Raw genomic sequence first — 52,716 nt, 5'->3', positions numbered from 1 at the left:
GTTTGAGCTAATACGTATAAAGTTCTATTCTTCTTTTCCAACTCTAGTTAGTTATAAATAATATTAAGCGTAATTTTGAATCATCAACACGGTATAAAATATTGCACTGCAATCAATTGATTATTCTTAAAATAAAATAGATAAGCATCATCCATATCTTTAGTATTTATACTTAGCATTACATCATATTTCAATTTAGCAGCATCCTCACTTGCAGCACCTATCGTATCAGTTGAGTTCTTACTTTCATCAAGGCTATAACCTGTTTTAAAAAGTTGCTTTACTTGGCTCAAAGTCGTCGCTGATGTGACTGTTTTCCCCATCACTTGTACTTGATCTTTTGCTGTTAAACCAAATACCCCCATCACCACCATTTGATCGTTTGCAATGCGTAAATCATAATGGTCTATCGTCGTACTTTTCTCAGCTTGATCATCAGGAAAAAAGCCACCGCATTCAACCTCTTCAGGCAGATAGCTCATTCGATCTAATGCACCAGCAACAGGACTATCATTTCCATTAACAGCTTTTCCAAGTTGTATCAATATTTTTGCGTTAGGATCTTCAATTTCATTCAATTTATCGTTTTCAAAACGATATTTAACATTTTTATCTAATTTTTCTTCCCTACCATAAATCACATTGTTTTCAATTTTTTCAAATTCAACAACATCTATATGATCAAACATCCCTGCATTGAAAACATGATTTAGTTTAAATGGCTCAGTCTTATTCGCTAAAAAAACAGCATATTCAAATGCTGGAACTTGAGAATCACAATCAAAAAACTTCATATAGCCATAAAGAAAATCATTTTTTCCATCATGATTCAGATCACCAACAATTATTCCATCACCATCACCAAGAGGTTCGATTTTGCATGCACCTTCAGTTAACTTAAGTTTATTTTTCTGAATCGCCTGCAACATTAAATCATGTTCACTCTGCTTATGTTCAACATGATTATTTTCAGATTTTTGTACATTATTATTTTCACTCGCACTCACCTTTTGATCATTTTTTTGACATGCCACAAGCAACAAACTGCCACATAACGAAAAACTCAAAAACATTTTTTTATATTTCATGATTATTCAATTTAAAAATTTTTCACAAGAATAGCCATCTCATTTTCAAAACTCAATACAGTTTGCCAATTAACCATACGCTTTTCTGTGCTATACAACTTAAACGATACAGTCACATATTAAAGATTGACTGTTTTCTAACGATCGTTTAAAAACTTAAATAACACCGAATCATTTAAACCCAAAATGAATGTGAGAACAAAAAATGTCAGATATACAAGGAAAAGTTAGTCGTGAAATTCGTGGTCATATTTTCCTCATTGGCTTAGACCGTGCGAATAAACGCAATGCTTTTGATAGTCACATGATTCACGATCTATCAATGGCATTAACAGAATACGAAAACAATCCTGAACTACGCTGCGCTGTTGTATTTGCCCATGGCGATCATTTTACCGCTGGCTTAGACTTGGTTGAGTTACAACCCAAACTGGCAGATGGCGTTTTCAATTTCTCAGATGATATTGTCAATCCTTGGGGAACGGTTGGACGCCAAAGAACCAAACCGCTTGTCACCGCAGTACAAGGTTATTGCTATACCGCAGGGATTGAGTTGATGTTGAATTCCGACATCGTGGTTGCCAATGAAAATACGCAATTCACTCAAATCGAAGTACAACGTGGCATTTTACCTTTCGGTGGTGCAACCGTTCGTTTTGTGCAAGCAGCAGGCTGGGCAAAAGCCATGAAGTATGTACTGACTGGCGACTTATTCTATGCACAAACTGCCTATGAAATGAATCTGGTAACTGAAGTTGTAGAGGGAAATAATCAGTTAATTCGTGCACTTGAATTGGCTGAACGTATCGCTCAGGCTGCACCGCTTGCTGTTCAAGCTGCGCTGAAATCTGCACATCAAGCCTTTTTACAAAGCCCTGAAGCAGCATTTGCCAATTTACAAGGTTTGCTCACGCCATTACTTGCCTCACAAGACGCACAAGAAGGTGTAATGGCAATGCTTGAACGCAGAGCACCACAGTTTAAAGGCAAATAATTGATTATTTTAAATTCATAAATAGTCAGCGATGTAGATCTATAGAGAAACGATGATGCAAAATGTAAAACACCAAACCGGAACAGACGCTTCAAGTAAAACAGACTTTGCTAATGAAAATAGCTTCAATGCACAGTCTGTTACTTTTAAGGCTTTAGATGGATATGAACTGAATGGAACACTCTATTCTCCAACACATCCAAGTACAGCTAAAATCGTCCTTGCAAGTGCAACAGGTGTGCCGCAAGCGTTTTATCGTCGTTTCTCTGAATATGCGACACAACTGGGTTATGAAGTCTTAACATTTGACTATCGTGGAATCGGAAAATCTGCTCCGCGACATTTAAAAGGCTTTCAAATGTCTTATCTGGATTGGGGAAAGCTTGATTTAGCAGGTGCGATTGATTACCTCTATGATGAATATGCACCACTATTTTTAGTTGGACATTCCTACGGTGGGCAGGCTTTGGGTTTAACCCCAAACCATCAAAAAGTCACAGCGATGTATTGTTTTGGTACTGGTGCAGGTTGGCACGGTTATATGCCTTTTAAAGAAAAAATCAAAGTCCAAGCTATTTGGAATATCGTCTTTCCGCCAATGGTTGCTGTCACAGGCTATTTACCATGGAGCAAACTCAATATGGGAGCTGATCTCCCTAAAGGGGTTTATCAGCAGTGGCGAAAATGGTGTAAAAACCCAACCTATTTCTTTGCAGATCCTGAACAACATGAATTGCATGAGCAATATGCACAAGTCAAAACACCGATTTATGCAGTTGCAGCCTTGGATGATGATTGGGCGCTACCAAGTTCTCGTTATGCATTTATGCAACATTATAAAAATGCCCCAATGCACTTTATCAACATCTCAGCAGATGAGTTTGGCTTAAAACAAATTGGTCATATGGGTTATTTCCGTAAAGATTCTGAACAAATTTGGGATAAAATGCTCAATACATTCACCACCTTAATCACTGATTAACATTTTGAATGTTTAATCCATTCGGCTTGCCATAAGGACATCTATGCGCCCACAAAAACTCTCCTCAGAACAAATGCTCAACATCTGCGCATTGCAATTTAAAGCGCACGGATATGCAGGAACGAGCATGGAGATGTTGGCAAAAGCCTGTGGGTTAAGTAAAGCATCCTTCTATTATTATGCGCCAAACAAAGAAGCCTTATTACTCAAAGTCTTAGAACATACACATCAATATTTAAATCAACAGTTATTCACACTGGATAACTTCAATGAAGTTGATCCCATCACACAATTTGAAAATATGCATCGCAAAGCAATACAATTTTTTAGCTATGAAATTAAAGGCTGTTTGGTAGGCATCATCTCACTCGAAGCCAGCTCAATTTCGGAACAGATTCTTCAAAAAATTCGAGATATTTTCCAAGATTGGCAAACCGCTTTTTATCAACTTTTTAAGCAAAAACTTAATGAAAATACGGCGCAAAATCTAGCAAAAATCAGTGTTGCGGATTATGAAGGTGCTATTTTAATGTATCGTTTAAACAATGACTTATTTTATTTAGATCAAATTAAATCTAGAATTTTACAAACTCTTGATCAATAAAAGTGCTCATCATTATAATCCACTTTGGAAATAATCAATGAAATTCAATCTTTTAATATTTAGCCTTAGCTTCATACCTACTATTAGTTTTGCCCAATGCAATCAACAAGATCAAATGTCGCTTTATAAATGCATGGAACAACAACTTAAAACTGATAAAGCTAAAATGAACAAACTTTACCAACAAGTCTATAATCAATATGATGAGAAAAATAAAGCATTATTAGAAAAATCACAAAAAGCTTGGCTCAATTATCGTATTGCCCAGTGTGATGAACTTATGAGTAGTTTGACTTATGGTACATTAGGATTAGCCTCTGGCTTTGCCCATCTAGACTGTCAAATCAATTCAACTGAGTTTCGATTAAAAGAATTGAAATCACTTATCGAAAATTAAGTCATTTAAAATCAGACCATTTCTTTTAAGTCACACCTTTTAAGCCTTATCTTTTAAATCACGTCTTTAAACTCAGCTTTATGCTCTATCCCCTCACAATCGACATGGGCATAGAAAATACCGTAACGTCCCACATAATATTCAAGTGATTGATCATGATAATGCCAAAACACTGACCATTCGCCAAAATCAAAAGCACCCACTTGGCTTTCTGTATTCATTGGCATTTTACTTAACAGCTCTTGTTGAATTTTTTCCGCTTGCAGGAAGTCTCGCACTCGTAAAGCTTGTGAAAAAAACATTTCGGCTGCCGAGTCAAATAAGCGCTGATCTTCATCGCTAACTTCAACTTCAGTAATCTGATGTTCAATCGTTGACCCTGCGGAATCCTGTGACGAATCAACGGACTCTACCACTGCTTTTTGACGTTCCTCATCAATCATCTGTTTAATGATTTTAGTTTTCTCTGGTAATTCATCATCATGTTGAACAATTTGAGATAAATCTTGTCGTTGTTGATCAAATGCTGCATTGATTTTATGTTTTGCGACCATACGCCATAGGACATACAATACGCCTATCACGAGAATAAAAATAATAATTTTCAACATAATATGATCTCAAACTTTTCAATTGCAATGCAATCTATATACAGCTTTACGGTTTTGTAATTTGAATATTTTTAATAATTTACACTCTAAATTGTATAACTATCTAAATTCGAGTATTTGGCTTAAACGTAACATTTTTTTTCATTGTCAATTTATTAACTTTACAATCGAAATATAGTTGGATGTACTATACCTTGCATATAGAACACCCATTGGATGGTGATTGAATTATTGCAAAGACTTTAACTGAGCTAATTGCTGTTGATCTTGCAACTGTTTTTCAAAGTCAGCTTTGCCTTTTTCCACATAACTTTGTAAGCCTGTAGGGTCAATAAAAGCCCGTTTATCGCCTGCTTGCAACTTTTCCAATTTCTGTTTCATATTAAAACGATCAGCCTTATTGGCAAGGAAAATATCTGCATGAATCGCTTCTAAAGTTTTAAAAGTTTGCTGCATATCTGACACAATATCTGGATAATTTTTATTATTTAACAGGTAATAGCCACCTGTAAATAAGCTATCTGCATAAATCACTTTATAATTTTTAAAATGATATTTTACATCAGTGGTCCAAGACGTCGCCCCAGGCAAATGCCCAGGTGTTGCATGCGCAGTAAAAGTTTGGCGACCAAGTTTAAGCTGTTCACCATCTTTAATAATAATGTCCGCTTTTACCACTGGAAATAATAATTGATTTCCCAAAGCAAAATCCGAAGTCGCGCCATTGGCAAGCATTTCAGCATTGGCAGCACTCGCGATTAATTTTGCCCCACTCCATTGTTTTAATTGCGCAAAACCACCCGCTTGGTCTAAACGTGCATGACTATTCAGCAAATACTTAACATCTGTAATTTTAAAACCTAACTTTTCTATATTGGCTTTAATTTGTGGTGCAGATTGAGCAATGCCACTGTCAATTAGAACCAAACCATCACCTGTGTCAAACAACACGGAAGATAAATTTTCAGTACCGACATAGTAGATATGATTGAAAATCTTGAATGGCTCAATAGGTGTATTCCACGACTCGAACAAACTCAAAGGTGGTGCTTCAGTTAATGCTTGTTGCGCATTTAATGGAGTTGCATGCGCGAGTTGAAAGCTCATCGCCATGAGTGAAAGCGCTATTGATTTGATCAGATGCATTGAAGCGGTCCATGCCAATAAAACCGCTATACTTTATCAAATTACGACACTTTTCAATTTTTTATTGCTTAAAAAACAACAAACTCAATGCAAAATTGTAAAAGTTATTTTCAAAATATGAAATTTCAAATAAAAGCTTAGTTCAACACTTTATTGGCAAGTGCATTACTGGCTTTAATTGCAAATTCATCGACATAACGGCTATAAAAATTTGCCACAATCAACGTTGCACCAATCGCACTCAACCCTGAAAAAATCGCTGAAGCAGAATAACTCCATCCCATATTAAAGAATAAATTAAATAGAGGGATACACACCAAATACAGCATTAATAAATGCAGTAAATAAATGGAGAATGATAATTTCCCGAGCCAAACCAGTATCGGATGATCTAAGCATTTGGATAATAATGGGCTCATCAGCACACTATAAACGATCAGGGTTCCTGCCAAGAAGTTGCAATAATCATAAGTGTGCTCTCCCCAAAAAGCATACAACCACTGATAAGAGGCACTAGTATTGTGTGCCCCTGCAAAATACAAACCAAGCATTAACATAGGGATAGCAACATAACTCGTTAAGGTTTTGGCATAAAGATAAATATAGATCCCGATAATAAAGCTCGAAATCCCGAAACTAAATCCCTGCCCTCTCCAATAATAAGCAAGACAAGGAATGATCATAGAGCCTAGCCAAAACGCGATTTTTTTATAGTGGAGTAGATACAATAGAAAAAATAATGCAAATGATCCCATTAACTCAATCGTCATGGTCCATAGCACCCAATTGACATCACTTTCTGAAAATAGAAAAGCGCCTATTGTTCCCTCATAGAGGACTTGCTTTAAACTAAAACCTTGCACAGTAAACGCTTGAAGCCACATTCCAACATGATGACTATTAATATGGACAAATTTAAAGACCAGCCAAATGATTAAACACGAAGTTAACGCAGGAATCATAAGACGCGGATAACGCTTCACCATCATCATTTTGATTTTTTTATGGAATTGCTCAGGCTTATTTAATGTCGCATAACTAAGTACATAACCACTCAATACAAAAAATACAAAAACGGCTGCATCACCTGAATAAATAAATGCAAATGGTGAATGATGCGTTGCATTTACCCATGCCAAATCAGTCACCTCATTTGGATCAAAATGATGTAAGTATGGAAAAAAACTCATCGCGAGATGAGAAAAAACGACAGCTAAGCAAGCCAAACCTCGAATGCTCTCTGCCGAATTTATTTTTGCGGACATGAAGGATTCCCTTTGTACATCGAAGTCCCAACAGGTGGGGCTTTGATCGACCAATACTTAGTCGATATAAGTGATACGACCATCCGCATCATGGTGGACAGTTGAAATTTTCTGCTGACGTGAATGAACTAAAGCCTCAACATTTAAGTTGAAATGGTCGGCATAATCCTGTGTAGATTTAGGTTCCATTTCCTTTTTAGTTTTCGCAGGAACAAAGTTACTCCATAACCATAAAGAAACCGCACAAGCAATTAATGCAATTAAACCATTTTCTAAAGCCTTGGCAAAAGCTTCGAAAAAATAATGGATCAACTGTGGTTTTTCCAAAGAAAGATAACCCACCAAAATCACGATTGGACGCCAAAGCAATAACCAAAATGCCCACAACATTGCTGTCATTGTCGTAGAGAAATAACGACGATGCCACGGCAACTGCTTACGCAAATCAATAATCAAAGATTCTGCTTTCATATTTTTGCCTTTGGTCTGATTTTGCTCAGACATATTCAAATCATCAGCCATCTTGGCGCATACCACGGTCAGGACTCACCCAACGCGCCCGTTTACTGCTTCCCAACTTAAGTACTTTTGGAAATGCCACAATACTTGCTGTGACGGTAATCAACCAAAATACGAAAGGATACCAAATCATCCAATAGTAGTTTTTCACTAAAGTCGATTCATAGCGACTGTCCATCCATTTACTGATTGCAAATTGCAATAGACAAGTCGTGCCCAATAATATTCCCGTTCCCATTGGTAACAACGGTGAGCTGATTGCAGGCGTTCCAAGCAAAGGTAAAACTAAATGCAAAATCCAGAAAATCACCATGATTAACATTAAATATGACCAAACCAAGGTCAGGATCAATTCAATGATAAGGGGCCAAAGAAAGTTCAGTTTTGGCTTTAGCAATACATCTATATTCTTTAATAGTACCTGTGCCCCACCCATTGCCCAACGCAAACGCTGTTTCCACAAACCATTAAAAGTTTCAGGCATTAAAATCCACACCAAGGCATTCGGCTCAAAGCGTACTTCCCACCCTGCTCGGTGTAATTTCCATGTCACATCAATGTCTTCGGTCAACATATTCGGTGACCAATAGCCCACCTCATGCACCGCACTTTTACGGAATGCAGTAATCACACCTGAAACAGTAAATAAACGCCCAAAGGTACTTTGCGCTCGTTTAATCATGCCCACAATCGAAGAAAACTCACCGACTTGAATTCGACCAAGTAGTGTTGATCGGGTACGAATACGTGGATTACCTGTCACTGCGGCAACTGTAGGGTGGTCGATAAAATGTCGAATCATCCATTGTGCTGCATGCGGATCAAGTAAAGCATCTCCATCAATCCCAATTAAATATTCAGCATCTGTCAACAAACTACCTGCTTGCAAAGCCATTGCTTTACCTTGGTTCTCCGCCAAATGAACGACACGAAGTTTGTCATATTTCAACGCCAATTCATTTAAAATTTCTTTGGTATTGTCAGAGCTGCCGTCATTAATCGCAATGACCTCAAAGTTTGGATAATCTAATTTTAATGCATGACTAATGGTTTCATGCGCATTGTCCTGTTCATTAAAACAAGGCACAAGTACCGCAACCAGCGGATATTCGTTCAAAGGCGCAGGCTGTTTATAAGGCGGATCTTTACGCTCTTTCCAATGAAAAATAACCGCACCGATCATCCACAAAAACGACATGAACAATGGATAATAAAAAATAAAATTTAATATCGACTGCCACAGATGCTGAATTGCATTCATAACAACACCCTAAGGAACCATACGTTGTGGTTTAGAATCGAATACTTTACGCATTTCAGCCGTGTTAGGATGCTCCTCGATTGGATCATCTGGATAATAGCCCACATGCATTACGCCTTGCTGATACAACGAAGCAATCGTTTGTGTCATTTCAGAAGTCGGAATTTTTTGGTTATTGCGCCAATTCACCGCTTGTAATTCAAAAATGGTCTTTTTAATCCCATTCGGCTGTTGCTTCACACGTTTAACTAAATCTTTATAAAACTTGTCTGCATCAGGCGCTTGTTCCATATATGGCATTGCCATGATTGCAGTAAAGTCATATTTTTGAATAGATTGTTCTAACGACTGTGCATACCAATTTTCAGAATACGCGGACAAGGCAACTTGAGCATATAAATTACGTGCAGTGAGTAAGAATGGTTGGTAATAACGTGCTTTTTGTGCCAAATCCATAGCAAAGTTATCAATGGTTTTGGTTTTAAAATCCGTCCATTTTTGAAGTTTCGCATCATCATTACGAATTTCCTCTAGATCAGCAGGCAAACCAATTTGTTCATAAGCTTTGATTGCATCTGGACTTGCATCTTCATAATCTGACAATGTCGCATCATCATGGAATAAGATTCCATCAAATGTTGTCGACTTTGCCAAATCTTCATATAAACCTTCAATCACTTTACGCGCTTCAGGTGAGTACGGACTTAAACGATGATAACCCATATTTAAATGGTCACTATTTTTTGCTTGTTGCGTCACTACTAAATCTTTAGATGCAGGATTTGACGCAGGTAATTCCCATGCCAATAATGGCATCCATGCATATAAACGCCCCACTTGTGTCCGAGATTGGATTTGCCATGCCACACGGTTAAACAAGTCAGCACGCATTGGCAAATAACGGTTCGGGAAATACACCATATCGGCTGAACCATTGGCATCTGGATCAGCAAAAGCTTGTAAAAATACTGTTGTGACATGCATATCACGGATACGATCTAACAAACGCCCTAAGTTTTTCTCTTGCTGTGCTTCATCAGGATCATAGATATAGTCCAAATCGACATGCATGATTTTTTGCGGACGATTATTGTCAGTAAAACCCATTTGACGGCTCTGAATTTCTTGCGCCAATGAGTCTGTCGTCATTCCACCTTCAACCAAGATACGGTTCATATGACCTAAAGATTTTTCAATATGGTCTGGACCATCATCTAGGCTAATGGTCATCGGCATGCCTGCTTTTTTCGCCAAAGCAACCGCTTCCATATTGTAGCGTCCATAAGGCCACACCATCACACGTGGCGCTTTTAGACCATGTGCAGACAAGACCTTATTGTTCTTTTTCAAATCGTTAAAAATACGATCTGCGTAATCCTTGTCATCTTCATAAGTCTTAGTTTTAGGATTATATTCACGTGTCACTGCGACAGGTTCAGAGTTCCCTTGCGGATTGCCTGTTACACCACGATGTAAGTTGTAACTATGGCTACCAATCTCAACGATGCCACTCTTCTGCATGGTTTTTAGCTCATCCCACGACAGCAGTTTTTTCCGATCCAGTTTGTCATCACCAAACTGCACCATGGCATTGGCTTTTGGTTCAAGCCACGAACCAACTACAGCGAGCACCACAGGAATTTTACGTTGTTTTAAAATTGGATAAGCGTATTTATAAAAAGACTGATAACCATCATCTACAGTCAATAAAACTGGTTTAGTCGGTAACTTAGATTTACCTTCATTGGCTTTGATAATTTGATCAACATTAACAAAGTTATAGCCATTCTTTTGCAACCAATCTAAATGCAATTCAAATTGCTTCGGTGTCACTGCATAGGCTGGCATCACTGCATCTTTCTTTTCAGTAATTTCATGATAGCCAATGATCGTCAGCGTATTTAAATCAATCTTTGGAAGTTCTTGTACTACTCTACTATCAGTAGTAACTGGATCTACTTCTGCCATCGCACTATTATAAAAAGGAGAAAATAATAGTGTTATGCACATCATCGCTGAAGGAGAAAAGTAACGGCTTAACATATATTTAAATACTCAATCATCATTGTTCTAAATCTGAATACGCCCGTAGCACCTCAATGATTGAGGTGCTAAAATCCTTTTTTGGACGAAAATAATCAGAGCTTTTACAACGATGATTTAAAAGAATAAAACTGAAACGAATCTTAAAAAACAATTCTGAGTAGAATTATTTATTTGTACTATTTAAACACTTTTAAAACAAAAATATTGTAGATGATTGTTACATGCTGATTATTTAATGGTCTTAGAATCATTACAGTGTGCTTTTTATCACATTATTATCAAAAATAGTAAAAATTAAACAGTAGTGCAATTTTACACTTATAACACTGCTTTATGAACAAACAATGGAGTCAATTCAGATCAACTTTTACGATCATGCGAGACTTAAATTTTGAATCTGCGTGAATAAAAAAGATTATAAAAATAGAGATCAAACTGACCTCTATCTTTTCGTCGCTATGTCTTACAATACACTTTGGAATAGCTATCAATCACGTGTTTTAACATCAAATAATTCAATCTCAAAAATCAGATTTGAATGCGCAGGAATAATTTTACCCATTTTACGCTCACCATAAGCAAGGTGTGATGGCACGATTAATTTACGTTTTCCACCAACTTTCATTCCCATGATGCCTTGATCCCAACCCTTAATCACACGACCAGTACCAATCACGGTTTCAAAATAGTTTCCACGGTCTATAGAAGAATCAAACTTCGTTCCATCTTCCAACCAACCTGTATAATGCGTGGTAATCAAAGCACCTTTTACCGCCTCTTTACCTTCACCTACTTTTAAATCAATAATTTCTAATTCAGCTGTCATGTCTTTGCTCCGCGTGATATGTTAGTTCAACACCTTGATATAAGACTTCTTACATAAGTCATAAAATATTCAGATTTAGACTCAAAACCTATTCAAAAATATATCGAGAGTTCCTTCTCTTGCACCATATATGGCTCAGGGATGAGGAGATAACCTCCGTAAGAGGATGAGGGGCTTCTAATATAAAACCACCTACCTCTTATGAAACGCTGTTTCTCAGCCTAAAAAGATAAGGGAACATTCAATATTAATCTGAATGATTCTGAAAATTATTTTTGCAAGATGCTTATTTGCTTAATTTTACGAAAATTACTGTAACTGCGTCCACTCAATCACGGCTTGAGCATTGGCACCAATCAATGTCCACTCACCATCCATCACATTGAGCTGTAATTGCATCGTACGTTCACACAAATCCTGAATTGCCAATGTTGTTGCTTCAGACAGTTGCCATACCTGAACGTTTTTCAATGTTTTGAGTTTAGAACTACGCTTATACCATTCTGCAACTGCTGATCCATAAGCAATCACTGCCACTTCGCTACAACGTGCTGCGGCTTTTTTCACTTTATCTTCATCAGGCAAACCGACTTCAATCCATTTCACCAATTGCCCAGTTAAGTCTTTTTCCCACAATGCAGGTTCATCAGTTTCAAACAAATCTTTGGTAAATTCCAAACGCTCATCAGCAAAACGTGCAAAAGCTAGAACACGAACCATTAAACGCTCAATGGTTTCAGATGGGTGCAATGCCATGGTCAATTGAAAATCGCCATACTGATGCACATCCATATTGGCAATATTCAAATCTGCCTTATAAATCGTTGCTTTAAGTGCCATGAAAATTCCAAAAAATAAGTTCTCAAATATGGCGCACAGTCTATAAGATTTTAAACAGGATTACTGATTTATTTCAGCTTGGTCAATCCGACAATTCAGCAAAGCAGTTTCGAAACTCTCCCAATCTCTATGATCTGAGTCCGCTGTATTTTGGATAATGATTTCAATGCGATTATCTAAACTTTCCTCACCTGACTTATAGTTCAAGTCTTCTGGATTGAAATTGAATGTCATCCAACCTTGATTGGTATTAAAAATCCCTTTTATTCGTAACCAATCTTTTTGCTCACACAACACATCGAGTAAATCGTAAAAATCAAACTGCCAACGTTTGGAAAATTTCCAACCTGCAACCGTATAACCATTTGAAGTTTCAACATAGTGATATGGCAACTGCTTAATCACTGGAAATTCTGCATCTGCAGGAAGCTGTTTTTGTACTTGAATCAAAGGTACAACTTTTCTTTGAATACCTTGATGTGGCACGTCGATTTGTGAAATTTCAATATTGCCCTGTTCTGCCAATAACCATGTTTGAATAGACGTTAGATAATCTGTTTTAAAATGATGAAGCTTCTGTTGATCTACATCATTCATTGAATCAGCATGGGAAACCACCACAATTTGCGCAGCTTTGAGTTGGTCTTGAAATAAATCTTGCTGAATAAATGCCTCATCATGTAGACGACTGCCATCCACAACTGTCACTAATGCGCGCATATCAATTTGCGACTGCCAATGCGGTTCGGTTAACTGTTCTAAAAGCTGTGCGGGATGTCCTAAACCCGTCGGTTCAATGAATAAGCGATCAGGTTGTTTCTCTTGAATTAAGCGTGATAACGCAATTTGCATTGGCAACTGCCCAGCACAACACAAACAACCGCCCAATAGCTCTTTGACTTCATAGCCCGAATCTTGCGGTAATAATTGTTGATCAACCCCAATTTGCCCAAATTCATTCATCAAAATTGCCCAAATTTCCCCTTCAGGCTTCTGTTGTAGTAAATGTTGCAATAAGGTGGTCTTTCCTGCACCTAAAAAGCCAGAAATGATATGGGTCTTTACTGTTTTTTGCGCAAGAATCTTCAAAGTATCAACTCAATGTTATGAAATATGACGGGTTATGAGAAATTAGAACACGGTCTATTATGATTCAAAATCTGTGTGAAAGTTACGATTTAAAATCTATTTTTTAGATAAAAATATCTAAAAAAATTCAAAACTCCAATAATACATTCATAAACCATTCACATTCAATGTTGAGTCTAAGTAAAAAATATGATTATCTTTTAATCAAATTTTCATATTTTCATACATTTTAAGCGCTTCATAAAAGCGATTTATTCACAAAATTATTACATAAGATACGGCTTTGTTTTAAACACGTAACTCGTACTGTTTCGCTTTGTTGTAAAGGTTGCTCAATTTTTATTCTGCACTTAGCATGGTTTTACTCCTTGTGAACTGCAACGCATTTAACACTCGACGCTCTCACAAGACTTTTACGCTTAAGACGATTAAATCGTCATTTAATGAACAAAGGATGCCACAATGAATTTAGTTAAAACACTTTTAGCAACTACCCTTGCTTTAACAGCTTTCTCAACTTTTGCTGCAAAAGAAAAAGCAGCACCGGCAGCTGAAGAACAAGTTGTTGTTTCTACTCAAGAACAACCAACTGCTTCTGAAGAAACTCAAGCTGCGGGTCAACCATCTGCTCAACCTGCAACTGAAAGTGCTGCTGAAGCACCTGCTACTTCAGCACCGCAAGCTGGTCAATAATTAATAATTATTTATTGATAAACAAATCTCTCCAGAGATCACATCAGATTATTTGAAAAGATAATCTGGATAAAAAGACTAAATCATGCTGCGATTTAGTCTTTTTATTTTGCATATACTATCTAAAATCAACTTTTCAATTTTTATCCAAGCTGTCTATCTTCCAAAGCCATTTAGATACAAAAGCAATCACAGTGAAATGTTTTAAATATAAGTATAATTTTCAATGAAGAACGATCAGATAAATTCCTTTTCATTGATAGTTTAAAAGAATCATTGAATTAAAAATGAATATGCTTAATTTTAAAATAAACCAAATAAAAACAAAACATTATTAAATACTCCATTTTTTAAGCACTCAAATTCACAACGAGTTATCCACTATGGCATAGCTAGGCTTAGACCCTCATTTGAGTCATTAATATCTACATATTGTGGTTTGAATGGAATGATCGCTGTGAGTTCAAAGATTGATTACACCACGCAAGTGGCTATTTTAGGTGCGGGTCCTGTAGGTCTGACAATTGCAAATTATTTAAGCAAACAAGGCGTACACGTGACTGTGGTCGAGCAACTGGACAGTTTAATTGATTACCCGCGTGCGATTGGGATTGATGATGAATCCCTGCGTACCATTCAATCACTCGGTCTGGTGGACAAAGTCCTGCCACATACCACGCCAAACCACGCAATGCGTTTTCTAACCCCGAAAGGTCGTTGCTTTGCGGATATTCAACCTTTAACCCGTGAATTCGGTTTTTCACGCCGTAATGCCTTTATTCAACCGCAAGTGGATAATGTGTTATTACAGGGTTTAGAGCAGTATGAAAATACACAGGTTTTATTTTCACGTCATTTAGACGAGTTTACTCAGGACGCCAATGGCGTAACACTGAACATCCAGAATAAAGATGGCAATAAAGAAGTTATCCATGCGCAGTACTTAATTGCCTGTGATGGGGGGAACTCAATCGTCCGTCGTACTTTAAATATCGGTTTCGATGGTAAAACAGCCCCGAATCAGTGGATCGTGATTGATATTGAAAATGACCCATTGGCAACACCGCATATTTATTTATGTTGTGATCCAGTGCGCCCTTATGTATCTGCTGCCCTGCCTCATGGTATCCGTCGTTTTGAATTTATGGTGATGCCTGGTGAAACACAGGAAGAACTGAGCAAACCTGAAAATATTGCCAAACTTTTATCTAAAGTTTTACCAACCACTGATGGTATCGAAGTCATCCGTCAACGTGTCTATACCCACAATGCCCGTATCGCAGATAAATTCCGTGTAGATCGTATTTTACTCGCAGGTGATGCAGCGCACATCATGCCCGTATGGCAAGGTCAGGGTTATAACAGCGGTATGCGTGATGCCTTTAACCTGGCGTGGAAAGTGGCTTTAGTCGTTCAGGGTAAAGCGACACCTGATCTGCTGGATTCTTACCAGGTTGAACGTAAAGACCATGCCAAAGCCATGATTGATCTTTCTGTGATGGCCGGTCATGTCCTTGCACCACCGAAAAAATGGCAAGGTTTTGTTCGTGATGGGATTGCTTATGCACTGAACTACATCAAACCGATCAAGCAGTATTTACTGGAAATGCGCTTTAAACCGATGCCGAAATATAACGACGGGGCTTTGGTTAAAGACAACAATAAAGAATCACCAGTCGGTAAAATGTTCATCCAACCACAGGTCCAGCTTGAAAATGGTCAAACTGTTTTACTGGATGAAGTAATTGGCAATGACTTTGCTGTGATCGCCTGGGGTGTCGATCCGAAATGGGGCATCAATGACGCCAATATGAAAGTATGGCAATCTTTGGGTGTGAAATTTATTCAGGTACTTCCTGCGGTTCAGTTAGGCAATGAAAAACGTAAAATCCATGATGGTGTAATCACGATTGGTGATACAGGTACAGAAATCCGCTCATGGTTCGGTAAAACAGATCAGGCGATGGTGATTTTACGCCCTGATCGTTTCGTAGCAGCATTGGCGATTCCACAAACCATGAATACGGTGAGTCAGCAACTTTTCAGTAAGTTACATGCGAAGTAATGGATTGATTTAAAAAATCTTAATTCATTAAATTTAAGAATCCTTAAACACTTAAGGATTCTTTTTAATTCAAAATTCAACTAATCAAGTGCCTCTTTTCTATATCAAATCGACTCAAACCACACCACATCTTTAACCGAATCACGTTGCTGAATTAGTTTTAAGAATGGTTTAAATTCGTCTAAATACGGCACAATTTTAAACGTGATCGCAAAGACCAACCAATACGCCAAAAACAAATCCGCAGCAGAAATTTTTTCACCTAACAAATAGGGATTGGCTTTACTCAGCCCTGCCTTTATAAAGTCATAGACCAACGCTTCAGTACCAAAACTTAGACTGCCCTTTTTCTCAGCAGCCAATTCAGGTGAAACATTTAAACTTTTAAAATCCATCATTTCAGTCATCGGACCATGACAGAAGAATAACCATTTCAAATATTCACCACGTTTCGGATCGTTCAATGCAGGTGCAAAACCTTTCTCGATAAATTTATCTGCTAAATAAGCAAAAATTGCAGGTGTTTCTGAAATTACTGAATCACCATCAACTAAAAAAGGGACTTTGCCCATCGGATTTAAAGCCAAATATTTAGGCTGACGCAGATCTTTATATTCCACCTGAATGATTTCAACCTGATTTTCAATGTCTAATTCTTTTAGTAAAGGTAGCAGTGTATTTCCGCGAGAGTGCGCATTGGTATAAAGTTTCATTATTCTGACCCGATTGATGCTGTTTTTATGGAATAAGAATAGCGTAAATCAGATGTTTTTATGTACAGGAATAATGAAACAAAATGATGAAAATATCATCAGCATACCATGATGTATCCTGATGATGAATCAACTAAGAAAACATAAATTTAGTGAATCGTAATCTCATAATTAAAATTTTCAGCAAAGCCCAAAGATTCACGATATTCAATCGGATGCCCTTGAATGTCTTTAGCAACACGACAGACTTGAACTAAAGCTTCTGACAATTGATTGGCTAAGTACGGATCTTGAAGATTCTTTTTAAAAGAAAGTTGTTCGACTGCAGAAGACACAAATTGCCCACATTTTTCATAGTAAAATGGATAAAGTAAATTCGCAAAATCCTTGAAAGCAATGTCTTTGAGTGCTGAAAACAGCTGTGCTGACAGCCAAATTTTCTCACTTAAAACCACCACATTTTCATTTAAACGCACACGCTCGATATAAATCAATGGATCGTTTTCACTCAGTTGCAATTTTTGATTGATTGCAGGAACTGCCTCAATAACTTCTAATTTTTTAATTTCACCGATTGGCTGTACATCTTCACCGAATTGATTACGCATACGAAAAAAACGCATCAGAGATGTCGCAAAGTTAGGCTGTCTTAAAAATGTTCCTCGCCCTTGCGATTTCACCAACAAACCATCTTCAACTAAGCCTTCAACTGCTTTACGTACTGTTCCGACAGACACGCTATACATGCTGGCTAATTCTTGTTCAGATGGAATAGGTTCATCAATCGTCCATTTAGACTGAACTAAAAGCTTTTGAATTTGCCAACGTACTTGCTCGTAGCGAGGCAATTTAAAATTTTTAAATGCATTTTCATCAAGCATTTGCATAACTATTACAAAATGAGGATTTGACAATCATAACACAACATACTTTAATACAAACATCTAAACATATATATGTCTGTATGTTTGTGAGTCATATACTGTCAAGGAGAGATGACAAATGACGATGCTTATTCTTGCTGCTTTAGCCATATCTATTGGCTTAGGTTACGTGACGAAAATCAATATCGGATTTTTTACGATCATTTTTGCCTATTTGATTGGTTGTTTTGGTATGGGACTCAAACCATCTGAAATCATCGAACTTTGGCCAGTAAAAATTTTCTTTATTATTTTTTCTGTGACCTTGTTTTATAACTTTGCTCTTGCCAATGGTGCACTCGAAAAGCTTGCCAGTCATCTCCTGTATAAATGTCGGAAATTCCCACAGTTATTGCCTTTGGCAGTGTTTTTTGCCTCAACCATCATCGCGGCTTTAGGTGCAGGTTTCTATACCGTCTTAGCCTTTATGGCACCGATCACCCTATTGTTATGCCGTAAAACCAATATGAGCATGATTATTGGCGGTATGGCGGTCAATTACGGTGCGCTTGCAGGTGCAAACTTTATGACCTCGCAAAGTGGCATTATTTTCCGTAGTTTGATGGAAAATGTCGGCATTGATAGCGCAACCAGTTTCAGCTATGCCACAGGTATTTTTGTAGTGACACTGGTTATTCCGATTGTTGTATTGGGCATCTACACTTTATGGAATCGAAATAGTAATTCGATTCACATTGAAGATACGCCACCTGAAGCATTTAATGATAAACAGAAAAAGTCTATCGCCCTAATTATTGGCATGATGGCGATTGTTTTGATCTTCCCGATTTTAAATTTATTGATGCCAGATCAACAGACCATTGCCTTCTTAAACTCAAAAATTGATATCGGTTTTATTGCCATCATCTTTGCCCTGATCAGTCTGTTCATGAAACTTGCCGATGAGAAAAAAGTCATGGCATTGGTGCCTTGGAACACTTTAATCATGATCTGTGGTGTCGGCATGCTCATTGCACTCGGTGTGAAACTCGGTGTCATTACGCAACTGTCTGACTGGCTGGCAAATAATGTTCCTGTGTGGCTCATCCCGATTCTGATTTGTTTGATCAGTGCCATCATGTCTGTTTTCTCAAGCACTTTAGGTGTGGTTACGCCGACGCTTTTCCCGATTGTACCTGCGATTGCACTTGCTTCGGGCTTAAACCCTTTGGTCCTTTTCCTTTGCATCGTTGTTGGTGCGCAAGCTTCCGCCATCTCCCCGTTTTCGTCTGGCGGAAGCCTAATTTTAGGATCAGCACCTGCGGATGTGGATAAAAACCAACTCTTTAATCAACTGTTATTTAGAGCTGTTCCTATTGGTTTAATCGCGGCTTTGATTGCAGTACTGATACTTAAATTTGTAATGTGAGATAAAAATGTTTGCTGTTGATACGCATGCCCATGTATTTTCAAAAAATGATCCTTGTATCGCCACTGCACGCTATACACCAGATTATGATGCTTCTGTAGGCGAATATATTGCGCATTTGGATCAACATCATTTAACACATGGCGTTTTAGTTCAACCCAGTTTTTTAGGTACAGATAACCGTGCAATGCTGAATGCTATTGCGCAATATCCTGAACGTCTCAAGGGCATTGCGATGGTCGAGCCAGACCTTTGCATTGATGAATTGGTCAAACTCAATCAGCAAGGCATTGTAGGGGTTCGTTTAAACCTATTTGGTAAAGAACTACCAGATTTTTCTACCTCTGCATGGCAGAGCTTGCTTAATCATTTATCTTTTATGAACTGGCAAATTGAGTTACATGCACCGCCCGCCTATTTGGTGCAAATCTTACCTGTGCTAAGTCCGTATAAACTCAATGTGGTGATTGACCATTTTGGACGTATTGACCCAATTAAAGGTATCGCAGACCCTGATTATCAAAAACTTCTAAGCATGTTAGAACCTGATCAACACTGGATTAAAGTTTCTGGGTTTTATCGTCTTGGTGATTTCTCTAAAAGTATCTCAATTGCAACCCAAGCCTTTCAATTACTCAAAGAAAAAGGCTTTATGCATAAGTTAATTTGGGGCAGTGATTGGCCACATACACAACATGAATCTAAGGTGTCTTATTCAAATGTTGAGGATGCATTTCAGCAGATTGTTCCTGATCTGAAAGAACAGCAACAGATTCTGGGTGAAAATGCACAAAAACTATTTTTATTTTAAGACCATAAAACAGTTCTTAAAATTTGAGTACGGAAATAGAGTCGGAATAATTTAAGTTATTCCGACTTTTTTATCATCTAGCATTTTGATTGACTCAAAACATTTCCATATAAAACTGTTCTTTTAAAATTTTTAAAATCAAAGCAATTGCTTCATTTTTCTGATCTTTACGATAGCTCGCATACAATCCAATCATCGGTAAAGGCTCAATGGTATTTTTCACCACAATCTTATCGCCCAGTAAAGGAATCACATAAGCGGGAACCAGACTCCAACCTACACCCATACCCACCAAATTGACATTCAAAAGAATATTGGTCGACTTCTGAACCACATTGACATTCAGCTTCGACTGCTTGAAAAAATCCTGAATAATTTTATGCAATTGGGGTGAAGCATCTTCATCACTAATCACAAAATCTTGATGATTAAATTCCTTAATACTCACTGTACGCTGATCTGCAAATGTAGAAGTCTTGGGAATAATTAAAGCCAGAGGTTCCTGAAAAATCTGCACATTTTCAAACTCACCCGACTCATCAGGATAACGAGTAAATGCAATATCAATTTCACTCTTACGCAAAGCGCTAAACTGCGCCGAATCCGTTAAACTATGAAAATCAATTTTAATCTCAGGAAAATGCGCCCGAATATTCGGCATGATATACGGAAATACTTTCATTTCTGCGACAGGAACAAAGCCAATTTTTAACTGATCTTTATTGATATTGGCAATTTGACGTGCATCATAAATGGCTTTTTCAGCGTGTTCTAAACTCAATAATGCCTCTTTTAAAAATGCTTTCCCCTCTTCGGTCAACTCAACTTTACGATTGGTACGAATCAAAAGTTGCACACCAACTTCATGTTCCAAATCTTTAATTTGCTGACTGAGCGATGGTTGTACCGTACACATTCGATGTGCCGCTTTAGTAAAATTTAACTCTTCAGCAACAGCAACAAAATATCTTAAATGACGTAATTCCATAATGCAGTCCTCACTGTACTGAAGTTAACTGTGGTGCAACTTTGGCTTTATAAATGAATAAAGTGACCACGATGATTGCAGCGCAAAATAAATAAGTAAAAGAATAGCCCAACTCAGCAATCAATAAGCCCATAAGAACAGAACCGATCGCCATACCAAAGTCGAATAATGTAAAAAAGCTTGCGATGGCATGCCCCATCCGCGCTTTAGGTACGGATTGAATCGCAACAGTTTGAAAGCATGGAAATAACGAACCATAACCAATCCCGATAAAAATCGCAGACAGCCATAGAATCCATGGGTTGGACATGAAACTCACAATCACTAAACCAATAGCAAAGCAAATAAAGGATGGATAAATCACTGAACTCGCACCCTTACGGTCAAATAACTTTCCAACCCAAGGTCTAACAATAATCATTGAAACAGCAAAAATGATGAAAAATAGACTGACGTAAGGCAAAAGATGCTTCGACTCTGCATAAGCCGTAATAAAACTCATAATGCTGGAATAGCTAAAAGCAGTGAGCAAAGCAACAAATCCAATGGGAAGCACTTTAAATTCAATGACATCATGAATTGAAAATTTGTTTTTTTGTTCATGCTCAATATTTTGAGATACATTTTTACTTTGCATTGGAATCAATAGGCAGAAGATAAATCCAATACAAATAATCGCAGTAAGAACTTGAAAAAGTATTTTAAAATCTGAATATTGTAAAACAGATAAGGCAATAAATGGACCAAATACTACCGCCAAATTGGTTGACATCACATAGTAGCCCATGCCCTCACCTTTACGCTGTTCAGGAATAAATTCATTAGCAACAGGCACGGCAACTGTGGTTAGTACACTAAACCAAATACCATGAATGAAGCGTACCAATAACAAAATCCATAAGCTGTCGGCAAATAAATAAGTAAATGCAAACAACATAAATAAAAATTCAGAACCACGAAATGAGAGCTTATGCCCTATTTTTTCAATGATTAAGCCTGAAAATGGACGAATCGCAATGGATGAAATCAAGAATAAGGTTAATGCCAAACCCGCTTCTTTAACCGAACCGCCTAAAGACTTCATGATATAAATCGGCAGAATCGTTAAAAATGCAAAATAATAGGTAAATAAAAACAAATTATTTAAAACACAAAGAATAAATGAACGATTCCATAAACGATCTGGGGTTTGATTTAAACGGGGTGCAGTTGTATTTGCCATCTATACCACCTCATCTACACAACGCGCAGGCGCTAAGATTAAGGTGACAAGCTGATGAATATATTCAGCATTTGGAACTTGATTAAAGAAAATAATTTGATAATGAATGGGTGCATATAAAGTATCGAGCATCAATTCATAAGGATAATCTGCTTTAATTTCTTGACGTTGTACTGCTAATTCAATCAGTTTTCGAGTCTGTTCACGGCGTGGTAATAAATATTGTTTAAAAAACTCACCTGCTGCTTCACGATGTTCAGCCATCACCACCAATAAAGCACGCCCCACTTGATGATTTAAAGCTTTAGATAATTTAAGCAACTGCTGCTCTAAGTTATATTCAAGACTTTGTGAAAAATCCATTTCAAATACAGAGGCTGTCTGTGCTTTAAAAGTATCAAATACCAGATCAGACTTATGTTTCCACCAACGATAAATCGTTGATTTTCCAACACCTGCTCGTGTCGCAATATCTTCTATGGTCAAGCTACTATATTCATGCTGTTCAAGCGCTTCCACAACAGCATTGAGAATACACTGCTGTCGTCGTGAAGTTTTTTCTATTTCAATCATCCATGCACCAAACGATACGATACGTTTCGTTTTATTCTAAAAAATCTCTAGCCTTTTTATAAATAGTTGTTTTATTGATCATGATACTTAAAAACGATCATTAAGACGTGAATACAGCATTTCTGGATTTATACACAATGTACAAATATTCACATTGAAGACTTATATAATAAATGCTCTACTGAACACGTTCTTTGAACTTCTTTTTATAAATAAAACATCTATTAAAAATCTAAGGAATCAAGATGCTTAAAAAACTCATAGGTCTCAGCTTACTCAGCATACTTTTGGTGGCATGTGGCAAACCCTTACCAACAGATAAACATAGTTATTCAGGGACTTGGCAAAGTGAAGATGGTCGCGTGAATTTAATCATCACACCAGAAGGTCGCGTGGAATATAGTAATAAACAACCCAATTCAAGCTCATCTGTATCCGCACCGATTACTGAATTTAAAGGCAACAACTTTAGTGCAGGAATTGGACCACTTGCAACTGAGTTTAAAGTTGAACAAGCTCCTCAGCAGACTGCTGAAGGAGCATGGACGATGACTGTCGATGGACATGTACTCAATAAAGTTCAATAAATCCATCTAAAAAATAAAAGACCTCCACAATGGATAATGCCACTCAATTAAGGTTTTTTGGATCCACCCCATCCCTCCTTTTTCAAAGGAGAGATGAGTAGCCTAGCTACGCAAGATTACAAAAAATCATTTTAGTCACAGGAAGTTCCCCTCTTTTTCAAAGAGGGGTTAGGGGAGATTTTAGGAATCTATCCAATAATTTTTCTTAACTGATCAGCATTATTGACATCGGAGGTCTTTTATTTTCAACTACGAGAATGAATTAACTATGCGATGTCTTTTTATAAATACTGCATGATGGATGATGATTTTCTTGTAAACGTGCCACTTTACGGTGTTCTGCCGCTTCATAACGACAACGTTTCCAATCATTATCCAAGTTCAAAGGTGGTACTTGTTGCGGTTTACCATTTTCATCAACCGCAACCATCGTGAAATAACAACTATTGGTATGACGCACTGTACGTTTACGAATATTTTGCGCTTCTACACGAATCCCAATTTCCATAGAAGTACGACCAACATGGTTGACACTTGCAAGGAAACTCACCATTTCACCGACATGAATTGGCTCTTTAAAATTCACTTTATCTACTGAAAGTGTGACGACATAACTACCAGAGTAGCGACTTGCACATGCATAAGCGACTTGGTCAAGAAGCTTGAGGATGGTTCCACCATGTACATTACCTGAAAAGTTTGCCATATCTGGTGTCATGAGTACGGACATGGTTAATTCTGTTTGGTCATCTGTAGCTGGGATCATTTGATCTAATGGAGACATCGTATGCTAGACTCTATTTTAGGCAGGAGATATATGCCTATTATTATATATCTTTTGAATTAAAAAACATGCTTAATTCGGCAATTGCTCATTATCTCAATTTATGATTGTAAACATGATCATTTATTTGAAATATATTCTAGTGTTTTATTGACTATTCTCTACTTTTTGAAGCATTTCAGCTGCAATATTGTCATATTGAAGTACTTGTTGATCAGACAAATGATATTGGATTTCATAGGAATGATCATGATTTACTTTAGAAATCTCGAAAACCACTTCAGGCTGAGTTGCAATTTTAACTTTGTCACCAACAATAAATTTATTCATCTTTTATCTCATTATGCGATTTTAATGATCAACTTCTTTAATCATTTTATCGCACTTAATAGGGTAAAATTATAATAAATTTAAACTCATTGGTAAATTTAAAAATTTGAAAAAACAGAATTTATCCACAGAATGAAATTTTATACTCCAAAAAAAACCTGATCAATAATTACGCTCAACCTAAGGAAATTAAAAGTAAGAACGTTAATTTTGGACTTGCAAATGCTCCTGATTTTGTTCAGATTTTAACTTAGTCGCAATTACAACATCTAAATCATGCAGCCTCTGATTTGCGGCATCAATACCTGCTTGCATGGTATCTAGACGTCCTTTGACATCAAAAATATGTGCTTTTTCACGTAAATCAGGTTGAATCACAATATCCGCATTTTTAAGTTCTTCAGCAGCTAAACGATTCTGCATGATATTGATATTTTGGTTAAACAAGCCCCAAACATTGGTTGTTTCTGTATTAACAGGTTGCGCCAATATATCTACTGCAATCACAATATCTGCACCCAACTGTTTAGCAATATCCACAGGAACTGGACTCACTAAACCACCATCCACATATTCCTTTCCTTGAATTTTAGTTGGGATAAACATACTTGGAATTGAAACTGAAGCACGTACAGCTTGCCCTGTATTGCCATAGTTAAAAATAGTTTTTTCACCATTTTTAAGTTCTGTTGCAACCACATACATTGGGATTTTCATTTTCTCTAAAGGGGTTTGATTGATCTGTTTGTTGACATAATCTTCAACTTTTTGACCATCGAAAAATCCCTTCATCCCAATTTTAAAATCACGTACATCGCCTACTTTCATATCTAATGCAATTTGACGTAACTGCTCCGCAGATTTACCACTTGCATAAATTGAACCGACAATACTCCCCGCACTGGTTCCAACAATAAAGTCTGGTTTAACACCATGTTGTTCCAATACTTCAATTACGCCAATATGAGCGTAACCACGTGCACCACCACTGCCCAAGACCAAGGCGATGACTGGTTTCTTCTTCACTGTTTGTTTGAAATGATAAAAACTCTTATCTAACTTTGATGTGGCTTCCGAAACTTGTTGTGATTGCAACATTTTCATCTGTTCATTTTTAACAGGTGTAACACTACAAGCCACTAAAGGCAAAGTACAACAAATAGAAATTAAAATCTTATTGAACAATAGCATATACTCTCGTATTGAAATAATAATCAATGCTCTATTTATCTAAACATAATTTATGAAAATTTGCTGTTGTATTTATTTAAACTGTCATCTTTTTCACATACATTAAAAGAGGTTATGGTCGAAAAATAATGCTTTATTTATGCCTAGATTATTTGAAATATTTTGGATTTTTTTAAAACTAGGCTTTACCAGCTTTGGTGGTCCTGCTGCACATTTAGTATTTTTTAAACAGACTTTTGTTGAGCAAAAAAAATGGCTAAATGAACAACAATATGCCCAGTTACTTGCACTCACCCAACTCCTCCCAGGCCCAAGTAGTAGCCAAATGGGGATGGCGATTGGTTTCTTAAAACAAAGCTATAGTGGTGCAATTGTTGCATGGATTGGTTTTACGCTTCCCTCAGTACTTTTAATGGCTTGCTGTGCTGTGATCGTACAACAACATGCTCAATTTTTCGATTCTGCGTTGTTTTCTACCCTCCAATCTATTCTTTTAGCCATCATCATTTTTGCTTTTTGGCAAATGTTTAAGAGTTACTGTAAAACCAAATTTCAATTTACATTAATGTGTTTGAGTACTGTCATTTTAATACTAATTACTAATACATGGATTCAGTTTGCACTCATTTTCACAACGGGTATCTTTTCATTATTCATCACACACCATCAAAAAATTCATCCCCAAATTGAGCAAAAACAGAATGCTTCACTATTTGAATTTTCTTACTCAAACAGCTATATCTGGTTAATCATTTTTCTCATACTATTTTTTGCCTTGTGGCTCGGGCAATTATTCACAAGTTCTATACTTTTACAATCAAGCTTTGACTTTTATAAAACAGGTTCACTGGTCTTTGGTGGGGGACATGTTGTACTGCCAATGTTACAGCAAGACTTTGTGAATACAGGATTAATTAACCATAAAAATTTTGAATTGGGTTATATGCTTGCACAGTTTATGCCTGGACCTTTATTTACATTTACGAGTTATCTTGGTGCATTTTTACCACTCACAGATTCAACAATACTCAATATTGGCATTGCGACTATCGCTATTTTTATCCCCTCCTTTTTCTTTATTTTTGCTGCTTTACCTTATTGGTCTAAGTTATTGGAAAATATCTATATCCAAAATATGGTGACCTATATCAATGCTGTGGTCGTAGGATTTATCTTATCAATCATTGTTCCCATGGCTGAAAAATCACTCATTAACATCCAAAATATTCTTTATACTTTTTTAATGTTACTTAGCTTAAAATTAAAAATATCAGTCTTTATCAGTGTTCCTGCTATTTTATTGATTCATTATTTATCCATATTTATTGCATAAAAAAGCCAGTGAGATCACTGGCTTGATGTATAACTTTATCTAACTTAAACCACGAATTTCAAAATCAACTGAATAACTGTTGCGTTGATCAAATCGACGAAGAATGCACCACATAATGGAACGATCAAAAATGCTTTATGTGAAGGTCCATACATGTTGGTAATTGCTTGCATATTGGCAACCGCAGTAGGAGTCGCACCCATACCAAAACCACAATGCCCTGCTGCCAATACAGCTGCATCGTAGTTTTTACCCATCACTCGGAATGTCACAAATGCTGCATATAGTGCCATTGTCAGTGTTTGCGCTGTAAGAATCACGACCAGTGGTCCTGCAAGATCAGCCAACTGCCAAAGTTTCAATGATAATAATGCCATCGCTAAATAAAGTGATAGTGCCGCATTACCAAATACATCAATCGCGCGATCAAAAATTTTAACGCGTAATAAGCCTTCTAAAATATTTCGAAGGATAACACCACCGCCAAGCGCCCACACAAATGTTGGGAGTTCAAACCATTGCCCTTTACTATAACCCGTCATAAATTCAGCAAAAGCCAAACATGCTGCAAATAGACCCAAGGTCGTAATCGCATTATCAGCAGTGATTAAACGAACTTTTTGTGGATATTCGAAAGGAACATATTCGCCTAATTCAGAATCTGTATGCTGACTATTTGGATCAGCATCTTTTTCTGTTTTAGGGCCAGAAAGTTGGTAACGGTTAATCAACAACTTCGCCAATGGTCCACCGATGATACCACCGATAATTAAGCCAAAGGTCGCACTTGCCATACCCAATGCTAATGCACCTTGGATACCGTGTTGCGTCTCAAGAATTTCCCCCCAAGCCCCTGCTGTACCATGACCACCAGTCAGTGTGATAGAACCTGCAATTAAACCAATTAGAGGATCTAAACCCAAAACTGTTGCCAATCCCATCCCAACAAAATTCTGAACAACGATAAATGAAGCGACACAGATCAAGAAGATGACTAAGCCGATCCCACCTTCTTTTAATTTAGCAAAATTGGCACTTAAACCGATTGAGGCAAAGAACACCAACATGAAACTGGTTTGTAACTCGCTGCTAGTGCTAATACTATAGCCCCACAAGTTATGTACCAAGAGAGAAATAATTGCCGCAACAAGACCACCCGCAACCGGTTCTGGGATATTATACTTACGCAGAAAATCGATTTTATTGACAAGGAAGCGGCCTAATAGCAATACAATGACTGCGGCAATCAGTGTATAAAAGGCATTAAAAGTAAATTCCATAGTAATTATCCATTCTTTGGTTATATTTTTGCTGTTAAGTCATCCTGTTTTATCCTACTAAACTTTATAATCACATAGAGTTAATAGTTACTGAACCACTCGTTAGACACAACAAAAAATAAAAAAAAGGTCGACTTTCAATATTGAAAATCAAAGATTTTTAGAAATGAACTTAGAAATAGATAGAGTTACAATGTAGCAAAAATTTAGACAAAAAATGGGCATCTTGTTACTCCTATTCTTGATAAAAGATCATTTCATCAAACAATCAGAAATACAGTTTTGAAAAACGGATTGCTTTTAAAAACTGGCTAAAGCATGTGATCTATCATCCCGATAGTATCAGTATGCAAAAAAGTGCGTCAATTATGCATTTTTTTTATCAAATGTCTAAACTTTTACGCATTTTATAATATCTCAATTTATTTTATGGATGTTTTAAAAATAAAAAACCGAGGAATCAATCCTCGGTTTTCTTTAGGATAAATATATTTCTAAATTAGAAATTATATTTCGCCATTAAACCTACACGGTTATCTTTGAAAGATTTACCTGCAAAGTTCTCACGTTTACCATTCACATATTCAACACCAAGATCAATTGGTTTAGCTGGTGAATAAATCACGTTTAACCAAGCTTGTTGAACTTTTTCATTTGCAGCTGCGTTGCCTTTGTTCGCTTTAGCGAAGTCATTACTATCATCAGCAAATAAAGCACCATACGCTAAAGTTGAGCGTAGATTAGGTAAAATTTTATAAGTACCACCTACTTGAACAGCAGTAAATTCGTTTTGCTCGATACTATTACCAACCACAGTATAGGCAGCATTACTACCATACAAGTCATTGCTGTTACCTACAACATATGAAGCGTCAGCGAACAATTTCAATTCATTAGAAACTTTAAAATCTGTACCCGCTGCAACTCCCCAACCAGTCTTGTCCTTACTTACACCATTATCTTTATAGTTTTCAACTAAGACACGTGCAGAAGCATTACCATTTCCACCTGCATATGATTGAGTTACTTTACCCGTTAAAACAGGAATGCTGTATTTAATTGAACCATTCGTCGTAGTATCGTCACCGCGCTCAGCTGAAACTGATAATTGAGTTGTTGGGCTTACTTTATAGTTATAACGTACTTGTGGAAGACGGTTTGTGCCACCACCTACGTTGGTTGAGAAGTCAATCATTTCAGGTGCATGACTAGCAAGGAAGTTAGACGTTGTTTGACCAAATAACCAATTGTTATACGTTAAATATGCATGACGGATACGTAATCCACCATGAGCATCCGTTCCGCCCCCCATGAAATCTGCTTCAACTTTACCACCGACTTTCGCATCGCCTGCAGGTGTATTAAAATCCAAACCGATACGCGTTGTTTTTGCAGTTGCACGAAGCTTATCTTTTGCTGTTTCAGTCGTCGATGGAACACCACCAAAGTCAGAATCAGCACCTTTGATGATATAGTTTGCATCACCGCGTACAAAACCGTAAATGTTAATGTCTGCACCAGATTTTGATTTTAAACCTGCTAAACCTGCTGCAGGAGCTGTGTCAACTTTAGACTCTACAAGACGAACTTGTTGTTGCTGTTGTTGAAGAAGTGCTTTGAGCTCTTGAACTTCGTTACGAAGTTGTTGAATTTCTGAATTGTCAGCTGCTTGTGCAGTATTTACCATTAGCGCAGTTACTGTCAGGGCTAAGCTCTTAATGATAAATGACTTACGTTGTGTAAATAGACCCATGAAATATTCCTCGTCTTTTAAAAAGTTGTGCATCCGTACAATTTTGACTTTTTAACCCCAATACTTTGCTAAAAAATCGTTTTTTGTTTTTGCAGTAAATTCATACTACATTGAAAAAACATTGCACTTTTATGCTTGCTATAAATTATGTAAAGCATTGAAACTAAGTTCAAACCCAAAAGTAACAATTTGTGTATAATTCTTACACAGTTGTAATCTAGCTTAACTTAACATCATTATTAAAATCAGTTTTATCGAATAAGAATCAAATATCAATTCTTTTTTTAGATTAGTATTTCTATAATCATTATATAATCTAGGGTTTAGGGAATTCAGTTGAAAATGAATATTGCTACTCTAAGACTATCGTATATAGTTATTTCGATAAAAAAACGCATCAATAAAGGACTTTTATGAATTTAGAACATGTTCAAGCAGTAGATCAGGCAATTACAGGACGTCATTCAGTACGTGCATTTTTGGATAAAGCTGTCGATACACAGACGATAAAAGATATTTTAAATGTTGCTTGTCGCGCTCCCTCAGGTACAAATACACAGCCTTGGAAAGTTTATGTGGTCACTGATAAAAAACGCCAAGAGATGATTGATCGTGTCTGTGCAGCACAGATCGAATTGTTTACCCAACCTGAACTTGCAGAAAAATATACAGAAACTTTTCCTTATTATCCTGAAACTTGGATTTCACCTTTTATTGACCGCCGTCGTGAAAATGGTTGGGGGCTTTATGGGCTACTTGGCATTCAAAAAGGTGAAAAAGAAAAAATAGCAGCACAACAATTGCGGAACTATCAATTGTTTGATGCACCTGTCGTGCTGTATTTCACAGTCAATAAAGCCATGGGAATTGGTTCTAAAATGGACATTTCCATGATGATTCAAAACGTCATGGTTGCTGCCAAAGCACGTGGTTTAGATACTTGCCCTCAAGCTGCATGGAATCACTTCCACGATATTGTTTTAGATGTATTAAATGCACCAGATGATGAAGAGTTGGTATGTGCTGTTGTTTTAGGTTATGCAGATCCAGATCATATTGTGAATACATTTATCACACCACGTGAGCCTGCTGAAAACTTCACTGTTTTTTTAGATTAAATCTGAAAAACTTGATATGAAGCAGATTTGGTAGATGCTAGGTCTGCTTGAATAAGCTAAAAAAAGAATCAACATTTAAAAAAATTAGACTGATAAAATATGAATAAGAATATACTGATTTTCCTTGGATTTTTCACATTGAACGCTCATGCGCAAATAAATTCACCTTTCTTACAACTTCAAGCTGAAGTACAAAAAGCTATAGCAGATCCAACAGGCATTATTTCTCAAGGAAGCGATAAGCTCAGCAATAATGAACATTTGCAGATGTGGATAAAAAAAACACCTGAAGATGATTTAAGCCCTTCTATAAAAGCCTTCATCATCTATGGTTATACACAGAAAGATCAGAACCTTGAAATCACCAATTATATGAAAGGACACTCATACCTTGACTGTCAAAACAAAAAAACAGCAATGCGATCAGGGCTTGTTCTCGCAAAAAACGGCGAAGGAAAAGTAGATTATGAGAACTCAACCTTAGTCTGGAAAAGTAAAAACCTGACGGGACAGGCAGGAAAAGACTTTCTTAATTTTTATAACAAACTATGCCCTTCGGCATCATCAAATTCGCAAACAAACAATTAAATAGTGATGACTTGATCATCATGTAATCTTTTGTAAATTCATCTTGAAAATATATTGTCTTTATGACACTATATATGTGTAGGCAGTTAGCCACTATAGAGAGATATGAAAATGTCTATTCAAATCAAAGATACAAATAACAATATCATTCCTGTGCAATGCATGCAGTTTGCAGGCGGTGAACGCCATGTACAAGTTGATGCAGAAATTTTAAAAACACTGACAGACTGCGTGCATGTTCAAGCCAAAATCAGCAACAGTCAGGATTTGATGGATTATCTTTTGCTTGAAAATGTATTACTTAATCAAGGTTTAAGCATTGATTTGGAAATTCCCTACTTCCCTTATGCACGTCAGGATCGCATCTGTGCAACAGGACAGGCTTTTTCCTTAGACATCATGACCAAGTTGCTGAATCTCAATGCTGAACAGTTCCCACAGCAACGCCGTTCAATCACGGTTTGGGATGCACACAGTGTAGTGACTGAAAAACTATTGCATGAAAACACCCATTTTCTAAATATCGAAAATGTGCAATCGAGCGATATTATTTTACAAAGCAAGGCATTAACCGAAATTTTAAAGGCTGAAAATACGGTGTTGATCTGTCCTGATGCAGGTGCAAAAAATCGTACCCAACACATTGCAAATGTCATCAATGGTTTAAGACAGCGTGAAATTGAGATTATTTATTGCGATAAAAAACGTAATCCTGAAACAGGGAAAATCATGAACTCACATGTCAATGCTACGGATTTAACAGGCAAAGTTGCGGTAATTACCGATGATATTTGTGATGGTGGTGCAACCTTTAAAGGCATTGCAGAAGAATTGAAAAAACTGAATTGCGAACATGTGGTGCTCTATGTCACGCACGGCATTTTCAGTAAAGGCTTTCAGGTTTTTGAAGGATTGGTTGATCAGATTTTTACTACGAATAGCATCAAGCAAACTGAACATGAAAAATTAACTGTCATCAACTTTAATCATGCCTAATACTCCCTCCTTTTTCAAAGGTGAGGAGTATCCGCTCCGCAAGGGTGGATTTATAAAGACTGAAACAAATAAATACGGAGAATCACAATGAGCTTAAAAATTAATCCTTTAAATGCAATCGACTTTTATAAAGCAGACCACAGACGCCAATACCCTGTTGGTACTGAATATGTTTATGCCAATTTCACGCCACGTTCATCACGTTTAGCCAATATGCTGCCTGATTTTGATGACAAAATCGTTTTTTTCGGGCTACAAGGTTTTATCAAACATTTTTTAATAGAAACATGGAATGAAGGCTTTTTCCAACAGGATAAAAACAAAGTCGTATCTAACTATAAGCGCCGTATGGACAATGCGTTGGGCGAAGGTGCGATTCCTGTCGATCACATCGAGGCTTTATATGACTTAGGCTATTTACCAATTAAAATTAAAGCCTTAGCTGAAGGCAGTCGAGTCAATATGAAAGTGCCTGTATTGACCATTGTAAATACGTTGCCTGAGTTCTTTTGGCTCACCAATTATTTAGAAACAGTGCTGAGTGCAGAACTTTGGAAAAGCTGTACTACTGCAACGATTGCTTTTGAATACAAACGCTTATTGACTGAATATGCAATAAAAACAGGCGCACCGCTCGATTTTGTTCCTGTGCAAGGACATGATTTTAGTAGCCGTGGCATGAGTGGTATTTATGATGCAACGCAAAATGGCGTGGGTCACTTAACAAGTTTTATCGGTACGGATGCAGTATCTGCGATTGATTATGCTGAAGAATATTACAATGCTGATGGCATCGTGGGCGTGTCCGTTCCTGCAACTGAACACAGTGTGATGTGTATGGGCAGTGAGGACAATGAAATTGATACCTTCCGCCGACTCATCACGGAACTTTATCCATCAGGTGTGGTCAGTATCGTGTCGGATACATGGGACTTTTGGCGTGTGATTACTGAATTTACAGTTGAACTCAAAGCTGAAATCCTTGCTCGCCAACCGAATGCTTTGGGTTTAGCGAAATTGGTATTCCGTCCTGATTCGGGAGATCCTGTAAAAATCATTTGTGGCGATCCTGAGGCTGAAGTTGGTAGCCCTGCGTTTAAAGGTGCTGTGGAATGTTTATGGGAAATCTTTGGCGGTACGACTACAGACAAAGGCTATAAAGTTTTAAATGAACGTGTTGGCTTAATTTATGGTGATTCGATTACTTTAGACCGAGCTTTACGGATTTTAAAAGGCTTGGAAGCCAAAGGTTTTGCATCGAATAATTTGGTCTTTGGGATTGGTAGTTATACCTATAACTATCTGACTCGTGACACTTTTGGTTTTGCAGTTAAAGCGACTTGGGGACAGGTGAATGGCGTTGCTCGTGAATTGTTTAAAGACCCTGCAACAGATTCGGGTATTAAAAAATCTGCCAAAGGTTTGTTACGTGTTGAAAAGACTGCACATGGTTTTGAATTGTTTGATCAACAAACACTTGAGCAAGAACAACAAGGTGAGTTAAAAACGGTATTTGAAAATGGTCGCCTGATTCGGGAGTGTAGTCTAGATGAGATTCGAGAACGATTAAATTCAAATTTATAACCCAACAATATTGCATTCAGCTTTGCTACAAAAAGCTGAATGCATCAATCAATCTTATTCAAATACACCAGCAAAATAATATGTTCCATTGATTGTATTTGAACCAATTTTCACATTATTAAATGTAAAATTTTGCTTTGAATTATCTACCGTTAAACCAGTACATGCTGTATTTCGATCTCCACAATGATAAGTCGTTTCACCTTGAGTTAAAGTCGCACTTAAATGACCTTTAAATTCCTGAATAATAGTAAGATTACCTTGTTCTTTAAAACCTAGTTCATAAAGTTTCTGATCATTTCGCGTATATGCTTGAACATTTGAATTTATCAAAGATAGTTTATTCATATTATTCAAAATTAAATTTGATTGATCAAATGGTACAAATGCATTTGAGCTTAAAATTTTCATCTGATCATTTGAATTTTTGAGTTCCAAACTATTTAAGTTTAGTTGCAATCCCTGAGTTGAGGTAGACCATATTTCATTTGGTAAATCAGTAATTCGATATGTATCAGTATCCGTCGAAATAACGATAGCAATATCATTTTCTGAAGTTGTATTATAAGTTTTAATAATAGTCAGAAATATTGATTTATCGCCATTTTTTAATATTAGACTCCGCTCTGTCCGTAGAACTTGATTTTCATAAGTTGAGTCAACCTCCTCATAACGTTGAATTTGGTATTCATCTTTATCAAATATGATTTTTCCTTGTATTGGTATTGCAGGAAACCGATTACTTTGAAAAATTGGCCAATTGCTTTCTGAATAGTAATTCAGTTTTCCAGATACTGTTACATTTTTTAATTCTGATAAATCTGTAATTTGATGAGATGAATCTCCCATATAAAATTGATTTGGTGCATCCACTAAAGTGACTTGAATTTTCTTTTTTTGATTTAGGTCTGTAATCGAGTATGTGCTATTTGATGAACAATTAAAATTAGGAAAACAAATAACTAATTTAGCTTGATTGATACCTGCCTTAGTATATGCCATTGTAAGTTTTACTTTGTTGTCTTTATTAAATTCTACATTCGTAAATGCAGGATATACTTCACCAATAGCATTAAAAGAGCCTAAAGAAATAGGTTGATTACCTGTGGCTACGATTGTGTACTCTAATTTTGATTCATCAAATTTCATTGTTTCAGAGATACCATTACCCTTAACAATCAGATAACTAGAGTCATTATCAACTTTAGACGAATCAGAATGATCACTACCACCACACCCAGCTAACACAAACATACTAAGTAGAGAAGAAACAGCTATTTTTTTCATAATTAAACCTTAATAAAACTCTTTTATTTTTAACTAGTTCTTAAATTATTTTATAACAGTTTTTTTACTTGGCGAAAATGCTATAGCCTGCAATAATCCACTTACCCTTTCTTTTTATAAATAAAGCGAGCCTGACTGTGACCTTTTCTTCAGAACAAGACTTTTTAAATCAATACAATAAAAAAGAATTTGATGCGCCTTTATTTACAGTCGATATGGCAATTTTTTCTGTTGATGCAGGTCAGTTACAAGTTTTACTGATCAAGCGTTCCAATTTTCCACAAAAAGACAAATGGGCGCTACCAGGCGGTTTTGTCGATTTATCTAAAGATACAGATTTAATGGCTTCAGCACATCGTAAATTGGTCGAAAAAACAGGTTTGAAGTCACCACATTTGGAGCAAGTGTGCACGGTGGGCAATGCGACCCGTGACCCACGTGGTTGGGCGGTAACCTCTTTGTATTTTGCGCTGATTGATTTTAAAGAATTTCAACGCATCGCCACTGAACAGACTGAATACAGCGAATGGGTTTCCATCACTGATGCGAAAAAACTCGATTTGGCTTTTGACCACTTACAGCTTTTAGATATGGCAGTAGAACGTTTAAGTTCTAAGGCGCGTTATACCGCTTTGCCTGTCAGTTTGATGCCTGAATTGTTTACGCTGACTGAGTTACAGCAGATTTATGAAATTATTTTAGGGCAAAGTTTGGAGAAGAAATCGTTTAGACGCCGTATGATTGAAGCGGGTGCTGTTGAAGAAACCGATCAATCGAAAATTGCAGGGAAACGCCCTGCTCAATTGTATAAATATGCTTTGGATAGTTTTGATTTTCACTTTCCAAGAATTTTGGAGTATCCGAGGAATTCACTTAATAAATCTTGAAATTATAAAACTTTAATAAGTAGTTCTGGAGTGAAGCTCATTGAGCTTTCTCGTATTTATTGGTTTCCCTCAACAACAACATAAGTACCCATAGACATTTTTTTCTTTAAGACATTGAACAATTTTTGCTAAAAAGTTCATAACCTCAATGTCTGTAACATTTAATGTCTGAATTTTAGAAATGATAAGTAGAATATTCTCTTGATCGAAATAATTATCAAAACACGCATCAAAATACTGTTCCATCTCTCCTGAGTAAGGATTTAAAACAGGATACACTGATCTAAAAATAGAAATTACATAGGAAAAATCATCGCTTGGTATGAAATACATCCTATTTCGATCATTATCAATTAACTCAAAATCATCACCTGCTGCCCAAATAAAAAAACCAATCTTGCTTACAGTTTCAGGATTTTCGTCAATTGTTAACTTTATTGGCATCGTATTAAGCACATCATTTTTATAATTTCAGTATTTATACATTGAAACCAACAAAATTGCTTTATCTTTAAATAAAGATCAAACAGGAATAATAACAATAACCGCCCTCACCTACTTCGAAATCCAATCCTCAAATCCTGAACGAGAAGTAAAATTTTACAGTAAAGTCTTTGGTTGGACATTTACTAAAGTTGAAGGTTTACCGATTCAATATTATCAGATCGAAACAGCGAATATTCACGGTGGTTTACTCGAACGCCCTGCAAAAATTCCACCAACCCATTGTGGAACCAATGCATTTACCTGTTCATTTGAAGTTGCTGATTTTGATCAAACTGCTGAAAAAATCTTAGCTTTGGGTGGTCAAGTTGCAATGGAAAAATTCGCCATTCCCAATAAATGCTGGCAAGGTTATTTTTTAGATGCAGATAACAATACATTTGGATTGGTACAAGTCGATCCAAGTGCAGGATAAAACAACAATCTTTAAAAACTTAGGCGACCAAATGTGTCGCCTATAAAAATTCATCCATCCTGAATATTCGAAAACATGCTAAATTACACAGGGCATTTCAAAGACTTGAGTTCACATGACTGTACGCTTTTTTCATACTTCAGATTGGCATTTGGGACAATTTTTCTATAACCATTCCCGTCAATACGAACATGAACAATTCCTCGTATGGTTACTCGAACAAATCAAAGAAAAACAACCACATGCTTTGCTCATTGCAGGCGATATTTTCGATGTAATCAATCCTGCATCATCAGCACAAAAGCAACTTTACCAATTCCTTGCAGATGCCCACGATCTTGCACCACACATGCAAACCCTCATGATTGCAGGCAACCATGACTCAGGTTATCGTATCGAACAGGTTGAACCATTACTTGAAAAATACCATGCTAAAACAGTCGGTGTAATCCATAAAAATCTTGAAGGTTCAATTGATTTAGACCGTTTACTGATCCCAATCCATGATGAAAATGAAAATACAGTCGCATGGTGTTTAGCCCTACCCTTTTTACGCCCTGCGGAAATTACTGGGTTAAATGAACACACCACTAACAGTCAAAATGCGATTGCCTATATCCATCAGCAACTGATTTCAGCAGCCAAACAGCGTAAAACCGATGATCAAGCTTTAATTTTGATGTCACATGCCCACATGCAAGGCGGTGAAACATCTGACTCAGAACGCCCGATTATTATTGGTAATGAAGAAGCACTTTCGACGGCACTTTTTGATGATGTGATTGACTATGTTGCACTTGGGCATTTGCACAAACCACAGAAAGTTGGTCAGGAGCATATTCGTTATAGCGGTTCACCTATTCCGCTATCATTTAGTGAAATTAACTATAAACATCAAATTGTTGAAGTTACGATTGATCCAACCAAAAATGATGAATCACGTTTTCACTACAAAGCAATTTCCATCCCAAGAACAGTAAATTTATATAAATTTTCAGATCCTTTACCAATTATTTTTGAAAAGCTAAAAACCTTACCAAGAGGTGAAATTGACGATATTGATCATCGTCCATATATTGATATTCAATATTCAACCAATATTCCGCCACAGCCTAATTTAAGACAACAGTTTGAAGATGCTTTACCACCGAATCGCTACCGTCTGGTGCGTATTTCCCGACAGTATCTAAGCACAGAAAAAAATGGTGATGATGCAGTTCAAGTCAGTTTAGAACCACCAACACCTGAAAAACTGTTTCAACAGATCTGGGAAAAAAATGGTTATGCCAATGATGATGCTGTGCTGAAAGATTTTTTAAGCCTCGTTCATGAAGCCGAAAAATCACTTGAAGATGAACACAAAGCATAAGGAGTTGTCATGAAAATTTTATCCATTCGACTTAAAAATCTGGCATCTCTTTCAGGTGAGCATTTTATTGATTTTGAATCTGAACCTTTGGCTTCAGCAGGTTTAGTCGCAATTGTGGGGAAAACTGGTGCAGGGAAATCCACCATTTTAGATGCGATGTGTCTTGCCCTGTTTAATAAAATTCCACGTTTAAAAGACAGTGATGGCAAACTCACTGATGTCGATGGATCAGAACTGTTGACCAATTCACCACTGACGGTTTTACGTCGTGGTACGGCGCATGGTTTTGCTGAACTCACCTTTGTGGCGCAAGATCAGAAACATTATCTGGCACGTTGGGAACTGAAACGTTCACGTGAAAAATCCGATGGAAAACTGCAAAGTGTACAGCGTTATTTAAAATGCCTGACTGATGGTATTGTTGTTGCAGATAAAGCCAAAGCAGTCGATGCGAGTATTCATCAAATCACGCAACTTACTTTTGAACAGTTCACTCGTGCGGTACTTTTGGCACAATCTGAAGTGACCGCATTTTTAAAAGCTCGTGATAATGAACGTGGTGAATTACTTGAATATTTAACCAATTCTTCGATCTTTGCCAAGATTGGTCAATTGGCTTTTGAACGTACCAAAGCCGTTGCAGTAAAACGTAAAGAACTGGAAAATCTGCTTGGACATATAGAGATCCTTTCAGATGAACAAGTCACTGAATTATCCAATCAGTTTCAAATGGTTAATGCTGAATATCAAAAACTGGATGCTGAAAAATCACAACTTGAAAAGCAACGTCTATGGTTTGAGCGTAAGCAAAAGTTTGATCAAGAGATTATTTTAAAACAGCAAACGGTTGATCATTATCTGAAAGAGCAACAAAACTTAGCACCTGAACGTGAGCGTTTAACACGTTTGGAAATATTCTCCGAAATTCGTCCTTATGTGTTTCAGCAACAGCAACTGATCAAAGCTGAACAGGAACTTGCACCACAAATTCAGCAACAGCAAAATATATTTAATGAGTTATCAGCTCAGTTTGAAGCTCAAAAAAACCAATATTTAAATGCTGAAACCGCACTTGCAGAAATTCAAAATTTTGAAAATAAAAATCTAAATAAGATTAATGCAGTACGTGACTGTAATACTGAACGTGATCGTATCGGAGCTGAATTTAATCAGGTAAAGAAAAAATTATTTGAATTAGAACAGGATCAACAGCCTTTTTTACAACAAAAACAACAGCTTGAAAAACAGATTCAGCAGATTCAACAACAGCAAGATCATGTCAATGAACAACTGTTATCTACCCAACAATTTATCAGTTTAGATAAAGGCTTATCCGCTCATCTACAGCAGTTAGTCCAATTTATTCAGCAATATCAGAATATTGAAAATCAACTTGGTAATTCAACACAAGCCGAAAAACAGCTCAATGTGCAAAAAACTGAATTACAACAAGCCATTGCACAGTCTGGAAATATTGCACAACTCGAACAACGGGTTGAGCAAGGACGACTACAACGTGAGTCCAAGATTAATCAACGCAATCAACTGGATGTGATTCAGCAAAAACTTAATCAATACTTTGATTTAAAAAATGAATCTTTGCAGATCCATGAAAAATTTAGCAAGATCACGGCGCAATTACAGCAAACTGAAAAAAGCACCTTAATTGCGGAACAGGACTATCAATCCGCCAAAGACACACGGTTAAAATTGCAGGAAATACTGCAACAACAACGTTTATTGCATACTGAAAATGTTGAACATTTACGTGCAGAATTGACTGAAGGCAAGCCATGTTTAGTCTGTGGCAGTACTTCACATCCTTATAAAGTCGATGATTCTGCCGTGTCCAAAGCCTTATTTGATCTACATCAACAACAGGAACAGCAAGCACTGGTTAAAGAGCAGGAAACTTTAAAAAATTGGCAACAATCACAGCAACATTTAAGTAAATTCTCTGCTGAGCATGAACAGTTAAAAAGTGCAATTCAAAGCGACTCTGAGAAAACTTCGCAAATTGTAACTGCTTTAAATGAGCAGATTCAAACAGCGAATATTCAACTGGATTTAAGTTTATCACCTGCTGAAATTACACAAAAAATCCAACAATTTATTCAGCAAAATCAGCTCGATTTACAGCAACTTGAAACACAGACCAATCAGTCGATTGTGAATATTAAACAGCAACAACAATTGATGCAGAATATCCAACAAGCTGAACATTTACTGCAAAATGCACATAACCTACAACAACAAGTTTCACATCTTGTAACGTGTTTATCTGGTGCTGAAAAAGAACAATGGCAACAACAGACGACTGTACAAGCACAGCAATTGCATACACAACTTAAAAATCGCTTACTACAGAATGAGCAATTTGAACTGTTGAAACAACAACTCAATCATGCATCACAGCAGCTTCAGACAGTACAACTCAATCTGGAAAATACGTCGAAGCAAATTGCTGAAATGACTGAAAATTTCAATGCGATCAAAGTTAAGGGACTACAAAATACAGAAAAAGCCAATCAACTGATCTTAGAAATGACAGGTTTAAGTGATGTTAAACCGAATGAATGGTTGGCTGAACATGATGCTAAACGCCAAAATTTACAAACACAGTATCAGCAACTGAAACAGCAGTTTGACCAATCACGTAGCCAATACGATCAGCAAAAAAGTCGTGTAGAACAGTTACAAGCTCAACAGCAACAAAGCCTGAACAGCCTGAATCAAGTGAATCGTGATATTCAAAATTGGTTGAATGTTCATGCTGATTTTCAGAGTAATGATTTGGCTGAACTGGCACAAATCACGCCTGCGCAGGAACAGCAGATTCGTCAGAACTTGCAAAATACCGAACGTTTACTGCATGAAGCAAGTTCTGTACTTAAAACTATTCAAGCGCAATTGGCAGAGCATACATTACAACAGCCTGAGATTGATTTTGCACAATTACAGCAATTAATTGCAGAAAATATTGAAGCACTTAAAGCGCAGTCTGAAATTCGTGATCAAATCAAAATTGATCTGGCAAAGCATGACAGTAATGTGCAAAAGCAAAAACAATTTGCCGATCAGATTCAAGAAGTGCAACAAGAAGAACATCGCTGGAGCAAAATTTCAGGTTTAATGGGCGATTCGACTGGTAAAAAATTCCGTGATTATGCTCAACAGTTTAACCTCGATATTTTACTTGAACATGCCAATCAACAACTGGCGATGTTATCGCAACGCTACACCTTAAAACGTTTAGATAACTCATTAAGCCTCGCCATTATTGACCATGATATGGATGGTGAAACCCGTTCCGTAGCTTCGCTGTCAGGTGGTGAATCTTTCCTGACAGCCCTCGCCTTGTCGCTTGCGATTGCCAATATGGCATCGGGTTCGATGAAAATTGAATCGCTGTTTATAGATGAAGGCTTTGGCACATTGGATGCTTCGTCTTTGCACATGGTCATGAATGCTCTCGATCAATTGCAAAACCAAGGACGTAAAGTCGTGCTCATCTCACATATTCAGGACATGCATGAACGTATTCCTGTACAGATTCAGGTGCGTCCACTGGGTGCAGGTGCGAGTACCATTGAAGTGGTGAGTTAATGAAATTTAATCAAAGTGAACTTTTAGAAATTATCAACTTAGTTAACCAAATAAACCAATCATTTGATTTTCCAAGTAATAGTTGCTTATATTCAAGTTCTTTATTAACTGCTGTAATCAATGACCATTTACCCTATGAGGCTAAACTTATAGTAGGTTCCTTATCTATTAATGGGGCACTGGTATTTCAACATACGCCAATACTCCCTCTGCTTAAAAATAACACTGATTTAAAACTTTCATGGAATGGACACGCATGGATAGAAATATTTGATTTAATAATTGATTTATCAATAACTAATTCAATTTTTTCATCAAATAAACACAATAATTTTCAGCAACATATAATTAATCAATTCCACAAAGTACCTGATTATCTAATAGGTCAAAAAAACTTACTTTTAGATAAGGGGTTTAATTACATAGCTAAAGAAAAATTAACCAATCTTGAGATAGATTTATTTATAAAAAATCTAGATAATATTTTAAATGAATAACAAAAATTGATTTAAGTTTATTTATAACATACTTAAATAATACTTTTTCCTATCAATGCATTTTTTGTTTTATGTCATTTAGACCTTTAATTGATGTTGCCAAAGTATTGTTATTACTTGTGCTAAACTGCCTGAAGCCAATAATATTCCCAAGCAAAGCGATTTTTTCATGATGTTCACCGTTGGTATACAGATCAGAGCTGTATACCAACGGCTTAAATATCAACGATCTGCTGGAAAAGCATTTGGTGGTGGTGCATATTTATTAACAGGCTTTGCTTCTTCTTCAGGAGATTCAAGTTCGTAAATCGCAGTACCAATCACACCTGCATTTTGGATTGAACCATTGTCCGAATTTGCTGCATAAGACTCTTCTGGCTTGCTGAATGTAAATGATGCAACCGCACGCTCACTTTTACGAAAACCTTCGATCTTCAACGAATCATGAGCATGTAGAATATAACCTGCATTGCTACGAGATGCTTCACTGCCATTAATTACATCCACACCATCGACACTGGCAACCACTTCAAAGGTTTTGCCCGTATTATTTTCATATTGAAGTTGATAGCTACGCCCTTCTCGACCTTCTAGGTAATAACTTTGTCCAACACGATAGATAGGTAACTTATTACCCTGATCATCAATCACGGAGAATTCAATTTTCCCTGCAGCTAAAGAAATTGAATTGACTGATTTTCCTTGGTAATTTTTATCTGCATATTGCACGATACTTTCAGCGATTGGGTCACTCGACTTACGCTTTAAATCGACCTCAGTCACATGAGAGTCAATTTCATCCCCCCATTTCGTTCCAAGCTTTTCATCACTTGCAACATCATTATTGGCAGCTTCAGTAACAGCATCTGCACTGGTCGTTTGAGTATTACTATTTGCAGAACTTTCTTCCGCTTTTTTCGAACAAGCAGCAAGAAAAATACAGAACAAAAGGCATAACAGAATATTTATTTTTTTCATTATGTTACCTATTTTAAAGTTGTAAATAAGCTTCCAATCGTTTTAATGCTTTTATTTACCGCATTATATGATCAGAAATTTTGGGTAACTTAGACTATTATCACAGCCATCATATCAAGATGATTTTAGATTCACGATCATCAAATGGTTATAATTTTGTAATATTATAACATCTCAATAAAATTTATAATGAGGCATCTTTCGCCTCATTTTTAGATAGATCATCTAATCTGCTGGAAATGCATTCGGTGCAGGTGCATATCCATCATTTGTTTTTTTGGGTGGGTAATACTTAGGGGCTTTAAGTTCATAAACCACGGTACCAATTACACCTGTATTTTGAATTGAACCACTCGCGGAATTTGCTGCATAGGAGTTCTGAGGTTTACTGAACGTAAATGATGCAACGGATGAGTTACTTTTTCTAAAACCTTCAATTGCAAATGAGCTATAAGGGCGCAAAACATAACCACTCTTTGAACGAGATGCACGGCTACCATCGAGTACATCTAAACCATCAACACTCGCCACAATTTCAAAAGTCTGATTACTGGTATTTGAATAGCGAAGTTGATAGCTTTGCCCATCATTTGCTGATAAATAATAATTTTGACCATCACGATATAACGGTAAAATTCGCCCACGATCATCAACAACTGAAAAGCTAATTTTCCCAGAAGCTAAAGAAATGCTATTGATACCACGACCTGAAAACTGCTTACTGGCATAGCGAATTTGAGTTTCATCAATGGGGCTACTACTTAAACGCTTCAAATCAACTTGTGTTACATACGAACTTAGGTCATCACCCCACTTTGTTCCTAAGCGTTCATCTGAATGCACATTATTTTGCGTAGATGCAGCTCTAGCATTGGCTTTAGCTTTTGCATGAGTGGATGATGGAGCAGGTTTTGCAGAAGTTTCTGCTTGTGGTGCAGGTGCATATTCTGCTTCAGAAGCAGTCTCTGAGGTGGCAATTTTTGTTGTACTACACGCGCTGATTAAGCAGGTCAAAAATAGCCACAGTAAAATTTTCGATTTATACATGTTTCGTTCCCTTTTTTAGAATTATATTGAAATCAGTATAAATAAATTGATTGTTTTGATACGTTGAAAATTGTTAAACCGCTTTCGCTTTAAAAATTCACTTCAACATACACTCTCTAAAATGGCTTATTTGTCAAAGACCTATTCCAATCATTTAAAATAAGCCTTTGAAAATGCAAATAACGCTTTCTACTCTTGCATCGGGCGCAAAGTTAATATCTGCTCACTACGTCCAAAAGATCCTTGTGTATCATGCAAAATCGAACTAGATAAACCAATCCCATCCGCACCATATTGCTGAACTGCTTCAATGCCCAACCATTTACCTTGTGGCATGCGATACAAATGAATTTGTAAATCTAAATTTGGAAAACCCCAATCAAATGGACGATTTTGTCTAGGCACAATCCCATTCGCCATATCTGACATACAGACCAATTGTACAAACGGTGAGGTTGATTGCCCCTCAACCATATCGACATCAGTACTTAACCACACCAATCCTTTGCCATTTCTTTGCTGATTTGAGCGTGCTTCTACAGTCTTGGTATATTGACCACGCCACTGATGAATCCCATCGAATACTGGCATATTTTCAGGGCTTTCAACGGCTAAATCTTCAAGCCCTGCAATTGAAGAGGTATCGGAGGTCATCATACGCCAAGTATGCGCAACGACTAAGGTTTTACCTTGCCCTTTCATCGTCGATTCAATCAATTCAATGGTTTTACCTGCACGAATGGTTTTAGTCGTGATTTCAATTTCACCCAATGCAATCAAACCATAAATATCGAGGCTAATTCGCCCGATGCGCATATGCTGACGTGGTGCATATTGTTCTAGTTCTGCACAAATAATTCCTGTTGCAGGTGCCATATGTTGTTCATTGGGATTCCATGCACCTTGGGCATTCATGGTTGACACATAATGAGCGGTCACTACACCTTGGGCATCGATTTGACGATCAATCAATTGATAATATGCAGACATAAACTTCCCTGAAATTTTTAAATACTTTCGCGTTAAGCTAATTGTTTAGAATTATTTTTGTACTGAACTTTAGTGGCAAAGTCGAATAATTAAGGCAAATATGACCTCATGGGTTCTCAAGTTTGCAATTGCTGTTATTAGGGATGATATAAAAATGGGATGTTTGATCTGCTAAATGCGTAGACCTCTTACGTAAGTCATGAAATGTTCGAATATTAAACCCAGAGGTGTATCGAGAATTCCTTCTCTTGCGCCATATATGGCTCAGGGATGAGGAGGTAACTCCGCAAGAGGATGAGGGGGACTACTAATTAGAAATGCTCAAATGCTATCCACAATCACTTTCATAATAAGCCTCCTCTAAAAGGAGGCAAAACATCATGACAATAAAACCCTAAACTGACTTTGACCTACACCGACTTTGAATAGTCTCTCGAACCAAATAATGCTGTTCCCACTCGAACCATGGTTGAACCCGCAGCAATCGCCTCACTCATATCGCCTGACATTCCCATACTCAACGTATCCCAATCTTCAGGATGTGCATGTTGTGCTTTCACATTTTCAAATAAAGTTTTTGCATCTAAAAAAGCTTGTGGATTGTTTGGCGCAGGAATCACCATCAAACCACGTAATTTTAAATGTGGTAGTTGACTGATTTGAGCGACTAAATCCGCAACCTCTTCAGGCTGACAACCATCCTTGGTGTCTTGAGCATCAATATTGACTTGCAAACATATATTTAAGGGCTGTTGTGTTGCTTCACGTTGGTTGGATAAACGCTCAGCAATAATCAAACGATCCACCCCATGTACCCAAGCAAATTTTTCAGCTAAATGTTTGGTCTTATTGCGTTGTACATGACCAATAAAATGCCACTCAATCTCTAAATCACTTAAAGCTTCAATTTTATCCAAAGCTTCTTGCAAATAATTTTCCCCAAATGCGCGCTGTCCTGTTGCATACATTGCTTTTAACATTTCACTGGGGTGCGTTTTTGAAACTGCCAATAATTGCACCTGACTCACATCTCGATTTGCTGTCAAACAGGCTTGCTGAATTTGTTCTAACACATGATTTCGAGCTTGATTTAGATCATTCATTGATAGGATTCTCATTTCCAAAAAAATTCAGCTTCCAAGCGATGAAATTGTTGGTTATGCTGAGTGAAAAGCACTATTATTCTACAAAATAATTAAGTGAATAGCTTTAAATTCGGGGACATTATGGATATTACAGAATTATTGGCATTTTCTGTCAAAAACGGGGCATCAGACTTACACCTTTCAGCTGGTATGCCACCGATGATTCGTGTGGATGGTGAAGTTCGCCGTATCAATTTACCAGCTTTAGAACATAAAGATGTTCACCGCCTTGTTTATGACATCATGAATGATAAACAGCGTCGTGATTTTGAAGAACAATTAGAAACTGACTTTTCATTTGAAGTCCCTGGTGTTGCCCGTTTCCGTGTCAACGCATTTAACCAAAACCGTGGTGCAGGTGCTGTATTCCGTACCATTCCTTCTAAAGTTTTAACGATGGAAGATTTGGGCCTAGGACAAATCTTTAAAGATCTTTGTGAATTACCTCGTGGTTTAATTCTCGTCACAGGGCCTACAGGTTCGGGTAAGTCAACAACCTTAGCAGCAATGGTTGATTTCATTAATGACAATCGTTATGACCACATCCTCACAGTCGAAGATCCTATTGAATTTGTGCATCAATCGAAGAAATGTTTGATCAACCAGCGTGAAGTACATCGTGATACCCATGGCTTTAATGAAGCACTGCGTTCGGCGCTTCGTGAAGACCCAGACATCATCCTCGTCGGGGAAATGCGTGACCTTGAAACGATTCGTTTGGCACTCACAGCTGCGGAAACAGGTCACTTGGTATTTGGTACGCTACACACCACGTCTGCGGCAAAAACCATTGACCGTGTGATCGACGTATTCCCTGCTGAAGAAAAAGACATGGTTCGTGCCATGTTATCTGAATCCTTACAAGCTGTTATTTCTCAATGTCTACTGAAAAAAACAGGTGGTGGACGAGTTGCCGCGCATGAAATCATGATCGGTATTCCTGCAATCCGTAACTTAATCCGTGAAAACAAAGTTGCTCAAATGTACTCTGCGATTCAAACGGGTGCAAACTATGGTATGACGACATTGGACCAAAGTTTAAAAACACTGGTATCTAAAGGTGTAATTAGCCCTCAAGTTGCACGAAATTCTGCAAAACAACCAGAATCATTCTTATAAAAATGGATAATTAGGAATTAAAGATGGACTTTAATGACTTGCTCAATATGATGACTGAGCAAAAAGCATCCGATTTATTTATTACGGCTGATGTTGAACCATCAATGAAAATTAATGGTCAAATCGTACCTGTCGTAAAAACCAAGTTGAATGGCGACATCATCATGCAATTGCTCAACTCAATTATGAGTGAGAAGCAACGCAAAGAATTTGCCGAAACACGTGAGTGTAACTTCGCAATTACCAATAAAGACAAGACAGCACGTTTTCGTGTCAGTGCATTTCAGCAACGTGATCTGCCAGGCATGGTTTTACGTCGTATTGAAACCAAAATTCCAACGATGGAAGAATTAAAACTTCCACCAATCCTGAAAGATTTAGCCATGACCAAACGTGGTATTATTATCTTTGTAGGTGCGACGGGTACAGGTAAATCAACCTCTTTAGCATCCATTATTGGTTACCGTAATCACAATTCCAAAGGTCATATCATTACCATTGAAGACCCAATTGAATTTGTTCATGAACATGCGGGTTGTATCATTACTCAACGTGAAGTCGGTATTGATACCGATTCATTTGAAATTGCATTGAAAAATACATTACGTCAAGCCCCTGATGTAATTTTGATTGGTGAGATTCGATCTCGTGAAACCATGGATTACGCGATTGCCTTTGCGGAAACGGGTCACTTGGTTTTTGCGACACTGCATGCCAACAACGCCAACCAAGCCATTGATCGTATTATTCACTTCTTTGAATCTGACCGTCATAGCCAATTGTTCATGGACTTGTCGCTGAATTTAAAAGCGATGATCGCGCAACAGTTGATTCCAACACCAGATGGTAATTCTCGTCGTGCTGCGATTGAAATTCTAATCAACTCCCCTTTAATTTCTGATTTGATCCGTAAAGGTGACATTCACGAAATTAAAGATTTGATGAAACGCTCACGTGAGTTAGGGATGCAAACCTTTGACCAAGCCTTGTTTGACTTATATAAAGCAGGGCAAATCACCTATAAAGATGCACTAAAACATGCAGATTCACCAAATGATTTACGTCTACAAATCAAACTGGATGAAGAAGGTGGCGCGCAACTGCTCAATGCAAATACTAAATTAACTTTCGACGGTCAATAGATTTCATAATTGCCGAATACGTCATAAAAAAGGGAGCTGAATTCATTCAGCTCCCTTTTTTAATTTGTTGTATTTATGTGATTTTTAGCGCTTACGATACGCTTCCTGACATTCAGGTGCATCACAATAACCGTATAGATTCAACGAATGTCCAGTCAATTTGAAACCATGTTTATCTGCAACTTCATGCTGTTCATGTTCGATAATATCATTAGTAAATTCAACAACTTTATTACAGTTTTGACAAACAATATGATCATGATGATCTTCTTGCATAATTTCAAAAACAGAGTGATTGTTTTCAAAATGATGACGCTGAATAATACCCGCAGCTTCGAATTGTGTTAACACACGATATACGGTAGCCAAACCGACATCTTCACCTTGCTCAAGTAATGTTTTATAAATGTCTTCCGCGCTCAAGTGGTGTTGTCTTGAATTTTCTAATAATTCCAAAATCTTGATTCGTGGTAGGGTAACTTTAAGTCCAGCTTTTCGTAAATCTTGATTTGAAATAGGCATATAAAAAGGTCTCTCAACAAATTTTAAGTTGGAATATGCAACAGAGTTGAGATGCAGTATGATCTATCCGTGGATCAATTGCATCATAATTAATTTGGGATAGTGTAGCAAAATGCAAAAAATCATGCTGACGTTATTCGTCGCTTCTTTACTTGGTGGCTGTTCAGTATTTGGAGTATACAAAGTTGATATTCCTCAAGGAACACCCTTAACCCAAGCTCAAGCTTCAAAAATTCAAGTCGGTATGAACTACCAACAAGTCCGTTTCTTGCTTGGTAGCCCAACAGTCACAGATCCAATGAATCCAGGACGATGGGACTACATTTACAACTATATCCCAGGAACTTATGCAAAAAAAGCCAAGATTCCCGCAGCACATGGTCAACATCTCAAGGTTTACTTCGATGAAGCAGGTGTAGTCACCCAAATCGAAGGCCTAGAAACCATTCCAGAGTCTCAACCAGGCTTACCAGCTTCTAAAGAAGCGATATTGAATGCGCCCCCACTATAGACACTTTGCTATAAAAAGAAACCCCTCATTGAGGGGTTTTTTATATGCATTCAATTGTTTAAAGCGATTATTGAAATAATTGCTTATTTGAATAGCAATTGTTGGTAACGATTACCACGACAATAACGCCCTACAGGATTCGCTTTGGCGCGATTACGACGAATATCTTTAGGGTTAATGGTTAAAGCTCTATATATTTCAACACGATCCCCTGCGGCTAGCAGTTGTTGTTGATCTTTACATTTCACACCAAAAATACCAAAACTAAAATTTTCAGGTAATTCTACTTGCGCAGCCAAACCGCTTTGAGCAATCGCATCAGCAATCGTCATACCGTCACAAAATTGTAACTCAATGTGAAATTGCTGCGTTTCAGCAGCATATGCGACCCAAACTTTCGACACACGCCCACCTTTAATTTTTAAATCAATTGACCAATATAGGCAACGATTGCCAAGATAATAGCCAATGGAATAACAATACGTACTGCAATACGCCAAATATTATAGAATGCTTCTGAACTAAAATTCATGGCTTTACGCAAATGACTGATCTTCATGATCCAACCCACAAAGATTGCATAGATCAGACAAATCACTAAGCCCCATAACATGAGTAATGGATTAAAGATCGTCAATATATTTGGAATTGCCCAAACCAACAACGCTGCTAGTAATACGACGAATTGAATCACAATCGAAGTTTGACGCTGTACCAATTGTTCTTTTGCCAGTTGCAACAACAATGCAGCAGAAACAATGGCTGTAAATAATAAGGTATATGCTGGAATTTGCGCTGAAACTGCAAAGAAACCAAATGCAATTACGGCTAAAATTTGTGCAATCCAGATCGGTAAAGCTGTTTTCGATGCTTCATTATGTTGTTGTGTATTCAACAAACTGGTTTGCCAATACAGACCTAAACCTAAACCAGTCGCTACAAGCGCTAAAATACTCGCTTTACTCCATTCACTGAACTCAACAGGTGTCACGTGCCATGCTTGTAAATTCGTTCCAAAGACATTGGCAACAACCAACGACAACACAACACCAAGCGCTGTCAAAGCAATTAAGATTTGACGAGGAACAAATGAAAGTGCAAATGCCACAACAGCAACGCCGACAAATGCGATATTCGTCGCGACAGGTAACTGTGCGAACTGTACAGCACTTTGACTAATATTAGATAAGATTCCACCCGCAAGGAACGGAATGAATACGACAGCCAACCACCCTACAATACGCCATGATTGAGACGCATCTGCATCACGCGTTAAACTCGACAACGCATTCAGCGCGGTTGTTTTCGAACGCTTTGCCAATGCTACTTCTAAATAAGTAATCGGCAATGCCAAGATCAGCATTGACACTAACCACAATATCCAAAAATCAATTTGTCGATCAAGCTGAATACCCAAGCTTGGTGCCAAGCCTGCGATAATCATAAATGAGAGACAAAATGCCATGAGCGGCGATAACCATCGTGACATAGAATAATCCTGCATGAGGTGTTTCGTAAAAAGTTCTGCTATTTTGCCTTTCTCGTTGCTGAAAATCAAAACATAAAAGAACATCGCAAAAGAAAAAAGCAAATCACCCCTCGATGATTTGCTGCGCTAGATTTTTTATAATCTATCCACTTTCTTTTTATACCCTCTGAATTTTTTTAGTTAGAGAGTTGGTCACTTCCATAATTCATTCAAATATTGCCGTTATATCACCAGCATTGATTCGATATTATGAGAAGAATCTTGCAAACCAATTCTTACCTTTTTTCTTCTCATTTTCTTTGATAATGCCCATCATATTCAACTTCACAGCGCCGACATAATCCGCATCATCGTGTTGAATATGGTTAATTAACCATTTTGAAAGCACTTCATGTAATTCTTTTTCAATTGAATTACCTTGCTCAAAACTCGTACGATAGCTTTCAATACGTTTAATAAATAAATCATGTACACGTTTATGTGGAACACGATATTTATAACCCGCTTCTTCTTGCAAACTTTCCTCAAAAGTAAAATGCGATTGAGTATAGTCAATAATATTATCAAGAATTTGCTTAATACGCGCACGATCCGTTGCAATACCAATTTCATCAATTTCATTGATGTAATCCAAAATCC

Annotated in this window: 52 protein-coding genes; 22 read left to right on the top strand and 30 right to left on the bottom strand. The window is 37.2% G+C overall.

Annotated elements, in window-relative coordinates; translation table 11 throughout:
• Positions 1–83: 83 nt before the first annotated feature.
• Positions 84–1,088, bottom strand: coding sequence for a hypothetical protein (locus tag EXE10_RS14055; protein WP_130113787.1), 1,005 nt, complete (start codon positions 1,086–1,088; stop codon positions 84–86).
• Between the two features lie 205 nt (positions 1,089–1,293).
• Here EXE10_RS14055 and EXE10_RS14050 point away from each other — a divergent pair, with 205 nt between their 5' ends.
• Genes EXE10_RS14050 through EXE10_RS14035 form a run of 4 tightly spaced genes read left to right on the top strand, consistent with a single transcriptional unit; the run spans position 1,294 to position 4,065 of the window.
• Positions 1,294–2,082 (top strand): crotonase/enoyl-CoA hydratase family protein, encoded by a 789-nt coding sequence (locus EXE10_RS14050; RefSeq protein ID WP_087552894.1) that lies wholly within the window; start codon positions 1,294–1,296, stop codon positions 2,080–2,082.
• Positions 2,083–2,137: 55 nt separating this feature from the next.
• Positions 2,138–3,064 (top strand): alpha/beta fold hydrolase, encoded by a 927-nt coding sequence (locus tag EXE10_RS14045; RefSeq protein WP_130113789.1) that lies wholly within the window; start codon positions 2,138–2,140, stop codon positions 3,062–3,064.
• 43 nt (positions 3,065–3,107) lie between these two features.
• Positions 3,108–3,668 carry a TetR/AcrR family transcriptional regulator gene (locus EXE10_RS14040; RefSeq protein ID WP_130113786.1) on the top strand — a complete coding sequence of 187 codons (561 nt, stop codon included), beginning with the start codon at positions 3,108–3,110 and terminating at the stop codon, positions 3,666–3,668.
• 37 nt (positions 3,669–3,705) lie between these two features.
• Entirely contained in the window at positions 3,706–4,065 is a 360-nt protein-coding gene (locus EXE10_RS14035) for a lysozyme inhibitor LprI family protein (protein WP_068975759.1), read from the top strand.
• 53 nt (positions 4,066–4,118) lie between these two features.
• Here the strand turns inward: EXE10_RS14035 and EXE10_RS14030 are convergent, their stop codons facing one another.
• The 9 genes from EXE10_RS14030 to EXE10_RS13990 form a co-directional block, all read right to left on the bottom strand.
• Positions 4,119–4,676, bottom strand: coding sequence for a hypothetical protein (locus tag EXE10_RS14030; RefSeq protein ID WP_068975760.1), 558 nt, complete (start codon positions 4,674–4,676; stop codon positions 4,119–4,121).
• Positions 4,677–4,904: 228 nt separating this feature from the next.
• Positions 4,905–5,822 (bottom strand): HARLDQ motif MBL-fold protein, encoded by a 918-nt coding sequence (locus EXE10_RS14025; RefSeq protein ID WP_130113785.1) that lies wholly within the window; start codon positions 5,820–5,822, stop codon positions 4,905–4,907.
• Between the two features lie 137 nt (positions 5,823–5,959).
• A complete protein-coding gene (locus EXE10_RS14020) occupies positions 5,960–7,087 on the bottom strand; it encodes an acyltransferase family protein (protein ID WP_130113784.1) in 1,128 nt (375 codons plus the stop codon).
• 57 nt (positions 7,088–7,144) lie between these two features.
• Positions 7,145–7,558 carry a poly-beta-1,6-N-acetyl-D-glucosamine biosynthesis protein PgaD gene (pgaD, locus tag EXE10_RS14015; protein WP_068975855.1) on the bottom strand — a complete coding sequence of 138 codons (414 nt, stop codon included), beginning with the start codon at positions 7,556–7,558 and terminating at the stop codon, positions 7,145–7,147.
• Positions 7,559–7,601: 43 nt separating this feature from the next.
• Positions 7,602–8,867 (bottom strand): poly-beta-1,6-N-acetyl-D-glucosamine synthase, encoded by a 1,266-nt coding sequence (pgaC, locus tag EXE10_RS14010; RefSeq protein WP_130113783.1) that lies wholly within the window; start codon positions 8,865–8,867, stop codon positions 7,602–7,604.
• A gap of 9 nt (positions 8,868–8,876) precedes the next feature.
• Positions 8,877–10,910, bottom strand: a complete 2,034-nt coding sequence (gene pgaB, locus EXE10_RS14005) for a poly-beta-1,6-N-acetyl-D-glucosamine N-deacetylase PgaB (RefSeq protein ID WP_130113782.1) — start codon at positions 10,908–10,910, stop codon at positions 8,877–8,879.
• 490 nt (positions 10,911–11,400) lie between these two features.
• Positions 11,401–11,739 carry an FKBP-type peptidyl-prolyl cis-trans isomerase gene (locus tag EXE10_RS14000; protein ID WP_068975765.1) on the bottom strand — a complete coding sequence of 113 codons (339 nt, stop codon included), beginning with the start codon at positions 11,737–11,739 and terminating at the stop codon, positions 11,401–11,403.
• A gap of 309 nt (positions 11,740–12,048) precedes the next feature.
• A complete protein-coding gene (locus tag EXE10_RS13995; protein WP_130113781.1) occupies positions 12,049–12,579 on the bottom strand; it encodes a YaeQ family protein in 531 nt (176 codons plus the stop codon).
• 60 nt (positions 12,580–12,639) lie between these two features.
• Positions 12,640–13,668, bottom strand: coding sequence for a CobW family GTP-binding protein (locus EXE10_RS13990; protein ID WP_130113780.1), 1,029 nt, complete (start codon positions 13,666–13,668; stop codon positions 12,640–12,642).
• Between the two features lie 462 nt (positions 13,669–14,130).
• Here EXE10_RS13990 and EXE10_RS13985 point away from each other — a divergent pair, with 462 nt between their 5' ends.
• Together EXE10_RS13985 and EXE10_RS13980 are read left to right on the top strand one after the other, a co-directional pair.
• Complete coding sequence (locus EXE10_RS13985; RefSeq protein WP_087552884.1) at positions 14,131–14,361, top strand: hypothetical protein; 231 nt, start codon at positions 14,131–14,133, stop codon at positions 14,359–14,361.
• Between the two features lie 448 nt (positions 14,362–14,809).
• Positions 14,810–16,426, top strand: coding sequence for a bifunctional 3-(3-hydroxy-phenyl)propionate/3-hydroxycinnamic acid hydroxylase (locus tag EXE10_RS13980; RefSeq protein WP_130113779.1), 1,617 nt, complete (start codon positions 14,810–14,812; stop codon positions 16,424–16,426).
• Between the two features lie 104 nt (positions 16,427–16,530).
• Here EXE10_RS13980 and EXE10_RS13975 read toward each other — a convergent pair whose 3' ends face one another.
• Positions 16,531–17,139 (bottom strand): glutathione S-transferase family protein, encoded by a 609-nt coding sequence (locus EXE10_RS13975; RefSeq protein ID WP_130113778.1) that lies wholly within the window; start codon positions 17,137–17,139, stop codon positions 16,531–16,533.
• A gap of 149 nt (positions 17,140–17,288) precedes the next feature.
• Complete coding sequence (locus tag EXE10_RS13970; RefSeq protein ID WP_130113788.1) at positions 17,289–18,020, bottom strand: GntR family transcriptional regulator; 732 nt, start codon at positions 18,018–18,020, stop codon at positions 17,289–17,291.
• A gap of 121 nt (positions 18,021–18,141) precedes the next feature.
• Here EXE10_RS13970 and EXE10_RS13965 point away from each other — a divergent pair, with 121 nt between their 5' ends.
• Both EXE10_RS13965 and EXE10_RS13960 read left to right on the top strand, forming a co-directional pair.
• Positions 18,142–19,431 carry an SLC13 family permease gene (locus tag EXE10_RS13965; RefSeq protein ID WP_130113777.1) on the top strand — a complete coding sequence of 430 codons (1,290 nt, stop codon included), beginning with the start codon at positions 18,142–18,144 and terminating at the stop codon, positions 19,429–19,431.
• A 7-nt stretch (positions 19,432–19,438) separates the two neighbouring features.
• Entirely contained in the window at positions 19,439–20,242 is an 804-nt protein-coding gene (locus tag EXE10_RS13960) for an amidohydrolase family protein (protein WP_130113776.1), read from the top strand.
• Between the two features lie 94 nt (positions 20,243–20,336).
• On the opposite strand, the gene EXE10_RS13955 is transcribed toward EXE10_RS13960, so the two are convergent.
• Genes EXE10_RS13955 through EXE10_RS13945 form a run of 3 tightly spaced genes read right to left on the bottom strand, consistent with a single transcriptional unit; the run spans position 20,337 to position 23,025 of the window.
• Positions 20,337–21,230: a LysR substrate-binding domain-containing protein gene (locus EXE10_RS13955; RefSeq protein ID WP_130113775.1), complete on the bottom strand. Its 894-nt coding sequence runs from the start codon at positions 21,228–21,230 to the stop codon at positions 20,337–20,339.
• 10 nt (positions 21,231–21,240) lie between these two features.
• Positions 21,241–22,452, bottom strand: coding sequence for an MFS transporter (locus EXE10_RS13950; protein WP_130113774.1), 1,212 nt, complete (start codon positions 22,450–22,452; stop codon positions 21,241–21,243).
• Positions 22,453–23,025 (bottom strand): TetR/AcrR family transcriptional regulator, encoded by a 573-nt coding sequence (locus EXE10_RS13945; protein WP_130113773.1) that lies wholly within the window; start codon positions 23,023–23,025, stop codon positions 22,453–22,455.
• A gap of 245 nt (positions 23,026–23,270) precedes the next feature.
• On the opposite strand from EXE10_RS13945, the gene EXE10_RS13940 reads away from it, so the two are divergent.
• A complete protein-coding gene (locus EXE10_RS13940; RefSeq protein WP_130113772.1) occupies positions 23,271–23,612 on the top strand; it encodes a hypothetical protein in 342 nt (113 codons plus the stop codon).
• Positions 23,613–23,874: 262 nt separating this feature from the next.
• Here EXE10_RS13940 and EXE10_RS13935 read toward each other — a convergent pair whose 3' ends face one another.
• From EXE10_RS13935 to EXE10_RS13925, 3 genes are all read right to left on the bottom strand, one after another.
• Positions 23,875–24,396 carry an acyl-CoA thioesterase gene (locus EXE10_RS13935; protein WP_068975777.1) on the bottom strand — a complete coding sequence of 174 codons (522 nt, stop codon included), beginning with the start codon at positions 24,394–24,396 and terminating at the stop codon, positions 23,875–23,877.
• A 147-nt stretch (positions 24,397–24,543) separates the two neighbouring features.
• Entirely contained in the window at positions 24,544–24,726 is a 183-nt protein-coding gene (locus EXE10_RS13930) for a hypothetical protein (protein ID WP_130113771.1), read from the bottom strand.
• Positions 24,727–24,930: 204 nt separating this feature from the next.
• Positions 24,931–25,830 (bottom strand): patatin-like phospholipase family protein, encoded by a 900-nt coding sequence (locus tag EXE10_RS13925; RefSeq protein WP_416346108.1) that lies wholly within the window; start codon positions 25,828–25,830, stop codon positions 24,931–24,933.
• 226 nt (positions 25,831–26,056) lie between these two features.
• Between EXE10_RS13925 and chrA the strand changes: the two genes are divergently transcribed.
• Entirely contained in the window at positions 26,057–27,250 is a 1,194-nt protein-coding gene (chrA, locus tag EXE10_RS13920; RefSeq protein ID WP_130113769.1) for a chromate efflux transporter, read from the top strand.
• A 44-nt stretch (positions 27,251–27,294) separates the two neighbouring features.
• On the opposite strand, the gene gltS is transcribed toward chrA, so the two are convergent.
• Both gltS and EXE10_RS13910 read right to left on the bottom strand, forming a co-directional pair.
• The gene (gltS, locus tag EXE10_RS13915) at positions 27,295–28,530 is read right to left on the bottom strand and encodes a sodium/glutamate symporter (RefSeq protein WP_068975780.1); all 1,236 of its coding nucleotides are present in this window, start codon (positions 28,528–28,530) and stop codon (positions 27,295–27,297) included.
• Between the two features lie 499 nt (positions 28,531–29,029).
• Positions 29,030–30,283, bottom strand: a complete 1,254-nt coding sequence (locus EXE10_RS13910; RefSeq protein ID WP_130113768.1) for a DcaP family trimeric outer membrane transporter — start codon at positions 30,281–30,283, stop codon at positions 29,030–29,032.
• A 413-nt stretch (positions 30,284–30,696) separates the two neighbouring features.
• Between EXE10_RS13910 and EXE10_RS13905 the strand changes: the two genes are divergently transcribed.
• The 4 genes from EXE10_RS13905 (at position 30,697) to EXE10_RS13890 (ending at position 34,569) form a co-directional block, all read left to right on the top strand.
• Positions 30,697–31,401 carry a nitroreductase gene (locus tag EXE10_RS13905; RefSeq protein ID WP_130113767.1) on the top strand — a complete coding sequence of 235 codons (705 nt, stop codon included), beginning with the start codon at positions 30,697–30,699 and terminating at the stop codon, positions 31,399–31,401.
• A 99-nt stretch (positions 31,402–31,500) separates the two neighbouring features.
• Complete coding sequence (locus EXE10_RS13900; RefSeq protein WP_130113766.1) at positions 31,501–31,989, top strand: hypothetical protein; 489 nt, start codon at positions 31,501–31,503, stop codon at positions 31,987–31,989.
• Between the two features lie 111 nt (positions 31,990–32,100).
• Positions 32,101–32,985, top strand: coding sequence for a ribose-phosphate diphosphokinase (gene prs, locus EXE10_RS13895; RefSeq protein ID WP_130113765.1), 885 nt, complete (start codon positions 32,101–32,103; stop codon positions 32,983–32,985).
• An 87-nt stretch (positions 32,986–33,072) separates the two neighbouring features.
• Positions 33,073–34,569 carry a nicotinate phosphoribosyltransferase gene (locus EXE10_RS13890; protein ID WP_130113764.1) on the top strand — a complete coding sequence of 499 codons (1,497 nt, stop codon included), beginning with the start codon at positions 33,073–33,075 and terminating at the stop codon, positions 34,567–34,569.
• Positions 34,570–34,623: 54 nt separating this feature from the next.
• Here the strand turns inward: EXE10_RS13890 and EXE10_RS13885 are convergent, their stop codons facing one another.
• Positions 34,624–35,856, bottom strand: coding sequence for a hypothetical protein (locus EXE10_RS13885; protein WP_130113763.1), 1,233 nt, complete (start codon positions 35,854–35,856; stop codon positions 34,624–34,626).
• 137 nt (positions 35,857–35,993) lie between these two features.
• Here EXE10_RS13885 and EXE10_RS13880 point away from each other — a divergent pair, with 137 nt between their 5' ends.
• Entirely contained in the window at positions 35,994–36,743 is a 750-nt protein-coding gene (locus tag EXE10_RS13880) for an NUDIX hydrolase (RefSeq protein ID WP_130113762.1), read from the top strand.
• Between the two features lie 69 nt (positions 36,744–36,812).
• Here EXE10_RS13880 and EXE10_RS13875 read toward each other — a convergent pair whose 3' ends face one another.
• On the bottom strand, positions 36,813–37,187 hold the full coding sequence (locus EXE10_RS13875; RefSeq protein ID WP_130113761.1) for a hypothetical protein: 375 nt from the start codon (positions 37,185–37,187) through the stop codon (positions 36,813–36,815).
• Between the two features lie 97 nt (positions 37,188–37,284).
• On the opposite strand from EXE10_RS13875, the gene EXE10_RS13870 reads away from it, so the two are divergent.
• The 4 genes from EXE10_RS13870 to EXE10_RS13855 all read left to right on the top strand — a co-directional run bounded on the left by EXE10_RS13870 (position 37,285) and on the right by EXE10_RS13855 (position 43,134).
• Positions 37,285–37,662 carry a VOC family protein gene (locus EXE10_RS13870; protein ID WP_130113760.1) on the top strand — a complete coding sequence of 126 codons (378 nt, stop codon included), beginning with the start codon at positions 37,285–37,287 and terminating at the stop codon, positions 37,660–37,662.
• Between the two features lie 115 nt (positions 37,663–37,777).
• The gene (locus EXE10_RS13865) at positions 37,778–39,031 is read left to right on the top strand and encodes an exonuclease SbcCD subunit D (RefSeq protein ID WP_130113759.1); all 1,254 of its coding nucleotides are present in this window, start codon (positions 37,778–37,780) and stop codon (positions 39,029–39,031) included.
• 9 nt (positions 39,032–39,040) lie between these two features.
• Positions 39,041–42,637 (top strand): AAA family ATPase, encoded by a 3,597-nt coding sequence (locus EXE10_RS13860; protein ID WP_130113758.1) that lies wholly within the window; start codon positions 39,041–39,043, stop codon positions 42,635–42,637.
• Positions 42,637–43,134, top strand: a complete 498-nt coding sequence (locus EXE10_RS13855; RefSeq protein ID WP_130113757.1) for a hypothetical protein — start codon at positions 42,637–42,639, stop codon at positions 43,132–43,134. The genes EXE10_RS13860 and EXE10_RS13855 overlap by 1 nt, the downstream gene beginning before the upstream one ends.
• 222 nt (positions 43,135–43,356) lie before the next feature.
• On the opposite strand, the gene EXE10_RS13850 is transcribed toward EXE10_RS13855, so the two are convergent.
• From EXE10_RS13850 to EXE10_RS13835, 4 genes are all read right to left on the bottom strand, one after another.
• Positions 43,357–44,112, bottom strand: a complete 756-nt coding sequence (locus tag EXE10_RS13850) for a hypothetical protein (RefSeq protein WP_130113756.1) — start codon at positions 44,110–44,112, stop codon at positions 43,357–43,359.
• A gap of 225 nt (positions 44,113–44,337) precedes the next feature.
• On the bottom strand, positions 44,338–45,159 hold the full coding sequence (locus EXE10_RS13845) for a hypothetical protein (RefSeq protein WP_130113755.1): 822 nt from the start codon (positions 45,157–45,159) through the stop codon (positions 44,338–44,340).
• 189 nt (positions 45,160–45,348) lie between these two features.
• Positions 45,349–46,149, bottom strand: a complete 801-nt coding sequence (locus EXE10_RS13840) for a thioesterase family protein (RefSeq protein ID WP_130113754.1) — start codon at positions 46,147–46,149, stop codon at positions 45,349–45,351.
• A gap of 410 nt (positions 46,150–46,559) precedes the next feature.
• On the bottom strand, positions 46,560–47,252 hold the full coding sequence (locus EXE10_RS13835) for a YggS family pyridoxal phosphate-dependent enzyme (protein WP_130113753.1): 693 nt from the start codon (positions 47,250–47,252) through the stop codon (positions 46,560–46,562).
• Between the two features lie 123 nt (positions 47,253–47,375).
• Between EXE10_RS13835 and EXE10_RS13830 the strand changes: the two genes are divergently transcribed.
• Together EXE10_RS13830 and EXE10_RS13825 are read left to right on the top strand one after the other, a co-directional pair.
• Positions 47,376–48,413, top strand: coding sequence for a type IV pilus twitching motility protein PilT (locus tag EXE10_RS13830; RefSeq protein ID WP_068975798.1), 1,038 nt, complete (start codon positions 47,376–47,378; stop codon positions 48,411–48,413).
• 23 nt (positions 48,414–48,436) lie between these two features.
• Positions 48,437–49,555 (top strand): PilT/PilU family type 4a pilus ATPase, encoded by a 1,119-nt coding sequence (locus tag EXE10_RS13825; RefSeq protein WP_130113752.1) that lies wholly within the window; start codon positions 48,437–48,439, stop codon positions 49,553–49,555.
• A gap of 84 nt (positions 49,556–49,639) precedes the next feature.
• Here EXE10_RS13825 and fur read toward each other — a convergent pair whose 3' ends face one another.
• The gene (gene fur / locus EXE10_RS13820; protein WP_068975800.1) at positions 49,640–50,077 is read right to left on the bottom strand and encodes a ferric iron uptake transcriptional regulator; all 438 of its coding nucleotides are present in this window, start codon (positions 50,075–50,077) and stop codon (positions 49,640–49,642) included.
• Between the two features lie 112 nt (positions 50,078–50,189).
• Between fur and EXE10_RS13815 the strand changes: the two genes are divergently transcribed.
• The gene (locus EXE10_RS13815) at positions 50,190–50,588 is read left to right on the top strand and encodes an outer membrane protein assembly factor BamE (RefSeq protein WP_087552860.1); all 399 of its coding nucleotides are present in this window, start codon (positions 50,190–50,192) and stop codon (positions 50,586–50,588) included.
• Between the two features lie 83 nt (positions 50,589–50,671).
• On the opposite strand, the gene EXE10_RS13810 is transcribed toward EXE10_RS13815, so the two are convergent.
• From EXE10_RS13810 to EXE10_RS13800, 3 genes are all read right to left on the bottom strand, one after another.
• Complete coding sequence (locus tag EXE10_RS13810) at positions 50,672–50,992, bottom strand: RnfH family protein (protein ID WP_068975802.1); 321 nt, start codon at positions 50,990–50,992, stop codon at positions 50,672–50,674.
• Between the two features lie 17 nt (positions 50,993–51,009).
• Positions 51,010–52,092, bottom strand: a complete 1,083-nt coding sequence (locus tag EXE10_RS13805; RefSeq protein WP_213073852.1) for a hypothetical protein — start codon at positions 52,090–52,092, stop codon at positions 51,010–51,012.
• Positions 52,093–52,324: 232 nt separating this feature from the next.
• Entirely contained in the window at positions 52,325–52,714 is a 390-nt protein-coding gene (locus EXE10_RS13800) for a bacteriohemerythrin (protein ID WP_228256838.1), read from the bottom strand.
• Between the last annotated feature and the right edge of the window lie 2 nt (positions 52,715–52,716).

Source organism: Acinetobacter sp. WCHAc060033 (genome assembly GCF_004209125.1).
Taxonomy (GTDB): domain Bacteria; phylum Pseudomonadota; class Gammaproteobacteria; order Pseudomonadales; family Moraxellaceae; genus Acinetobacter; species Acinetobacter wuhouensis.
The sequence above is the reverse complement of the archived record's forward strand: the minus strand, read 5'-3'. Positions and strand labels throughout refer to the sequence as shown.

Bases quoted from the DNA above. Each gene is read 5' to 3' on its own strand.
- EXE10_RS14055 (WP_130113787.1), bottom strand. From the start codon at position 1,088: ATGAAATATAAAAAAATGTTTTTGAGTTTTTCGTTATGTGGCAGTTTG.
- EXE10_RS14050 (WP_087552894.1), top strand. From the start codon at position 1,294: ATGTCAGATATACAAGGAAAAGTTAGTCGTGAAATTCGTGGTCATATT.
- EXE10_RS14045 (WP_130113789.1), top strand. From the start codon at position 2,138: ATGCAAAATGTAAAACACCAAACCGGAACAGACGCTTCAAGTAAAACA.
- EXE10_RS14040 (WP_130113786.1), top strand. From the start codon at position 3,108: ATGCGCCCACAAAAACTCTCCTCAGAACAAATGCTCAACATCTGCGCA.
- EXE10_RS14035 (WP_068975759.1), top strand. From the start codon at position 3,706: ATGAAATTCAATCTTTTAATATTTAGCCTTAGCTTCATACCTACTATT.
- EXE10_RS14030 (WP_068975760.1), bottom strand. From the start codon at position 4,676: ATGTTGAAAATTATTATTTTTATTCTCGTGATAGGCGTATTGTATGTC.
- EXE10_RS14025 (WP_130113785.1), bottom strand. From the start codon at position 5,822: ATGCATCTGATCAAATCAATAGCGCTTTCACTCATGGCGATGAGCTTT.
- EXE10_RS14020 (WP_130113784.1), bottom strand. From the start codon at position 7,087: ATGTCCGCAAAAATAAATTCGGCAGAGAGCATTCGAGGTTTGGCTTGC.
- pgaD (WP_068975855.1), bottom strand. From the start codon at position 7,558: ATGAAAGCAGAATCTTTGATTATTGATTTGCGTAAGCAGTTGCCGTGG.
- pgaC (WP_130113783.1), bottom strand. From the start codon at position 8,867: ATGAATGCAATTCAGCATCTGTGGCAGTCGATATTAAATTTTATTTTT.
- pgaB (WP_130113782.1), bottom strand. From the start codon at position 10,910: ATGTTAAGCCGTTACTTTTCTCCTTCAGCGATGATGTGCATAACACTA.
- EXE10_RS14000 (WP_068975765.1), bottom strand. From the start codon at position 11,739: ATGACAGCTGAATTAGAAATTATTGATTTAAAAGTAGGTGAAGGTAAA.
- EXE10_RS13995 (WP_130113781.1), bottom strand. From the start codon at position 12,579: ATGGCACTTAAAGCAACGATTTATAAGGCAGATTTGAATATTGCCAAT.
- EXE10_RS13985 (WP_087552884.1), top strand. From the start codon at position 14,131: ATGAATTTAGTTAAAACACTTTTAGCAACTACCCTTGCTTTAACAGCT.
- EXE10_RS13980 (WP_130113779.1), top strand. From the start codon at position 14,810: ATGATCGCTGTGAGTTCAAAGATTGATTACACCACGCAAGTGGCTATT.
- EXE10_RS13975 (WP_130113778.1), bottom strand. From the start codon at position 17,139: ATGAAACTTTATACCAATGCGCACTCTCGCGGAAATACACTGCTACCT.
- EXE10_RS13970 (WP_130113788.1), bottom strand. From the start codon at position 18,020: ATGCTTGATGAAAATGCATTTAAAAATTTTAAATTGCCTCGCTACGAG.
- EXE10_RS13965 (WP_130113777.1), top strand. From the start codon at position 18,142: ATGACGATGCTTATTCTTGCTGCTTTAGCCATATCTATTGGCTTAGGT.
- EXE10_RS13960 (WP_130113776.1), top strand. From the start codon at position 19,439: ATGTTTGCTGTTGATACGCATGCCCATGTATTTTCAAAAAATGATCCT.
- EXE10_RS13955 (WP_130113775.1), bottom strand. From the start codon at position 21,230: ATGGAATTACGTCATTTAAGATATTTTGTTGCTGTTGCTGAAGAGTTA.
- EXE10_RS13950 (WP_130113774.1), bottom strand. From the start codon at position 22,452: ATGGCAAATACAACTGCACCCCGTTTAAATCAAACCCCAGATCGTTTA.
- EXE10_RS13945 (WP_130113773.1), bottom strand. From the start codon at position 23,025: ATGATTGAAATAGAAAAAACTTCACGACGACAGCAGTGTATTCTCAAT.
- EXE10_RS13940 (WP_130113772.1), top strand. From the start codon at position 23,271: ATGCTTAAAAAACTCATAGGTCTCAGCTTACTCAGCATACTTTTGGTG.
- EXE10_RS13935 (WP_068975777.1), bottom strand. From the start codon at position 24,396: ATGTCTCCATTAGATCAAATGATCCCAGCTACAGATGACCAAACAGAA.
- EXE10_RS13930 (WP_130113771.1), bottom strand. From the start codon at position 24,726: ATGAATAAATTTATTGTTGGTGACAAAGTTAAAATTGCAACTCAGCCT.
- EXE10_RS13925 (WP_416346108.1), bottom strand. From the start codon at position 25,830: ATGAAAATGTTGCAATCACAACAAGTTTCGGAAGCCACATCAAAGTTA.
- chrA (WP_130113769.1), top strand. From the start codon at position 26,057: ATGCCTAGATTATTTGAAATATTTTGGATTTTTTTAAAACTAGGCTTT.
- gltS (WP_068975780.1), bottom strand. From the start codon at position 28,530: ATGGAATTTACTTTTAATGCCTTTTATACACTGATTGCCGCAGTCATT.
- EXE10_RS13910 (WP_130113768.1), bottom strand. From the start codon at position 30,283: ATGGGTCTATTTACACAACGTAAGTCATTTATCATTAAGAGCTTAGCC.
- EXE10_RS13905 (WP_130113767.1), top strand. From the start codon at position 30,697: ATGAATTTAGAACATGTTCAAGCAGTAGATCAGGCAATTACAGGACGT.
- EXE10_RS13900 (WP_130113766.1), top strand. From the start codon at position 31,501: ATGAATAAGAATATACTGATTTTCCTTGGATTTTTCACATTGAACGCT.
- prs (WP_130113765.1), top strand. From the start codon at position 32,101: ATGTCTATTCAAATCAAAGATACAAATAACAATATCATTCCTGTGCAA.
- EXE10_RS13890 (WP_130113764.1), top strand. From the start codon at position 33,073: ATGAGCTTAAAAATTAATCCTTTAAATGCAATCGACTTTTATAAAGCA.
- EXE10_RS13885 (WP_130113763.1), bottom strand. From the start codon at position 35,856: ATGAAAAAAATAGCTGTTTCTTCTCTACTTAGTATGTTTGTGTTAGCT.
- EXE10_RS13875 (WP_130113761.1), bottom strand. From the start codon at position 37,187: ATGCCAATAAAGTTAACAATTGACGAAAATCCTGAAACTGTAAGCAAG.
- EXE10_RS13865 (WP_130113759.1), top strand. From the start codon at position 37,778: ATGACTGTACGCTTTTTTCATACTTCAGATTGGCATTTGGGACAATTT.
- EXE10_RS13860 (WP_130113758.1), top strand. From the start codon at position 39,041: ATGAAAATTTTATCCATTCGACTTAAAAATCTGGCATCTCTTTCAGGT.
- EXE10_RS13855 (WP_130113757.1), top strand. From the start codon at position 42,637: ATGAAATTTAATCAAAGTGAACTTTTAGAAATTATCAACTTAGTTAAC.
- EXE10_RS13850 (WP_130113756.1), bottom strand. From the start codon at position 44,112: ATGAAAAAAATAAATATTCTGTTATGCCTTTTGTTCTGTATTTTTCTT.
- EXE10_RS13845 (WP_130113755.1), bottom strand. From the start codon at position 45,159: ATGTATAAATCGAAAATTTTACTGTGGCTATTTTTGACCTGCTTAATC.
- EXE10_RS13840 (WP_130113754.1), bottom strand. From the start codon at position 46,149: ATGTCTGCATATTATCAATTGATTGATCGTCAAATCGATGCCCAAGGT.
- EXE10_RS13835 (WP_130113753.1), bottom strand. From the start codon at position 47,252: ATGAATGATCTAAATCAAGCTCGAAATCATGTGTTAGAACAAATTCAG.
- EXE10_RS13830 (WP_068975798.1), top strand. From the start codon at position 47,376: ATGGATATTACAGAATTATTGGCATTTTCTGTCAAAAACGGGGCATCA.
- EXE10_RS13825 (WP_130113752.1), top strand. From the start codon at position 48,437: ATGGACTTTAATGACTTGCTCAATATGATGACTGAGCAAAAAGCATCC.
- fur (WP_068975800.1), bottom strand. From the start codon at position 50,077: ATGCCTATTTCAAATCAAGATTTACGAAAAGCTGGACTTAAAGTTACC.
- EXE10_RS13815 (WP_087552860.1), top strand. From the start codon at position 50,190: ATGCAAAAAATCATGCTGACGTTATTCGTCGCTTCTTTACTTGGTGGC.
- EXE10_RS13805 (WP_213073852.1), bottom strand. From the start codon at position 52,092: ATGCAGGATTATTCTATGTCACGATGGTTATCGCCGCTCATGGCATTT.